Origin of the sequence: Rahnella victoriana, assembly GCF_021276285.1 — a bacterium.
Lineage (GTDB): Bacteria > Pseudomonadota > Gammaproteobacteria > Enterobacterales > Enterobacteriaceae > Rahnella > Rahnella victoriana.
The window spans coordinates 173,014-230,684 of the sequence record NZ_CP089920.1; the positions used below are offsets into that span (position 1 = coordinate 173,014).

Genomic DNA, 57,671 nt, shown 5'->3' on the forward strand with positions numbered 1-57,671 from the left:
CTCGCCGCTGCGGGAGGATTGGTTGCCCGTTTGCCACATCGCGTTGTTTCCCCTGAAGCCCGTGCGGCCCGTGCGGTGTACGACAACCTGCCGCTGGCGGAACTTGAACAGTGCGGCTCCGCAAGGGAGTTGTTACGCCGTGGTTTTGCTGCTGATGTCGCCCTGTGTCTGCAGGAGGATGTGAGTGATTTTGCCTGCCCGTTAAAGGGTGAGTTTTTTACGGCGGTAAGCGGCGCGTAAAAAACCGCTCTTTTTGATCCTCGTCTGATCTATAACCCGCATAAAGGTGTGTGATAGGTTTGATACTTATCATCTATCTTTTGCTGCATCTTGCAGCGACGTCGTTTTATCCGGGACAGAATACATGAGCCAGAGTAAATCGGATGCGTCAGAACATCCGCAGGAAGAGTCCGCCGTCAGTTCGGGTCTCTCCGTAATTGCTTTATTGGTGGCAGCGGCTTTTTTCATGGAGTTCATTGACGGCACGGTGATTGCCACCGCGCTGCCGCAAATGGCCCTGTCGTTCGGGGTTTCCGCTGTGGATCTGAATGCCGGGATGAGCGCCTATATGCTCACGCTGGCGGTATTGATCCCGGCCAGTGGCTGGGCGGCAGAACGGTTCGGGGCGCGGAATGTGTTCACCTTCGCCCTTGCCGTGTTTACGCTGGCCTCGCTGTTTTGTGCCATGGCGAGCAGCGTCAGCGAATTTATTATTTTGCGCATCATTCAGGGGATTGGCGGTGCGCTGATGGTGCCGGTCGGGCGTCTGACCGTACTGAAAACCACGCCGAAACCGCAGCTGATTAAAGCCATCGCCACGCTGACCTGGCCCGCGCTGGTCGCGCCGATCCTCGGGCCGCCGCTCGGCGGGTTCATCACGCACTACGCCTCCTGGCACTGGATTTTCTATATCAATGTGCCGCTCGGGATCATCGCCATCATGCTGGCGTGGCGGTTATTTCCGCAGGAACCTGCCGAAGAGCCGAAGCATTTTGACAAGCCGGGGTTTGTGCTGACCGGGCTGGCGATGCTGTCGCTGGTGACGGGTCTGGAACTGATCAGTCAGGACCATATTCTATGGACCACTGCGGTGCTGTTGTTGCTGGCGGGCGCGGTGTTATCGGTGCTGGCTGTTCGTCATTTGTACCGCGATCCTGCCCCGATGGTGCATTTAGGTGCGCTGGTGATCCCGACGTTTCGTATCAGTATGGGCGGCGGTTCGCTGTTCCGGGTAACCATCAGCGCCGTTCCTTTCCTGCTGCCGCTGATGTTGCAGGTCGGTTTCGGGCTGGATCCCTTCCATGCCGGTTTGCTGGTGCTGGCGGTGTTCGCCGGGAATCTGGCCATGAAACCGGCGACCACGCCGCTGATCCGCCGTTTCGGTTTTCGTCCGGTGCTGGTGGTCAATGGCCTGCTCAGCGTGTTTTCGCTGCTGTTCTGCGCGTTCCTGACGCCCGGCACGCCTGACTGGCTGGTGATGATATTGCTGTTTCTCGGCGGTCTCAGCCGTTCGATGCAGTTTACGGGTATCAGCACGCTGGCGTTTTCCGACGTACCGGCGAAACAAATGGCCGACGCCAATACCCTGTTCAGTACGGTCTTGCAGCTTTCCGTGGGGCTGGGGATCACGGTGGGCGCGCTCGGGACCCGTCTCGGTGAACAACTGGTGGATGCACTGCACTGGGGATCGGTACCGGGCATGAGTTTTAAAGTGGCCTTTATCGTGATTGCCGTGCTGACGCTGATCGGCTGGCTGGATATGTTGCGCCTGAAACCGGATGCCGGATCATCGGTATCCGGCAAAAAGTAAATCACTGCTCTATGATAAGTCTGTTCATTCACCCTTCCGGAGAACCCGATGTTCACAGGATTAAGTGCGTTTCCTCTCACACCGCTGACAGATAAAGGCATTGATGAGAAAGCCTTTGTCAGACTGATGGAAAGGCTGGCAGAGGCCGGTGTGGATTCGATTGGCGCGCTGGGTTCGACGGGCAGCTATGCCTATCTGAAACACAGTGAACGCGACCGCGTGGCGCGACTGGCGGTGGAACATGCCAGAGGGATCCCGGTGATGGTCAGCATCGGGTCGGTGCGTACGTCCGATGTACTGCATCTGGCGGAAGATGCCCAGCGGGCGGGCGTCAGCGCGGTGTTACTGGCTCCCGTGTCTTATCAGAAACTGACGGAAGACGAAGTGTTTACGCTGTATGAAACCGTCAGCCGACATCTTTCCGTGCCGCTGTGCGTTTACGATAATCCGGCCACCACCCATTTTGAGTTTTCCGATGCGCTTTATGCGCGTATCGCGCAACTGCCTCACGTCGGCAGCATCAAAATCCCTGGTCTTTCAGTGGATCCGCTGACCACGCGCCAGCGGCTGGCAGCACTCCGCCCGCAGGTGCCTGCGCATGTGACGCTGGGCGCGGCGGGCGATCTGGCGGCGGCAACGGTGCTCACCGAGGGCGGCGATGTGTGGTATTCGGTGATTGCCGGACTGTTCCCGGAAATTCCGCTGGCGATCACCCGAGCGGCGCAAAAAGGCGATACGCAGACTGCGCAGGCGCTGTCTGCTCAGCTGGAGCCGCTCTGGGCGCTGTTCCGTTCACACGGCAGTTTGCGTGTAGTGGCTGCCGCGGCGGAGATCCTCGGGATAGTGTCTGCGCCTTGCTTACCGTTACCCCTTCAGTCGTTGTCGGGCGATGCGCGTCAGCATCTTACTTCCGTGCTGGATACCTTATTTCAGCACTGAAGCACGGACTGAAATACGGGGGGATTATTAACTAAGTTCCTTTCTAAATCTAATGACATTCACAGCGTGAATGTCATTATCTTACAGCCTGTTACCCTGCCGTTTTATCCTTGCGCCATATCACTTTTTTCTGATTTTCAGGGGTCGGAATAAACGGCTTTCTATTATTATGCGTCGCGGCGGAAAGGCTATTTTCCGCCGCGCGGAGAGGTTTGTTTTTAACTGAAAGTCAAAAGGAATGATAATGCCATACGGTGATAATGGTCAGGGACTCTTTCGCAGAGGGCAGCTTGAGCAACAAATAATCAGAACCACCAAATTCTCGATTTACGCGCAGGCGGTGTATTGCGTTAACAGAATGCTGCGCGAGGCCAATGTGGGTATTTCGGAGCAGGCGTATCAAAGCATCTCACGCAATATTACTGCGGTGACAAACGGACGCCTTTACGAAACATCGGCTTCACTTTCAGAAGCGCGGGTATTTGCACGTGATACTGTGGGGGCGATAAAAGCCGGTGATTTTAAATCGGCGGCGATCACCGCCAGCGGCGTGGCGATCAACGCCATTGGCGGGCCGCTCTTTTTTGGTCATTATGACCGTAACAAACTGATCGCAATAGAACGCCATCTGTACGATAACTTCCACCTGTAATTTTCTGACCACCACATGGGGGCTGACAGCGCGTTTTGCCCCCGTACGGGTTTCCCTTCTTTTTCATCGCGCTCACGCCCTAAACAGCCACCCTTTTTGTCGCTTATTCCGCCGTTTGATTTCGCTTAAATCGCCTAGAGTGGCAGCATCATGAACCTTTTCTGCCTGTGCGCTGATGCCGGGCAAAACCAATAAAGGCTATTCAGGCGTGGCAAAATCATTTTTACGCAGTGGCAGTCTCAATGACATCCTTGCGCTGGGCGAAAACGGGCAACCGGTTTACGCCTCAGCCCTGCAATTACGCGAAACCTTACGTCTGCGTAAACACCCTGTGATTGCCGATTGTCTGGCGATCCCGCAACTTAACGAGGCCGGTGACCGCCTCGACTGGTATTCCCCCCGTGAAGGCAAAGTGGTGTCCTGGGCGGCGGCGACAGATGCTGCCCGCGCTTCGGCTTTGCGTCAGCTGGAAAATTGTCTGGAAGTGGTCGCGCAAATCAGCAAGGCAGCAAAATCCTCTGAAAAATCCGCCAGTCAGTTCTTCGGGTCCCTGCTGGAAAAGGCGTTTCGTTTCCCGGACCAAAACCATGTCTATCTGGTCGGTGGTCAGCCGGTGCTGACGTTCTGGGGCTTTGTCAGTCTCGACAGCACCAGCAATGCCGATCCTTTTGCCGCCCTGCGTGACACCCTGAAAGCCGATGGGCCGCTGCCGGCCTTGTCGCTGATGGCTGAAAAAATCAACGCGCCGGAACCGGTGGTTGAAGCGCCGGAACCGGTACGGGTGATCAAAACCATCGAGGCCCGTGCGGCTGAGCAGGAGGAGGTGAAACCGGAACCGGTTGCCGCCCCGCGCCGCACATTATCGCCATTAATCTGGGCGCTGCCGGTGGCGGCGCTGGTGGTGGCCGGTTCGGCCGCAGGCTGGCTGTATTCGCGCACGCCTGCGCCAGCAACTGACACGGTGAAAGCCGCCGTGCCGAAACCTGAAGCGGTCAACCCGCCGGCAGCACAGCCTGCGGTGATCGCCCCGCCGCCGGTGGCGGCAGAAATCAACGCGCCGGAAGTGAAAACACCTGAACCGGTGACATTGCCGGTCGCGCCTGCGGCGGTTGTCCCTGCGCCGCAACCGGTGGCGGAAGTGGAAAATACACCGGTTGTCGCCGAACCGGCCCCTGCGCCGGTCAGCAAGAATGCGCTGGTGATGCCGCCGGACGCGGTAAAAATCGGTTCCACCAAATTCCTCAACGGTAACTGGAATGTGGTCGTCGATATCAAAGATCCGGTGACCGGCAAACCGCCGGTGCTGCGTTATCAGTTCAAACAAGGTCAGGGTACGGTGAAAATCACTTACGGCGCGGGCGTGACCTGCCGTGCGGCGGCCAATGCCGGTCTGATGCAATCAGGCAATCTGGTGATTAACAGCCGTTACAGGGCGAAATGCAGCGACGGTTCCCGCTATCAGATGCCGGAAATCAGCTGTACTCAGGGCGCGACCGGCGCTGCCGTGTGTCAGGGCCGTTATACCGGCGACACGGTTTACCCAATGACGATTAAGCGCGAAGGTAAATAACAGCATGCTGGCAACGATTATTGATTTTAAACAAAAGATTACCCTGATCCAGGACAGCGGCATTCAGTTCCTCGACTTCGCGCTGAAGCCGGTCTGGGATGACGGACTGCCTGCCAAATTTGTGCGTAAAAGCGCCAACGGCCCGTTATTGCGTCTGGATTATAATCCGCAAAATGGCCGTCATTTTTTACCGGGGCTGGACGGCGGCGCGCCTGAAGTGGTACGTCCTGAGTTCAGTTTCCCGCTGGAACAGTCGCTCAAGTTGCTGGATCAGATCTGGCTGCCGTTGCCGTTCCTGCGTTTCAATCCGCCACGGACGTTTATGGCCGGGCCGGACAACTGGGCGCGGGTGCAAATCCGTACACTGGATAAACCGGAAGCCGATGGCAGTACGCACCGCGTGGTGATTGCTTTTGATACCCGTGTGGCGGAAGGCGATGAGGAACACACTCAGCTGACGCCGGTCACGGATGACGTGAAAAACGGCATCAGTTTTGCGCTGGCGTGGCATAACGAAGAGCTTCTCGATTTCCTCGATCAGACCTGGGTTGACGGCTGGCTGCGTGAAGTCTTTACCGAGCAGTCGGCCCTGCGGGAGGCTCGCGAGGCGCGCAATATCAAAGTTGCGCTGCGCGAGTTTGAATATCAGGCGCATTACCTGAATCTGCTGGAAATGCTCGGCAGCCAGCTGGGTATCCCGGAACTGAAGATCAACGGTGCCACCTTGCAGGAACCGGCGATCAATGTGGATCTGATCCTCGATGTCGGCAACTCGCATACCTGCGGCATTCTGGTGGAAGACCATGTGGGGGAAACCGATGGCCTGAAACAGACCAGCGAACTGCAACTGCGCGACCTTTCGCAGCCACATTTTCTCTATAACGAACTGTTCGAAAGCCGGGTGGAATTCGCCGAGGCGCGTTTCGGCAAACCGAATTTCTCGGTCGAAAGCGGTCGTGATGACGCCTTTATCTGGCCGTCTATTCTGCGCGCCGGTCGTGAAGCCAGCCGTCTGGCCCTGTTGCGGGAAGGCACGGAAGGATCGACCGGGATTTCCAGCCCGCGCCGTTATCTGTGGGATGAAGACAGTTACACGCCGGGCTGGCGTTTCAGTCAGGGCGGACACGGCGCAGTGCAGGAGCCGGTGGCGGCCGCCATGCCGCTGACCTTCCTGATCAATGATGATGGCCAGCCGTTGTCTGATTTAGCGCCGGAAGACCGTCTGCCGGTATTTTCTGCCCATTACAGCCGCAGTTCGGTGATGACGCTGATGCTGTCTGAACTGCTGGCGCAGGCGCTGATGCAAATCAACAGCCCGGCGCAGCGGACCAAAATGCTGCGTTCTTCAGCGCCGCGTCAGTTACGCAATATCATTCTGACCCTGCCGTCGGCGATGCCGAAACCGGAACGCGAGATTTTCCGCCGCCGTATGCAGGAAGCCATCGGTCTGGTGTGGAAATCCATGGGCTGGCATCCGTCGGATGACGGTTTTAAATCGCAGGCCGACAAGGCGAAAAGCCGCATGCCGGTGCCGGATGTGCAGATGGAATGGGACGAAGCCACCTGCGGACAAATGGTCTATCTGTATAACGAAACCCAGGTGAATTTCGGCGGTCATACCGGCGAATTCTTTGCCAGCATGGCGCGTCCGGATCGTGAACTGGCCGATGACGAGCCGGTGGGCAAAACTCTGCGCATCGCCTCGATTGATATCGGCGGCGGCACCACCGATCTGGCGATCACCCAGTACTGGCTGGATGACGGCATGGGCAATAACGTCAAAATCACCCCGCGCCTGCTGTTCCGCGAAGGTTTTAAAGTCGCGGGCGACGACATTCTGCTGGATGTCATTCAGCTCTATATTTTACCGGCGTTACATGCGGCGCTGAAAAAAGCCGGTCTGGCGAACCCGGACAGCCTGATGACGCGCCTGTTTGGCAGCGAAGGCCGCATGGACGGTCACGCCACGCTGCGCCAGCAAAGCACGTTACAGATTTTTATTCCGCTGGCGCGCGCGGTGCTGGAAGTCTACGAGCGGTTTGATCCGCTGGATACTCACGCAGAAATCGATGCGCCGTTTGGTGAACTGCTGGAACAGGCGCCGACGCAGAAAGTGCTGGATTACCTGCACGGCGAAATTCAGCGCGTGCTGCCTGCCGGTTCGGCGGTGTTTGATATTTTGCAGGCACCGCTGGTGCTCAAACTCAGCAAGCTGCACAGCGAGTTTTTATCCAATCGCATGAGCATCACGCAGAACCTGCGTTCGCTGTGCGAAGTGGTGTCGCTGCATGATTGCGATGTGCTGTTGCTGACCGGCCGCCCTTCGCGCTTCCCCGGCATTCAGGCGCTGTTCCGCCATCTGCAACCGCTGCCGATCAACCGTATGCTATCGCTGGATGGTTATCACACCAGCGGCTGGTATCCGTTTAACAAACTCGGTCGTATCGACAACCCGAAATCAACGGCGGCCGTCGGCGCGATGCTGTGCCTGCTGGCGTTGGATCTGCGTCTGCCGGGGTTCTATTTTAAAGCGGGCGATTTCCAGCCCTATTCCACGGTGCGCTATCTGGGCATGCTCGATGGTAACAAGGCGCTGAACGACGACAATGTGTGTTACAGCGACATTGACCTCGATGCCCACGATTACAAACTCGACAGCGCGGCCAGCTTCCGTATCCGTGGCGCTATTTGTCTCGGTTTCCGTCAGCTGGAAAATGACCGCTGGCCTGCGTCACCTTTGTATACCCTGTCGATTGCCGAGCCTGAACTGGCGCGTAAAGTGGCGGGCGACAGCGTGCTGCGGGTCAAACTGGCGGTGAAAAAAGGGGAAGATCACCCGACGCCGGAATTTTTCGATATCGCCAGCGCGGTGCTGGATAACGGCACTAAAGTGCCGTCTCATCACCTGCGTCTGCGGTTAAACACACTGGGCGAGAGCCATTACTGGATCGACAGTGGGAGCGTATTCGTCTCATGACTACCCGCACAACAGCAACTATTCCGGTGCCATCACTGACCACTAACGCGCTGCAACGTCAGTTTGCGGCGACGTCTGCCACCCTCACCGATGCGCTGGACTGGGTGGAATCCACCCGTGCACAGGCGCCGCGTCTGGATCTGGAAGCGGACCGGCTGAACCTGCAGTTAAAGCGTTGCCGCGATCAGGCGCAGCGTCTGGCGCTGGCCTGTGAACTGCCGCCTGCGCTGGGCTTTTACGGTCATTCGCAGGCCGGAAAATCCTATCTGATCTGCTCGCTGGCCGCCGGAAATTACGGACGCCTTGAAACCCGTCTGGGCGGCGTGACCCTCGATTATCTGACGCAGATTAATCCCGGTAACCGTGAGGCGCGGTTTGCCACCCGCTTCACCCGTCAGGCCGACGTGCGTGACCGTGCGTTTCCGGTGCGGGTATTACTGCTCAATGAAGCGGATCTGGCGCGTATCGTCACCCGCGCATTCCGGCCGGACAGTCAGTATCACGTACCGGATGCACAGCAAATCACGGAACATCTGAATCAGCTGATGATGCACCGCCAGCCGGAACCGGTAGAAGGCTTTACCAGCGAAAAGATGATGGGATTATGGGATTCCATGATTCGGCTGGATCCCCGCCGTTTCCGCCATCTGAATGCGCATTACTGGCCGGTGGCGGTGAAGCTCGCGCCTTATCTGAACATTGATGACCGCGCGCGTTTGTTCTCGCTGCTGTGGGGCAATGATCCGGTGCTGACCGCTGCCTATCGTCATTACGCACATACGTTGCAGCATCTGGGTGGCGCACAAAGCCTGCTGGCTCCGCTGAGTATTTTAGTGGACGACGCGATGCAACCGGCCGACGGCATGTTCAGCCCGTCGCCGACCTGGGATATTCAGATCCCGGTGTGTCCGCAGTTTGGCGAGGAAAGTGCGACACCGGTGACGTTGTCACTGGCAGAGCTGACGCTGCTGGCGTCTGAAGTGCAAATTCCCCTGCTGTCTCCGCCGCGTGAAGCCTTGTTTGAGCAGATCGACCTGCTGGATTTACCGGGACACGGTGCCCGTTTCGATGACAATCAGGGTGATGAACTTGAGCGACTGTTCCGCGCCAAAGTGGCGTATTTGCCGGAGCGCTACACCGATCGCCATGAAATGAACATGCTGATGGTGTGCACCGCCGCAGATAACCGTGATGATGTGGTGGCCGTGGGGCGCACGCTGGAACACTGGGTGCGGGAAATGCACGGCGAAAACACGCAGGTACGTGGCCGCCGCAAACCGGGGCTGGTCTGGGTGCTGACGCCGTTTGACCGCCGCATGACTGAATCAGTGCATTATGACGAAGCCGTTCAGCGCCATGTCGGTAATCCGGGCGATGCCTGGGGCGCGTTGCTGGCGATGGACGAACGCGGCCTGCAACGTATGGCGGATTATCTGGTGGCGGAAATCCGTCCTGAAGTCCGTCTTAACCGTCTGTGTGAATTACGCGACGAACTGCACCGGGAACTGACGGATAACCTGCTCGGACGCTGGTATCAGGAAGGCGACGTGGCGGATCCGGCACAGAAACAGCGGACGGTGCAGACGGTGATTAAAGCCCTGCAAACCCGCACCGGTGTGCACGGCGAGTTGCTGGAAAAACTGCTGCCCGGCCGCGAGGAACTGCACCGTATTTATCACGAACATACCGCTCAACCGGCAGACACCGGCGAAACGGATGAGGCAGGCGCAGAGAGTTTCGGCATCGGTATTGATATCGATCTGTTTGCCGAGCAGCAACAGGATGTTCAGGCATGGCAGGAAAAACCGGACGACGGCACGGCGTTTGCCCGTCAGGTGCAGCGTTACTGGATCAACCATCTGCGCAGCCTGCCGGAAAACGAACCGCTGATTGCCCTGCTTGGCGTGGCAAAACCGACCGTTGAACTGCTGATGGAAGAGCTGATCACCGCCAGTTTCCGTCTGAATATGGGTGAGGCGCTGGTTCGCTCCCTCGGCGGCGCGTTACCGGCGGGCGCGCGTGAACATGAGCATCACGCGGACCGTCAGGTTTCCCGCGCGCTGACCGTGCTCGGCGATTTCGTTGCCTGGCTGGGCTTCGAGAAACAAGCGGAAGCGGAACGGCCTGAAAGCCGCATCAACAAAGGCAACAAGATTTTTGCCAAGCCGCAGAAAAGCGTCGCCAGCTGGAAATCCTCCCGCCGTCTGACCAAACTTTCCGCCACTCCGACCAATACCACGGCGTTTTATATTTACGACTGGCTGGTGGGGTTGCAGGAAAGCATTATGCGAAATGCCGGATACGCGGCAGGCGGGGAAATCCCGGCCAAAGCGCGTGAAACGCTGATGCATTTGCTGAAGGCGCTGAACGCCGGACACTAAGGGTAAACACACGGAGCCGCAAAATAAGGCTCCGTTTTTTTATCCCGATTTTCTGTGCATGACCGGTAAAATCAGACTCATCACCGCAACATGCGTTACACAAATCTGGCGTAATCCGTCTATACCTAGTGGGGTAAGGAAATATCATTCACCGTTTTGTGCCTCTGCACAGAACAGAAACGGAGTCCATTATGACTGATATCGCAACGTTACTAGGCAAAGAAGCCGATTCACTCCTTCAGCATCAATGTTCCACCATCACCTCCGATCAGCTTTATCTTCCCGGTGCCGATTTTGTTGATCGCGTGATGATCGACAACAACCGGTCGCCGCGCGTGCTGGCCGCGATGCAAAATTTGTATAACACCGGACGTTTAGCCGGCACCGGTTATCTGTCGATCCTGCCGGTCGATCAGGGGGTTGAGCACTCGGCGGGGGCGTCGTTCGCCGCCAACCCGCTGTATTTCGATCCGAAAAACATTGTCGAACTGGCCATCGAAGCGGGCTGTAACTGCGTGGCGTCAACCTATGGCGTGCTGGCCTCGGTCTCCCGCCGCTACGCACATAAAATTCCATTCCTGGTCAAACTTAACCACAACGAAACCCTGAGCTACCCGACGCAATATGACCAGACGCTGTACGCCAGCGTGGAACAGGCGTTTAATCTTGGCGCGCAGGCCGTGGGGGCAACCATCTATTTTGGTTCCGAACAGTCCCGCCGCCAGATTGAAGAAATCTCTGCCGCCTTTGAGCGTGCGCATGAACTGGGCATGGTGACCGTGTTGTGGGCGTATCTGCGCAATCCGGAGTTTGTGAAAGACGGTAAGGATTACCACTCCAGCGCTGACTTGACCGGACAGGCCAACCATCTGGCCGCCACCATCGGGGCCGACATTGTTAAACAGAAGATGGCGGAAAATAACGGCGGCTATACGGCGGTTAAATTTGGCTATACCGATGATCGCGTCTATTCGAAACTTACCACCGATCATCCGATAGATCTGGTGCGCTATCAGCTGGCGAACTGCTATATGGGCCGTGCCGGGCTGATAAACTCCGGCGGTGCGGCGGGTGAAAATGATATTCAGGAATCCGTGCGCACGGCGGTGATCAATAAACGCGCTGGCGGGATGGGGTTGATTCTGGGGCGTAAAGCCTTTAAGAAATCTATGAAAGAAGGCGTGGCGTTAATTAACGCCGTTCAGGATGTGTATGCTGACAAGAAGGTCACGATCGCCTGACCCTGAATTTTCATGATGACGATGGCCGGAAGATTGCGCTTCCGGCCATTTTTATGACACGCGGTTATTTGTTCAGTTGTTCAGTTAGCAGGACGGCGGCTTCAGCGGAAGACCCCGGATTCTGACCGGTGATCAGCAGACCGTCGCGTACCACGTAAGATCCCCAGTCGGCCCCTTTCGAATACACTCCGCCCATCTGTGTCAGCTAACGGCTAAATGTAAGTTTTTTGTGAGGATTTAATTCGCAGAAACGCTAAAATCTCCTCAACTTTCTGTAAATTCGGCCGATGAAAGTTCTTTCGGTTGTATTCAGACCCCACTTGCGGAGTGATACGGATGTTAATTGGGATAGATTTAGGTACGTCAAACTGCGCAGTCGCCATCTGGCAGGACGGTCAGTCGGTTCTGGTGCCTAACGTCTACGGCAAAAACCTGACGCCTTCTGTGGTCGGACTGGATGACGACGGCCATATTCTGGTCGGCGCACCCGCGCATGCGCGTTTATTTACGCATCCGGATCTTACCCTTTCCAGCTTCAAACGTTTTATGGGGACGGAGCATCCGTTCCGTCTCGGTCAGCAAACCTTTCGCGCAGAAGAACTCTCCGCCCTGCTGCTGCGCAGCCTGAAAGCGGATGTCGAGCAATACTGCGGCGTGCAGGTGGATCGCGCGATCATCACCGTCCCCGCCTATTTTAATGATATTCAGCGTAAAGCCGTAAAAGCCGCCGGTGAACTGGCCGGGCTGCACGTCGAGCGTCTGCTCAATGAGCCGACCGCTGCCTCGCTGGCGTACGGGCTGGTCAATCAGCAGGAACAGAAATTCCTGGTGTTCGATCTCGGCGGCGGCACCTTTGATGTGTCGATCATTGATATGTTCGAAGGCGTGATCGAAGTGCGCGCCAGCAGCGGTGACGTGTTCCTCGGCGGTGACGATTTTACCCGCAGTCTGGTCAGCTGGATGCTGGCGCAATATCCGCAACTGAATAAAGACGATACCGCGCTGTTCGGGCAACTGGTGACGCTGGCGGAGAAAGCCAAATGCCAGCTGACGACTGAAGAGAGCACCACGATCAGATACCAGTGGAAAGGCCAGTCGCTGAACTGGACGCTGACCAGCGGCGTGCTGGCGCAGTGTTGCGAAAGCACGCTGGAACGGATGAAAAAGCCGGTGATTCAGGCGCTGCGCGATGCCAAATTCTCCGCCGATGAAGTGGATCACGTGGTGCTGGTCGGCGGTGCGACGCGTATGCCGCTGGTGCGTCAGGCGGTCGCCCGTCTGTTCGGACGCTTCCCGCGCAGCGAACTGCAACCGGACGAAGCCATTGCGCTCGGTGCCGGTATTCAGGCCGGTCTGGCGCTACAGGATCAGGCGCTGGACGATATCGTTCTGACGGATGTGATGCCCTTTACGCTCGGTATCGGGATTTCGCGTCCGAAAGGCGACGGCTACGAAGACGGTCACTTCCTTCCGCTGATCGAGCGAAACAGCTTTGTGCCGGTCAGCCGGGTGGAATCCATTGTGACGATTTCCGATCAGCAAACGCATCTGAATCTGTCGGTGTATCAGGGCGAAGCGCGGCGGGTGGCTGACAACATTCTGCTGGGGTCGCTGACGGTGGATGTGCCGCCGCGTCCGGCGGGTGAAATGACCGCCGACGTGCGTTTCACTTACACCCTCGACGGTATTCTGGAAGTGGAATGCAAAATCACCAGCACCGGTCTGGTGGAAAAACTGGTGATCGAGAAAGCGCCGGGTAGCCTGACGCCTGCGCAAATCACGGAAAGTCTGCTGAAACTGGAAGCCATCAAACAGCATCCGCGCGATCAACTGGTTAACCGCCAGTTAGTGGCGGAAGCCAACGCTTATTACGAGCAAAGCCTCGGCGATCAGCGTCAGTTTATCGCCGATCAGTTGTATCGCTTTGAGCATGTTCTGGATACCCAGGATGCGCGGCTGATTGCCGCAGCGCGCAAGGAGTTTGAGGCGCTGCTGGTGCATCTGCGCCGGGAATGGGAATAACACGATGGGCATCTGGACGGTTCTTGGCATTGAACCCACGCAGGATCTGACGGTGATTAAGCGTGCCTATGCCCGTCAGCTGAAAACCACCCGGCCCGATCAGGATCCCGATGCCTATCAGCGTCTGCGTGAGGCGTTTGAATCCGCCAAACGTGGCGAGCAATTTTGGGGTGTCAGTGACGTTGTCACTAATCCCATCCCGCTGATGATTGTCACCGGTGAGGGATTAATCCGCCGGACGCAGGTTCACCATCAGGTTTCTGCCACGGCCAGTCTGCTGCTGGAGAATGAACACGCCGGGCTGAAACAACTGGCGGACTGTCTGTCGGGCGAGTTGCTGCAAAACCTGCAGTTGCGCGAGATGTTCAGCCAGCAACTGGCCTGGGAACTGGCAGAGCGCGAAGGTCTGACCCCGGCGTTGCTGGAAAGTGTGGCGGCCCTGATGGAATGGGGGATCAATAATTATCAGCCTGACGGGATTTCAGGCTACCAGCTTGACGCGATGTATCAGCAGATTGAGCATACCGGCGCGGGGCGTCACGGACAGGTGCTGAAGCCATGAAGCCGGTGTTAATCAGGGCGCGGTTTTACTTCCGGGAGGGGAAATGAGTCATCAGGGAATATGGGCTGTGTTGGGCATTGCGCCGACGCAGGATCTCAGCCTCATTAAACAGGCCTATGCGCGTCAGCTGAAAAACACGCGGCCTGATCAGGACCCGCAAGGCTATCAGCGCCTGCGCGAAGCGTTCGATGCGGCCAGAAACGCCAGCCCTCCGTCCGGAAGGACCACGCCGTTTCCGCAGGGGCTGGCGGGCGACACCGAAGCGCCCGACGCCGCGCCGGAAGCGGTTTCACCCGCGCCGGTGGTCGTGCGTGAAGATCCCGCCAGACTGGCGTTTAAAGCGAAAGCCCGGGCGAACCGGGTGGCGCTGGCGCAAATTCCGCAGATTGTTGATGCGATGATGGACGATGAAACGGAAGGTTTACAGCAACTGGTTGCCTGTCTGGCGTCTGATGCCCTGCCCACACTGGATCTGCGCGAGCAATTCAGTCAGTCGCTGGCAAAACAACTCAGCGAGCGTGAAGGACTGTATTCCGCCCTGTTGATCAAGGTTTCCGGCATCATGGGCTGGGACATTGATCACTATCAGCCGGGCGGTATTTCCGCTCAGCGTCTGGCCGCGCTGCACCGGCAGATTGACATGACGGGCGCGAATTATTACTGGTCGGTGCTGGCACGGGAATATCAGGACTCCGCGTTAAACCGTTTACGGCTGCGGTTGCTGACGGTGGAAGGCGCGACGCTGCCCTGGTGGGCGAGACTGGTGCCGGATTTTCTGACCTCGCTGCGCGATAAACTCCGGGAGATCAGAACGCATTATCCGGTATTGCTGCCGCGCGTGAATCCGGTGTTACTGAAAACCTTGTCTGAAACCCGGCTGGCCCTGAGCTGGGGCACTGTTTTCCTGACCGGATTCTGGTTACTGCTGATCATGCTGGCGACCCGCGAGCACGCAAATCCCTGGCCGGTACGCGCAAGTCTGATCCTGCTCGTCGGGTTATATATTCACGGGTACAGTTTTCTCGATCAGAAACTGCGACACAAGCCGCGTCTGTGGTGCGCCACGGTGAGTGCATTCTCCGTGCTTTCGACCGCCATTATGGTGAAAATCTTGCTGGGCTTTTTCTCGGTATTTAAGCCCGATGCCGGAAATCTGGCGATGGCAGTGACCAATTATGGCGTACTCAGCGCCAGCAGTTTTTGCGTATTGTGGATGATGGCGCCAAAACACTGGAAATGGTACGGCGTGCCGCTAAACGCCATGATCATTCTGCTGATTTTCCCGTGGCAACTGATGAGAAGAACCCGGGGCGTGGTCGGGATCGTCGCTTTTGTTTTCTTACTGTTTATTTACGCCCTGCTGCTCGCCTTCGGATTATCTTAAAAAACTTTATTTTTTATAAAGCGCAGACAGGTTAATAATTCAGAATCCGAGTTAAGGCTGAATTTAGACATGATTTTTCTTTTATGTGCACTGACGCATTTCACCCCGATGCGCATTTCGCGGGCAATCTGGTCCACGTCATTTCCGCGATGAAAATGTTTGGCGACATTAATTTGCATCGGTGACAGCATCTGATGATTGCATTGAGAACAGTTGCGCGGAAGCTGACCGGGCATGCCGCTGGTGCGGTTCACCCAGCCGTTAAATATCAGTTTTTTCATGCGGTTCAGCGAACATTGCCGATTGATAAAAATAATGTTGCTAATGCACAACGGCAGGTCTGCCGTAAACGGCACGGTCCGGCAATCATAAACCCCGATGATCAGGCTGTGCGCGTGGCGGGCCTGCAACAGCGGCGGACACACATGGATTTCGCCCGCGCTGAAATGTTTCACGATAATGTCAGCATACGGGATATTGCTTTCGTCCAGATCCTGTATCTGCACCTGCATATTCTTTTCCGTCTCAAATATCTGGGTTAGAAAATGCGTCATGCCGAGACGATACGCCATATTAGGGTCTTCAAAAATAATATTGATCATGACATCCGTCTGTTATTTAACATATAAAACGCCGCGCAGTGCCCCTGCGTTTTATGAGGAGATGTCAATTTTGTTAATATTCCTTTTTAACCTCAAGAAATTTTAAGGTGTAATTTTACACCGGCGGGATCAGGGGCGGCACGGCATCATTTCCGCCCCTGAGAATTTCTTTACTCTGTCAGCACCCAGACGCTGACACTGCCGCCATCGCAATAAAATAACGCCTTGCCCTCTCCGTCGCTTTCAACGATATCCTGGCGGTTTTCCAGCAGGTCACGCCATTTTTTGTGGGCGAAATGCTCACCGAGTTCCAGCGTTTTCTCCCCCGCTTCGCTGTTGGACATCACCACCACGCAGCCCGGATGTTCAGCGGTGCCGCTGCGGGCAAATGCGATGCAGTTCGGGTGATCCAGATAATCAGTTTGTGCGCCCCAGGCGTAGGTCTGCCGTGCCCGGATTAAGGTTTCCAGCCCCGGGATCACCGGCATATCGATGGTGTAACTGTTGCCGTCGTCACCTTCGTCTTCATAGGTCGCACCCAACAGGTCCGGATAAAACACAATCGGCACGCCCTGCTCACGCAGTAAGATCAGGGCATAAGCCAGCGGTTTAAACCACGGCTCAATGGGCGCTTCCAGTGACTGCAACGGCTGAGTGTCGTGGTTGGCGACCAGCGTCACCGCATGTGCCGGATCGGCGGCGACCAGCGTATTGTCGAAAACAGTGCTCAGGTTGTAATCCGCCCCCTGTTTTGACGCATGATGGAAATTCAGTTGCAGCGGAGCATCAAACAGCAGGGTTTTGCCCTCGACCTGATCAATGTAATTTTGCAGGGTCGGCACATCGTGCGACCAGTATTCCGCGACGATAAACATCGGCTGTTCCGCGACCTCCTGAATATGGTCGATCCAGTCTTTGTAGAACCATGCAGGAATGTGTTTGACGGCGTCGAGACGAAAACCGCTGCACTGCGTTTGCTCCATCAGCCAGCGCGCCCAGTATTTCAGCTCTTCATCCACCGCCTTGTTGCGAAAATCAACGTTGGCGCCCATCAGGTAATCGTAATTACCGAATTCGTCATCCACCTGATCGTTCCAGCCACCGCCGGTATAGTCGTTAATGATTTTGAAGATGCCCTGTTCATCCGGATTTTCGATGTGATCGACACCGCTGAAACAATGGTAATCCCAGATGAATTCAGAATGCTGGCCGTTGCGGGCGGCAAAGATAAAACGTGTCCAGGCATCGGCTTCGATGATGTCATCGCTGATGTCTTCGCGGTTGTCGATATTGACGCGGTTGACCTGTACCCGCTCTTTCTCATCTGCGCCCATTTTGTGATTGAGCACCACGTCGAGGATCACGCCAAGCTGATGCGTTTTCAGTGCACTGATGGCCGCCAGTAACCCTTCTTTATCGCCATATTTGGTGGCGCGGCTGCCCTTCTGGTCAAACTCGCCGAGATCAAACAGATCATAGGTGTCATAACCGACCGAATAGCCGCCGGAATCGCCTTTATAAGCGGGCGGAAGCCAGACGGCGGTGATGCCTGTTTCGGCCAGCCATGCCGCCTTTTCCGCCACTTCTGGCCAGAGTTTCCCGCCATCCGGGTAATACCAGTGAAAGAACTGAAACAACGTAGGATTCTGCATACAGGCTTTCCATTCGAGTGACCGGGAAATGAAGTATGGAGCAGGAACGGGAAAAATGTGGCGGCAGCCGGTCTTCAGGCAAAAAAAAGCCGGTCAGCAAGGTGACCGGCTTTGTGCGCGCGTCAGATCTGAATCAGTTGATATCAGGGTGCTGCGCGATCAGGTTTTTGCGTTTGGCTTCCAGCTCGATGATCTGCGCGTCAATATCTTCGATTTTATGTTCGATATTGTCGTGATGTTCCTGCAGGATCTCACGGGCTTCCGCGCGGTCAGAGGCCGCTGGCGTCGCGCCTTTCAGCGGACGGTTGGCGGTTTCTTTCATGAAGATACCGGTCACCAGACCAATCATCGCCACCACCATCAGGTAATAGGCAGGCATGTAGAGGTTATTGGTCGCTTCCACCAGCCAGGCGGCGATGGTTGGCGTCAGACCGGCAATCAGCACCGACACGTTAAAGGCAATCGCCAGTGCACTATAGCGGATATGCGTCGGGAACATCGCCGGTAAGGTCGAGGCCATCACGCCGATGAAGCAGTTCAGCAATACCGCAAGGATCAGCAACCCTAAGAAAATCAGCCCGATCACATCACTGTTAATCAGGATGAAGCACGGGATCGCCAGAATAAACAGGCCGATACTGCCGATGATCACGAAGGGCTTACGGCCAAAGCGGTCACTGAGCATCCCCATAAACGGCTGGACGAACAGCATACCGACCATAATCGCGATGATGATCAGCACACCGTGGTCTTCCGAATAATGCAGGCTGTGCGACAGGTAGCTTGGCATGTACGTCAGCAGCATGTAATAGGTGACGTTGGTGGCAATGACCATGCCCACGCAGATGATCAGCGGACGCCACTGTTTGGTCAGGATCTCGCGGAAAGATACGCGCGGCGGTTCTGCAATGTCCTTACGCGAATCGCTGTCGATTTTGTCCACGTGCTGCTGGAACGTCGGGGTTTCTTCCAGCGCATGACGCAGGTAAATACCGATCAGCCCCAGCGGTGCGGCGATGAAGAACGGAATACGCCAGCCCCATTCGAGGAAGTTCGCTTCACCCACAATGCTGGAAATCAGCACCACGACGCCCGCACCCAGGATAAATCCGGCGATAGAACCGAAGTCCAGCCAGCTGCCTAGGAAGCCGCGTTTTCTGTCCGGCGAGTATTCTGCGACGAAAATCGCCGCACCGGTGTATTCGCCACCGACCGAGAAACCCTGCGCCAGTTTTGCCAGCAACAGCAGGATCGGCGCCCAGATACCGATCGAGTCGTAACCCGGTATCAGCCCGATACAGAAGGTACTGACGGACATGATAATAATGGTGACGGAGAGCACTTTCTGACGGCCAAATTTGTCGCCGAGCGCCCCGAAGAACAGACCGCCCAGAGGCCTGACCAGGAAGGGAACCGAGAAGGTTGCCAGTGCGGCAATCATCTGGATACCGGGATCTGCGCCGGGGAAGAATACCTGACCTAACGCGAAGGCCACGAAACCATACACACCGAAATCGAACCACTCCATGGCGTTACCGAGTGCGGCAGCGGTAATGGCTTTTTTCAGCTTGGTATCATCGATGATGGTGATGTCGTTGATTTGCATCGGTTTAACACGTTTTTTTCTTAATCTCATCCTTTACATCCCTTTTCTAAAATACTCCACATTTCACCGTGAGATATTTTTGTTCGTACCCTTTAACTATTTCAGGTATCAATAATTTCTAAGCAAGCCATATCATTATAGGATGCTTTTGCGTTGGAGCAAAAGGCTGCCATTTTGTGATCAGCCTTACATTTTTGTTTTCCCCTGCCGCCGTTTTGCTTCGCTAAGTGGTAATGTGTTTTCAATTTAATGAAACTGCATTTTAATTAATGAAAAGGAAGCCGGAACAACGGCTGATTTCATGCTACTTATGGGGTGAATCATGGCAAAAGGTTCTCAGATTCAATTTAGTTTCCACACCGTTCAGGATCCGCAGACCGGTGCCCGCGTTACGCGTCTGACGCCGCCGGATGTGTTGTGTCATCGTAACTATTTCTATCAGAAATGTTTTACCCGCGATGGCAACCGGCTGTTGTTTGCCGGTGAATTTGACGGCAACCGCAACTATTACCTGCTGGATCTCAAAACGCAGAAAGCGGTTCAGCTCACCGAAGGCAAAGGTGATAACACCTTTGGCGGCTTCCTGTCACCGGATGATCAGTCGCTTTATTACGTCAAAAATGAGCGCAGTTTGCAGTGCGTAAAACTGGCTGATTTCAGCGAGAAAACCGTCTATACCGTGCCGGAAGAATGGGTCGGCTACGGCACCTGGGTGGCGAACAGCGAATGCACCAGCCTGGTGGGGATCGAAATCAGCCGTGAAGACTGGACACCGCTGTCCGACTGGAAAATCTTCCAGGAGTTTTATCACAGCAACCCGCATTGCCGCCTGTTGCGTGTCGATTTACTCAGTGGCAAATCCCGCGTGATCCACGAGAAAAACGAATGGCTGGGGCACCCGATTTATCGTCCGTTTGATGACAGCACGGTGGCATTCTGCCACGAAGGCCCGCACGATCTGGTCGATGCGCGGATGTGGCTGGTGAATGAAGACGGTAGTCATGTGCGCAAGGTCAAAGAACATGCGCCGGGTGAAAGCTGCACGCATGAATTCTGGGTGCCGGACGGTTCGGCGCTGGTGTATGTTTCCTATCTGAAAGGCCAGCATGACCGGCATATCCGCCGTTTCGATCCGCAGACCGGCGAAGATATTTGCCTGATGACCATGCCCGCCTGCTCGCATCTGATGAGTAACGAGAACGGCACGCTGCTGGTCGGCGACGGTTCGGGAACGCCGGTGGATGTCAAAGATACCGCCAGCCATACCATTGAAAACGATCCGTGGTTGTATATTTTCGACGCCGAAACCCGTCAGCATGCGCCGCTGGCCGCGCACAACAGTTCATGGCGTGTGCTGGATGGCGACCGTCAGGTCACGCATCCGCACCCTTCCTTCTCGCCGGATGACCGTCATGTGTTGTTCACCACCGATTACGAAGGCAAACCCGCGTTGTATCTGGCGGAAATCCCGGATGCCCTGCTCAGCTCATTAAGAAAGGATTAAGTGATGTTCACGTTTAAAAAAGATATTCCCCTGCAGGATCTGGGCGACGGTGTAAGCCGTCGCGTTCTGGCGCATGACGGCACCATGATGGCCGTCGAAGTGTATTTTGAAGAAGGTGCGGTAGGTCCGATGCATAACCATGTGCATGAACAACTGACCTACGTGTTGTCCGGCCGGTTTAAATTCACCATCGGTGAGGAAACGCATGAAGTGAGCGCAGGCGATACGCTGTATAAAAAACCGTACATCATGCACGGCTGCGTATGTCTGGAAAAAGGGGTGTTGCTGGATACCTTCACTCCGCAACGGCAGGATTTCCTTTAACCCGTCATCTTTTGATTTGCATAAAAAAACCGGTGCCACAGGGGCACCGGTTTTTTTGTCACGCTGAAAACGAAATCTTATGCGAGGATTTCACGCACGAAGTTTTCGATCTCTTTGTTCTGGCAGTTCTCGAAGAAGCATTTCTGGAAACGTTCACCGGTCACGGCGGTTTTCACCAGCTCAGGATCGATGGCACGCAGGGTATCCAGATAGTTTTCTTTCACCACCGCCGCTTTGACCTGATTCAGAATGCCGGCATTGCGCACCTGAGGTTCTTTACGGTCAGCCGGATAACCTTCACCTTTCACGCCGGTAAAGGCTTTTTCGAAGATGAAACGCACGTTCAGTTCTGCGCCCCAGCCGAAACCTTTGGCAAACGGCAGGGATAATGCGTTGCCGTTGTTAATTTGCGCGAACAGAAAAGCATCCGCAGGGTCGATACAGTAACCGCAGTTCACACCCGGATGAATGTTCAGGGACATCAGCGCGCCCTGCCCGGTGCCGCAGCCCGCGACCACAAAATCAACCGCTTTGGAATTGAGCAAAATGCTGGCCATGATGCCGAGATGAATGTAAGTCAGGTGGTGATCCTGCTCGTCAGACATGCCCACGTTGTACACCGGATATTCTTTTTCCGACGCGACCGCGTTGAGTTCTTTCAGGATGATCGCGTTTTTCGCGGCCTGGCTGTTTTCCATCATCAATGCAATTTTCATGAGATTTCCTCTTTGGGCAGCGGTGTCACCCGCTGCTGTCTGTAAATAGGTAGGTTATCAACCGGTGGCGGAATTAACGCGCCAGCCAGCCGCCGTCAACGGCAATGGTGTAGCCATTAATATAGTCGGAAGCCGGGGAAGACAGGAACACGACCGGCCCCATCAGGTCGGATGGCAATCCCCAGCGACCGGCAGGAATACGGCCGAGGATCTCTTCGCTACGCGCTTCATCGGCACGCAGTTGCTGGGTGTTGTTGGTGGCCATATATCCCGGCGCGATGGCGTTCACGTTGATATTGTGTTTCGCCCATTCGTTTGCCAGCAGACGGGTGACACCCATCACGGCACTTTTCGACGCGGTGTAGGAAGGCACGCGGATACCGCCCTGATAGGACAACATCGAGGCGATATTAATGATTTTGCCGCCGGTGCCTTGCGCAATAAATTGTTTCGCCACCGCCTGTGACATAAAGAATACGGACTTGATGTTCAGGTTCATCACGTCATCCCAGTTCTTTTCACTGAACTCGATGGCATCTTCACGACGGATAATCCCGGCGTTGTTGACCAGAATATCCAGATGACCCATTTCTGCGACCGCGCGCTCAAGCAATGCCGGGATCACTTTGGTGTCGCTGAGATCGGCTGTCAGGCTCAGGAAGCGACGGCCAGTGGCACCCACGCGCTCGATAGTTTCTGTTGGCTCGACAATGTTAATCCCGACAATGTCACAACCGGCTTCGGCGAGGCCGAGCGCCATACCCTGACCTAAACCGGTATCACATCCGGTCACTACCGCAACTTTCACCTGAAGAGAAAAATTATCCAGAATCATGATGTTTCCTTTATTCATAAAACGGAGGCAAATACGCTTTTCCGTAGGACTGATGGTTGTCGGGCATGGCCCGGCGGCGAACTGATGAAGGGAAGTTTAACGATAAAATTCGCGCAACTCAACAAATTGAAACATCATTTCAATTTATATGAACTTTGGTGTCGGTTTTTGTTGGGTGGATCACGTCCTGACGGTCGTGAGCTTTTCAGTCGTGAGAAGAATTTCGGAAGCATTGATGGTGCTCAGGTTCAGCGAACCCGCTGTTCTCATCATCTCATGCCACTGATTTTCTGCCTTCGACAGATCGGCACATCCACGGGCCGGCTCATCAAGTGTTCTGTAATTTGTCGATTTATCCACCCGCCAGAATATCGCTTCACTGGCATCAGCCTGGCGGGGGGCGACCTTTTTTCTTCGCGGGGGCGCTGAGGTGGAGAAATATCCGATGCATGATTGCCTTGAATGGGCATCACAACTTTTGCTGACTTCACTCTATAAATGCGACACAACTCTTACAACCCCAGGCGCCTGGAAACATATCCCTTTGTTATCTCTTGGCTAACAACTTCTTGTGCTCCATGTGCTCTTTGTACTTATTTTCCATATAGTCAGTTTTAACCGCGACTACGCGCCATTTAATATTTCCGCGAGCTAACATATTATTGAAAAGTAACCCGGCCTTACCTTTTATGACTTCATGTCCTAAATGATTCGTTCCTTTAGGTCCTAATCCATAACTTCCGCCATCGCCCTCTGGTTTAGGTGCTACAATATTCTCCGCAGTAAACATTTTATATAAATACCCCGGAGAAGGCGTTTCGAACTCAACAATGTAAACAGCTGGATGGTGGGCGCCAAAATAACCTTTTGAATTGGAAACGTAATTGTAGTTTGTAGCAATCCCACCATATGATTCACTTTTTGCAGGGTTACCCATAAAGTAAAGTCTGTTTTTAGCTTCAAGCATTTGGTATTCATCGGTTGGCATTGCTCTATACCAATATTTTGCAATATCGTACTCCAAAGGCCCTTTTTGCTTAATATCTATAGCTTCAAATCGATCGTGCTTCAGACGCAGCTTATCCAGGTCGCACAACAAGGGCTTGGTCAACGCGGTGTTAAAAAGATAATTATTCATTTCCTATTCCTTTATCATATGGCTAACAATTTATTAATTTAATAACAATAAAATGGCACAACTTCTGTCGCACTAAGCCAGTAGCTGTATTACTACTCCAGTGATACAGCCTTAATTTATTCAGGTTTTTCTGATTCTTTAATATCTACATCTTCCGGTTTACTTTTTCGCTCTATGACCGCTGTAAATGCGACTCAGTCACCATTGAATACAAAATCGGGGTTGATGAAATACCAGCCTTGCCTCATATGTTTGGCAATAATTTGAGCGGCTTCTAATTCTGCTAATCCTGGAAAAATGCGGCACTGAAGCCCAACCGTATGAAACATACGCCAGGTACATTTTTTGAGCTAAATGCGTGACAGCGTCATGTTTTGTCAGATTATACCTAATTCAACTTAGGGATTGATTTTTTGTGCTGGAAGGGCTACCTGAGAAGCAACAGGACTAAATCCGACTGGGATAATGAGAGAAATGAAGAAGATGACGGCGGTAACAGAGAGTTCACTGCCCGGCAGGGAAGCCGGGCCAGCGGTACACACTTATTCAGGGGAAGAATGAATAAGTGGAGGCAACCTTTAGTGCAGGCAGCCCTGACATTCAGTGGCAAGCGACAAACCACGGCGCCAGTCGCCAGGCGTCTGACCAAACTGTCGTTTAAAGCTGCGGGTGAAAGACTGCTGAGAGTCGAAGCCCAGCGAAATCGCCACGCTGACGATCGGTTCGCCGCTGCTGGCCAGCATATCGGCAGACTTTTTCAGTTTTTTCTCTCGGATGTATTCACCCATCGGCAGGCCGGTGTGCTCTTTGAACATGCGTTGCAGATACCAGCGTGAGTAGCCTGCCCGCTTGGCGACGGTTTTAATGTCCAGACGTTCTTCCAGATTGTGATCGATCCAGTCGATCAGGTCGTGAATGAAATCCTCGGTTCTCATGGAGACTCTCCTGCTTTTTTATTGTTTGCGCCCCCCGAGGGCGACTCGTCTTTTAATACGTTGACGCAGTTTTCGTTTAAATGCAAGTTTTACTATTGCATTTAATTTCCTGTTACAGGATAGTCTCGTTCCCCGACGTAAACGTTCTGTAAAACAGCACAGAAAGTGTAACAGTAATTCTTGCACTTTAGTAGGCGCATCCCTACAATCCCCTCGAATCAATTGTATCAGTATTTGATACATTATTGTGCTGATGAACGGCACAAGTCCCAAAAAAGTCGGATCAGGCAAAGGACGTTACCCGGCGGACAGGCCGGTGTATTGCCTGACAGCACTTACTCACTGGAAATAAAAATAATGATGAACCTGCAAAAATCACAGGTTGTTGTACGCGGCCGCTCCGGCGGTACGCATTTGACGTTGCGCCTTTCAGGGGTTGCGCTGATGGTCGCCCTGCTTGCCGGGTGTGATAACAGCGTGGCGCAAAACTCGGCACCGCCTGCTCCGCAGGTCAGTGCGGCAGATGTATTAATCAAACCTATCAGCCAGTGGGATGCTTTTAACGGGCGTGTTGAGGCGGTGCAAAGTGTTCAGTTGCGCCCCCGCGTGTCCGGCTATATCGATAAAGTGAATTATCAGGAAGGCGAGGAAGTCAGGAAAGGTCAGGTGCTGTTCACCATTGATGACCGCACCTACCGGGCCGCGCAGGAGCAGGCTCAGGCTGAACTGGTGCGTGCGCGCAATCAGGCCAGTCTGGCAAGAAGCGAATCTGCCCGTACTGAAAAACTGATCGGCACCTTCGCCGTATCGAAAGAAATCGCCGAACAGCGCCGCTCTGCCGCCTCTCAGGCGCAGTCGGATGTGCTGGCCGCCCAGGCCCAGCTCGATATGGCGCAACTGAATCTCGATTTTACCCGCGTGACCTCGCCGATTGATGGACGCGCCAGCCGCGCGATGATCACTACCGGCAATCTGGTGACCGCAGGCGACAGCGCGAGTGTGCTGACGACGCTGGTGTCGCTCGATACCGTGTACGTGTACTTCGATGTGGATGAAGGGACTTTCCTGCGTTATCAGGCCATGGCCCGCGACGCCAGGCTCAGCGATACGCCACAAAGCCGTCTGCCGGTGCATGTCGGTCTGGTGGGCGAAAATGGTTATCCGCATCAGGGCGTGGTGGATTTCACCGATAACCAGCTGAATTCCGGCACCGGCACCATCCGAATGCGCGCCCTGCTGGATAACCGTGACCGCACCTTTACGCCGGGTTTATTCGCCCGGGTACAGATGCCGGGCAGCGCGCAATTCAACGCCATGCTGGTGGACGATAAAGCCGTGCTGACCGATCAGGACCGCAAATTCGTCTATGTGGTGGATAAGGACGGCAAGGCTCAGCGTCGCGATGTGGAAGTCGGCCGTATGTCCGGCGGATTGCGTATCGTGCAAAAAGGCTTGCAGGCGGGTGACCGCGTCATTATCGACGGTGTGCAGAAAGTGTTTATGCCGGGTATGCCTGTCAATGCCAAAACAGTCAGCATGGCCGCCAATACGGTGACTTCCGCGCCTTCTGCCGTTCAATAAAAGAGAATTCTGACTCATGGACTTTTCCCGCTTTTTCATCGACAGGCCGATTTTTGCGGCTGTCTTGTCGATTTTAATTCTGGTCACCGGGGCGATCGCCATTCCCCTGCTGCCGGTCAGTGAATACCCGAATGTCGTGCCGCCGAGCGTGCAGGTCCGCGCTGAATATCCGGGTGCTAACCCGAAAGTGATTGCTGAAACCGTGGCGACGCCGCTGGAAGAAGCCATCAACGGCGTTGAAAACATGGTGTACATGAAATCTGTTGCCGGTTCTGACGGTGTGCTGGTGACCACCGTGACTTTCCGTCCAGGCACAGATCCCGATCAGGCACAGGTGCAGGTGCAAAACCGCGTGGCGCAGGCCGAAGCGCGGCTGCCGGAAGATGTGCGCCGTCAGGGCGTGACCACGCAAAAGCAATCGCCAACCTTAACGCTGGTGGTGCATCTGGTGTCTCCTTCCGGCAAATATGACTCGCTGTATCTGAGCAACTACGCGACGCTGAAAGTGAAAGACGAGCTGGCGCGTTTGCCGGGTGTCGGGCAGATCCAGATATTTGGTGCCGGTGAATATGCCATGCGCGTCTGGCTCGATCCGAACAAGGTCGCCGCGCGCGGGCTGACCGCGTCAGATATCGTCAAGGCGATGCAGGAACAGAACGTGCAGGTCTCTGCCGGTCAGCTGGGTGCGGAACCGATGCCGAAGGACAGCGATTACCTGCTGTCCATCAATGCCCAGGGACGCCTGAAAGATGAAGATGAATTCGGCAAAATCATCCTGAAAAGCGGTGATAATGGCGAAATTGTCCGCCTGCGTGACGTTGCCCGTATCGAAATGGGATCAGGCAGTTATGCCCTGCGCTCTCAGCTCAATAATAAAGATGCGGTAGGGATTGGTATTTTCCAGTCGCCGGGCGCCAATGCGATTGATTTGTCCGACGCTGTACGTGCCAAAATGGCAGAACTGTCGACCCGTTTCCCGGAAGGGATGACCTGGCGTGCGCCGTATGATCCGACGGTGTTTGTCCGCGATTCCATCAGTGCGGTGGTGCATACCCTGCTGGAAGCCGTGGTGCTGGTGGTGCTGGTGGTTATTCTGTTCCTGCAAACCTGGCGTGCGTCGATCATTCCGTTGCTGGCCGTGCCGATTTCGGTGATCGGCACCTTCAGTATTCTCTATTTGCTCGGTTTTTCACTTAACACGCTCAGTTTGTTCGGACTGGTGCTGGCGATAGGTATCGTGGTCGATGATGCCATTGTGGTGGTGGAAAACGTCGAGCGAAATATCGAGGAAGGACTCGCGCCGAGGGACGCCGCGCATCAGGCGATGCGCGAAGTGTCCGGGCCAATCGTGGCTATCGCGCTGGTATTGTGTGCGGTGTTTGTGCCGATGGCGTTTCTGTCCGGCGTGACCGGTCAGTTCTATAAACAATTTGCGGTCACCATCGCCATTTCAACCGTGATCTCGGCCATCAACTCCCTGACGCTTTCCCCTGCCCTGGCGGCACTGTTGCTGAAATCGCACGGCGCACCGAAAGATATGCCGTCACGTTTAATCGACCGTCTGTTTGGCTGGATTTTCCGTCCGTTCAACCGGTTCTTTAACGCCAGTTCTCACCGTTATCAGAATGCTGTGTCGAAAACACTGGGACGCCGTGGCGCTGTCTTTGGTGTCTATATTCTGCTGTTGTGTGCCGCCGCCTTTATGTTCAAAGCGGTGCCCGGGGGCTTTATTCCGACGCAGGATAAACTGTATCTGATTGCCGGGGTGAAAATGCCGGAAGGCGCGTCACTGTCGCGCACGGATGCGGTGATCCGCAAAATCAGCGCAATGGGGCTGAGCACCGATGGCGTAATTGACGCGGTGGCGTTCCCCGGTCTGAATGCGTTGCAGTTCACCAATACGCCCAATACCGGCACGGTGTTCTTCGCGCTGAAACCGCTGAGCGAACGTACCCGTACGGCAGCGGAGATTAACGCCGAAATTAATGCCAAGATCTCGCAGATTCAGGAAGGGTTCGCCTTCTCTATCATGCCGCCACCGATCCTCGGCTTAGGTCAGGGTTCTGGTTATTCGCTGTATGTGCAGGATCGTGCAGGGCTGGGATATGGCGCGTTGCAAACCGCGATAAATACCATGTCCGGTGCCATCATGCAGACGCCGGGAATGGGGTATCCGATTTCCTCGTATCAGGCGAATGTGCCGCAGCTCGACGCGCATATCGATCGTGACAAAGCCAAAGCTCAGGGTGTATCGCTGGATGAACTGTTCAGCACATTGCAGGTGTATCTCGGCTCGTCCTATATCAATGATTTCAACCGTTTCGGCCGTACATGGAAAGTGATGGCGCAGGCTGATGGTCAGTTCCGAGACAGCGTGGAAGACATCGCGAATCTGCGCACACGCAACGATAAAGGCGAAATGGTGCCGATTGGCAGCATGCTGAATATCACGACCACCTACGGCCCTGATCCGGTGATCCGCTATAACGGTTATCCGGCGGCAGACTTAATCGGTGATGCGGATCCGCGTATTCTTTCTTCAGCACAGGCGATGACGGAGCTGACCGCGATGTCGAAGAACCTGCTGCCGAACGGGATGAATATCGAATGGACCGACCTGAGTTATCAGCAATCCACGCAGGGGAATGCGGCGCTGATTGTCTTCCCGATGTCCGTCTTGCTGGCGTTTCTGGTGCTGGCCGCCTTGTACGAAAGCTGGACGCTGCCGCTGGCGGTGATCCTGATTGTGCCTATGACCATGCTCTCGGCGCTGTTTGGCGTGTGGCTGACCGGAGGTGACAATAACGTGTTTGTGCAGGTCGGGCTGGTCGTCCTGATGGGACTGGCGTGTAAGAACGCGATTCTGATTGTTGAATTTGCCCGCGAGCTGGAATTGCAGGGTAAAGGCATTATCGAATCTGCGCTTGAGGCATGTCGCCTGCGTCTGCGCCCTATCGTGATGACCTCCATTGCGTTTATCGCCGGGACCATCCCGCTGATCCTGGGCCATGGTGCCGGTGCTGAAGTGCGCGGTGTGACCGGGATTACGGTGTTCTCCGGGATGCTCGGCGTCACCTTGTTCGGTCTGTTCCTGACGCCTGTTTTCTATGTTGCACTGCGTAAGCTGGTAACACGTAAGAAAGAGGTATTGGAAACGCAAACCGCGTAAACCGTAAAAAGTTAAGATAAGTAAAACGCAAAAAGCCGGGAGATTATCCCGGCTTTCTTATGTGCTTTTTTCTGAAAAGTAAGTAACCAGACGTCCTGGTTTTTTCAGTGGGCTATTTAGAGCAAAGCGAACTGTTGTCGTATTCCGCCGCTAAATCTTTCGTGCACTTGTACTTGCCGCCGCGTTCAAATTCAGCCAGTGCGTCAGCCACCGTGTGACGCGCTAACACCTGAAATGATGCCTCTTCTGCTTCGCTGACGATATTCTTGAAGTAAGTGCAGGCATTGGCGCTGACGACACAACGAGCAGGCACATCAGGGCGCGCGGCCCACAGACGTTTATCTTCAATGACGGCACAATAGATGTCGCGAAGGGAGATGTCTTCCGCCGGGCGGCCAAGGGTAATCGAGCCGGTGCGTCCAAGGGTGGAGACGATAATGCCGTGCTGCGTGAGCGGCACCATCAGTTTGCGAATAAAGCTGGAGTTGGCTTCCAGACCCGTTGCTAAAATCGCACTGGTGCAACGCTGGCCAGCCTTTTGGGACTGAGCGATACAAAACACCATCTGCATAGCTGTCGGAAAGCGATAATCTAACATGTCATTGTCCTGAGAAACCAAGTCTTAGGTTAAGCACCGTATCACAGAGGAAATGCCCTATACGTGATCTGGTCAATAATATAACAAACACTGTTGCATTATTGAAGGCAGACCCTTCTCAAAGGCACATAAAATCACGGGTTGGGCACAAAAAAACCCATCCGGAGATGGGTTTTAGTACTCAGATTCTTCAGTAAGAAGTTTCAGAGATTAGAACTGGTATTGTAAGCCTACGCCAACAACATCATCGGTAGAGATACCGTGATTTGTGTAGAACTCATCATCGTTGTCCAGCAGGTTGATTTTATAATCAACGTAGGTAGACATATTTTTGTTGAAGTAATAGTTCGCGCCAACAGAGACGTATTTAACCAGATCTTTGTCGTTATCATCGCCGCCATTGTTGTTATTCAGATCTTTACCCTTTGACTGCAGGTAAGAGATTTCAGGACGCAGGCCAAAGTCAAACTGATATTGCGCAGTGACTTCAAAGTTCTGAGTTTTATTTGCAATTTCTGAGTCACCGTACATGGTCATATTACGGGTTTCAGCATACATGGTGGCCAGATAAACATTGTTTGCATCGTATTTTGCACCAATGGTCCAGACATCTGCTTTGTCACCACGATTATCGGCTGACTGATCATTTGTACGGTCAGATGACGCATAAGCTGCACCAGCGCTAATACCCATTCCGAAATCATAGGTAGTAGATAAACCATAACCGTCACCATTCTGATGACCTACATCGCGATGGTTGTTTGTTCCTTCAGAATCGTTGGTACCGTCGTTTGCACCCTGATATTGCAGGGCAAAGTTCCAGCCTTTTACTTCGCCGAAGAAGTCAGAATTACGGTAGGTTGCAACGCCATTTGCACGGCCAACCATGAAGTTATCCGACGTGGTATAGGTATCGCCACCGAATACTGGCAGCATATCGGTCCAGGCTTCAACGTCGTACACAACGCCGTAGTTACGGCCATAATCGAATGAACCAAAATCAGCGAATTTCAGACCCGCGAAGCCCAGGCGGGTCGCGTTGCCTGCTGTGCCGCGATTCTCTGAATTATTCGCCTGTACGTTATATTCCCACTGGCCATAACCGGTCAGTTGATCAGAAATCTGAGTTTCGCCTTTAAAGCCGACACGCACGTAAGTTTGATCACCATCATCGCCTACGTTATCGGAGAATTGGTGACGCGCATCAACTTTGCCGTACAGATCTAATTTGTTGCCATCTTTATTATAAATCTCAGCGGAATTCGCTGCGCCCGCAACCAGTAATGCTGGAATAATAAGAGCCAGTGCTTTTAATTTCATGACGTCATTCCTTTATCATTTAATTGAATACTTGAATTTATTATATGTACTTTATTTATGAGTCAAAGCTCACTTCAATAATAACCATATAGTTCATAAAGTTCGCCGTGTAATTCACAGCTTTTGTTTTATTATTCATTGCTAATTATTTCAATGACCTATATTGATATTCTGCATGAATGGATATTTATATGACATATAAAAATTGTATTTATTTAACGATTCCAGGTTGTGTTAATTTATTCGCCGTGTTGTGGCTCATCACCACAATTCATTTACCCTTCTGTGTTTTATTTATATTTCTGTTGCCGTGACCCCTGTTAACGGCTTTGTATATTGCCCCGCCTGACTGCGGGGCATTTTTTTGCATAAAAAAACCCATAACCGGCGAAAGTTATGGGCTCAACAAATGAGAGAGAACAAAAAAATTACACGACGAGGTCAGAGAGACTTTCCACAACAACCTTCATACCTGATGCTGCGGTTGCGCCTGCCGCAACGACAACACCAGTCATTCAGGGCACTACAGGGACTATCAGGAGAAAAGGGATCCGTTGCACAGCTCATTCCAGTAGCTGAAACGCAGTAACCGGACGTAGCGATCAGGAGCGGCGAAACCACGCCGGGTCACTGTTCCCCACATCGATACCGTACAGACAACCGGTCGCAAGAAAACTTTCCAGCAGACGCGACGTATCCTGCGCCCTTTCTTCTGGCCGATCCTGAACCTTACGATGTGTTATGCGCTGCCATAATGAGCGGTGCTCAGCAGTATTTGCAGTCGTTGACATACAGGCCTCCGGTTAATCACCACTTTCTTGCGAAAGCTTTTCAAAAGCAGGCAAACACAGTCTGCCGCTGGAATGACCTCAGTAAACCCTTTCTTGCCGGTGAACAGAACCAACGATTTTTGCTTTATATATGAAGTTTTAAACTATCACTCGCGCAGCCATACCCCTTCGCAGAACAATTTCGCACAGGCCAGACTGTTTTGATGGCGGGCAGCCGGTTCGCCCGGTGTGTAAGCCAGTTGTACCAGCATACCGGTAAAACACTGCGCCATAACTGACGCCGGAATATCATCGCGAAACAATTTGTCCTGCTGACTGAATTGCAGATTTTCTGCGATCAGGGTGATCAGCAAAGCCTGTGTCGCCTGCGCGTGCGGAGGCAACAGCAATGCCTGCGCTGTCAGCGTGGCATCTTCTGCAAAAAAATTAAGCAATTTACGAAAGCTCAGTGCCATCCGGTCAAGCACCTGGTTTTCAGCGACCTGCGGTGCAAGCTGTAATGAGCGCGCCAGCGTACTCAGTCTCTCACGGAAAAGATCAATGTTATGGCCGTTCATTCCGGCATCCTCACTGTTGTGCAATTTCCGCCATTCTACCTGACTTGCGTGAGGGATCAGCGACGTGCCCGCTCGCTGAATCGAAAAAGTTAATGACCGTGGCTAACAATTGCACATCAGAGACCGGAGGCGTAAACCAGTGAATAGCTCACGCAATGGCACCGGGCCGGTTAAACCGTGCCTTGCGCGCAGCACCTGAAGAAGATACCGAATACATAGAGGATAGTCGTATGTCTAAAAATGGAAAAGTGGCTTTAGTAACAGGTGGCGGTCAGGGGATCGGCCGCGCAATTGCCCTGCGTCTGGCGAAGGATGGTTTTGCCGTCGCCGTTGTGGATTACAACGAAGCGACAGCAAAAAAAGTCGCCGAAGAAATTAACCATGCTGGCGGCAAAGCCATTGCCCAGCTGGCAGATGTATCTGACCGGGAACAAGTTTTTGCTGCTGTCGACGCAGCAACTCAACAGCTCGGCGGTTTTGATGTGATCGTCAACAACGCCGGGATTGCTCCGACAACCCTGATTGAAGACATCACGCCCGAGATCGTCGATAAAGTTTATAATATCAATGTGAAAGGCGTCATCTGGGGGATTCAGGCGGCGGTCAAAGCTTTCAAATCATTAGGGCACGGCGGCAAAATTATCAATGCGTCCTCACAGGCCGGACATGTCGGGAATCCGGAGCTGGCCATTTACAGCTCCAGTAAGTTTGCAGTGCGCGGCCTGACCCAGACCGCGGCGCGTGATCTGGCTTCGCTGGGTATCACGGTGAATGCGTATTGTCCGGGAATTGTGAAAACACCAATGTGGGAGGAGATTGACCGTCAGGTGTCTGCCGCAGCGGGCAAACCAGTCGGGTATGGTACGCAGGAATTTGCTAAAAACATTACCCTGAAACGTCTTTCTGAGCCGGAAGATGTCGCGGCATGCGTTTCTTATCTTGCCGGTCCGGATTCAGATTATATGACCGGTCAGGCATTGCTGATCGATGGCGGTATGGTGTTTAACTGATTTCCCCTGTCCGCAGCCAGGCCTCTCATTGCGAGAGGCCTTTTTGTTTTCAGCGCCTGAATCATCTGGCCAGCGGAATATAATATTCACAGGTGACACCGTTCAGCGCCGATTCACGGGAATACTTTTCCAGATCGGGTTGCATGATAAATTCCAGACCCAGTGTTGGCAGGAAGACGGAATAAAGATACAGAATGAAATCGTTCAGGCGACTGAGATCGTACGGATAATTGATCTTCAGATAGCGGCCGGAGGGCACGACGATAGTGTGGCTGTCGCTGGCGTAGACCTGATGGGCCACGGTGTATTCCATCTGCAAAGCATTGGCGACTTCGTCGTTAGTATCAGGGCGGCAATCAGATAATCCCCACACCGGTGCCAGCAGCGATTCCGGGGTTTCCAGATAACGCAGCAGCTCGGCGCGATGAACATGGTTTTTGCTGTTGAATAACGCTTCAATCGGATAGGAATGGGTCGTGGTTTTGCCATCAAACGCCATTTCCGGCATTTCCACGATGTCATATTCCGGCTGCGGAAATTCATCAACAGTCAGCGGCGCCGTGATGCCGTTCATGGTCCAGGAGGCGTTACGACGATACATTCCCGGCGTTTCGGCAAAGTTCTTTTTAAATGAACGCGTGAAGGTTTGCTGCGAATCGTACGAGTAATACAACGAGATATCCAGGATCGGCATATTGGTCAGACGCAACGCGATAGCCGCCATGGTCAGACGACGGTCACGGATGTATTTCCCCAGTGCATAACCTGTTTTACTTTTAAACAAACGCTGAAGATACCAGGGAGAATAGCCGGTCTTTTTCGAGGCTTTTTCCATGGTCAGACGATCACTTAAATTGACTTCGATCCAGTAAAGTAACTCTTTGATCAAGTCATCATGAAAATCAGGTTTCTGTTCGCTTTGCAAAATGAACTCCCTGTGCTGCTATAACGTCACGTCACTGATTCAGTACGCGACAGATGTTGAAAATACATTGACGACAATGACACGGCTGATGTGATCATTATTTTTTAAACTTCAGCCGGTTCCGCGAGGTATGGGTAAAGCTCATTCTCAATCGCGCGGTTGAGATTATATTCCGCACATCCTGCGGTCAGCCCGAGGGATTCCAGACGCGACATGGCATCCATGCTGCTGCTCAGCCCGATTAGCCGCCAGGAAATGTGCTCAGGGGACTCCCCCTCAACAAACTCCCCTTTCTGCCTGCCTAAGGTGATGGCATCGGAAACCAGTTGATGCCAGTCGGCCACTGACAAGGCAAATGCCGCTTTCATCAGCGGTTCCTGTTCGGTCAGCAGCATGGCTTCGTGCCAGAGCGGGATCGCCATCAGAGAGTGATCATCTTTCGGGTCGATTAGAAAAAGATGTAAACGTTCGCGGGCGGTCAGGCTCTGGCATTGCTCCAGAAGCTGGTCTTTCAGGACTTTCATGACCTGCGTATAGGCCTGTGCGCGCAATTCAGCGGCGCTGGAAAAGTGATGATGAACCTGACCTGTTGCCGCCCCGGCTTCCAGCGCGACCCGGCGGACAGTTGTCGCCGCCAGCCCTTCACGTCGCGCGACACGCGCGGCCGCTTCGAGGATGGTGATACGGCGAGCTTCTTTACACAGATAAGCCACAGTAAGAACCGAAGCAAAATAGACAGACGAGGATAATGCCAAGACTTGAACGGATGTTCAAGTTTTTTGAGAACGTTCATTCACCTGTGATTATATATAGGTAAAACTGCTTGCAATCTTGAATGAAAGTGTACCCGCTGAATCTGACAATTGGCTGACAGCGGGAGAGTTTTTATTTGTTTGTGCACACAAAGCTGGAGGCAGATTTTGTATCGCCCTGTCCCTTGTACTCAGGAAACTGCGGATATTCACACAGCGGCATTTCCCGACCGGCAGTGGCTTTATTGGTGTCGGTCATCACCTGTTGTCCGGGATCGATACCGTGATCGACCCATTTATCCAGCGCCCCGAGTGAATCCCAGCTTGCGCGAAAAGTGCCGCTGCTGTGCGTAAAGCCCGGAGCCAGATAAAAACGGGCAAACTGATGCAATGCTTTTTCGCCAAACTGCGCTTTCAGCTTCTCGTAATACGCCACGGTATTACCGGGAGGAACCGCCATATCTGCAGTGCCATGCATCAGCAACAGCTTTCCGCCGTGCTGAACAAACGCACGGATATCGGCATTATTATCATCCACCTGTGACGCCAGCTCATTCAGACGAGCCGCATGTGCAGCAGGATCAAAATTGAGGGAATCATAATCCGGCGAACGCATCACTTCGTAGCGCACGGCCTGATCACCCATCATATAAGGAAAGGAAATAATAATGTTGCGTGCTGCAGGCCTGGGTTTATCGGCGCCGGAGCCAAACACGCTGACCACCGCTGACGCGTCGGCACCCTGTAATATTGGCCACGGTGCAAAGTGATCGCCGGTGGGCAGCGTCACGCCGAGCGGCACCGGCTGGCTGAGCATCTGCACTAGAGCAAGCTGAGGCGCAGTCAGACAATTATCCACATCCTTTTTGCCTTCACAACGCAGCCGTTCAGGTTTAAAAGTCGCCTCGCAGGCACGGGTATTGGCAACAACACCATCACTGAGACCATCCAGCTTGTCGCAGGCACCGGATACCGCATTGGCGATTAAGGCCGCTTTAGCCGGAGATATCCATGCGCCCGGTGTGTTATAGACTGCCTGGCCGATGCGGATGCCGGCCATGTGTAATTCAACCACGTTATAAACCGGATGAATCGCGATAGCGCCGTCATAATCTTGCGGATAACGCTGGATGGCGGCCAGCGCTTCATGACCGCCCTGAGAGTTGCCCTGAAAATACATGCGGGAAGGTTTACTGCCGTAGGCCTGGCGGATAAGCGCGACAGCCACGTCATGCGTTTTTTGGATCTGCTCACCGGCAAAATTTTTCCAGGCTTCGTCATTAAGGGTAAACGCGGCATCGGAAACACCTCCCTGATGACCGGCATCGCTGCCAAAGGTGGCATAACCCTGTTTGAGTGCGCCGGGGGTCGCAGCGGGAGCCAGCCGTGCGGTATCTGCATCCTTGACGGCGCCATCAAAACCGCTGCCGCCCAGTTGCAGGGCTTTGCCATTCCAGCTGAGGGGCAGATAAAGCTGGAAATTGATATCCGGCGCCTTCAGGTCAACAGGTTTGATTTGCCCTTCCAGCTTGCAATGTTGATTACCCGGTTGCCCCGCCATCGCAACGGTAACGATCTGAGCACCACGTGTTGGCAGCCCGATAGCGGCGGCATTAACACGGGCATTTTTCAGCGCGATACATTGCGCTTCCGTCAGTCCTTTCGGCGTAGCCGCCAAAACAGGGAGTGCGAACAGGATCAGTGAGCAGAAATACCAGGAAGCTTTCATCAGACAACATTCATTCCAACAACGTAATGACGGCAGTGTGCCATTAAATGACCGGTGAAAGAAGAACTGTGACGCCGGATGACGACAAGCAAGCGCGTGATTTATTAGATATATGAATACAGAACTTTGAAACATTATTAATATAAGTTAATTATGACTCATATTATATATTTATTAATAGATTTGCCTGCAATTTAATGAGGTAAATACATTAGCGGAACTTGTATTTTGTTTGCCAGCCACCAATGATAGGCGTATATTTCGCCTGCCAGATTGTCCAATCATGGCCATGAAATATAACTGTCTATTTTTAAAAAGGAATTTACATGAAAAACATTCTGAAACTTGCCCTTCTGGCAGCAGTAGTGACCACCCTCTCAGGCTGTACCGGCAGTGTTAATAATAAAGAAAAAAATTGTGACTACGATTATTTCCTGCACCCGGCTATTTCAATTTCTAAAATGATCGGTGGCTGCGGCCCGACTGATAAGTAATGTAGTCTGTATTATGAATGCCGGGCTTGAATGTCCGGCATTTACACATCCCACCTCATCGTTCCCCCCTTCTCTTCATGCTCCTCGCGATTTAGAACAGTCACTGATGTTACGTCATCGCTCACAAAACCTTGCTTTAGTTACAACATCCTTATGCATTTAAACATCAACAACAGTGATTACATCAGCTACTGAGATACATTCTTTTCAAACAGATGGAATGCGCAGCTCTCAAATTCCAGCCTGGCTGCGTTACCGCAATAAAAAAGGTCGCCGAAGCGACCCTCTGTTCATGACAGACAAAACGGGATTAACGTTTACGCCAGAGCGTCAGTTCCGCCACTGTATGCTGGAATTTTCGTGCGGTTTCACGGATCACGAAAGGCACATCCTGTGGTTTCTGCACTTCTTCAAACTCGCTGGCCAGCAGACGACGGAGCGTCTGATATGTCGTCACAGCTTCGCCATTTTCCCGAAAACCACCCAGCCACTGCGCTTTTGGCGTGTATTCTTCAAGCCAGGTATAAGGCGAAGAAAGCATTAACAATCCGCCACTGCGGATCATCGGGGCAATATCTTTCAGAAAACGCGCGGGTTCACGTAACCGGTCCAGCAGATTTGCCGCCAGCACCAGATCAAACAATTCTGCCTGGGGTTTGAGATTACAGGCATCACCCTGCACAAAAGTCACCCGTTCCGTTTGCGCGGTGCTGATGTTGACGTCCGACAATGCTGCCTGACAATAATCCACCAGTTCGCCCTCTTCCGGGATCACATAACGGCAGGCTTCACCACGCGCTAATGCCAGCGCAACATCAATAAACCGCGCGGAATAATCCATACCGGTCACGGAATCGAAATGACGTGCGAGTTCAAAACTCGCCCTGCCGGTGGCGCAGCCAATATCCAGTGCCCTTCCCCGCAGTTGACTGTTTTTCAATGCAATATCAACCAGTTGTTGCGCATAATTCGGCACATCAAAATGCCGCGGACCATACTGAAAATCGAGATATTGCGCGACCAGCCCGTCGGTTTCATACGGGTTCACGGCCACCACTTCCTGATGGCTGGAGATCACATAGCGGAAACCGGCGTGCTGGAAGAAATGACGACGAAAAGCATAACGCGATGATTTCAGTGCTTCATTCCCGGTTGAAATCCAGCTTCCGCCCTTGATCATCGAGTGTTTACCATCAAACGTTGGCGTCGAAAAATCGTCATACAAAGGATGAACGCGGAAGCCGTCAAAACCGCTGATCGGGGTAGACGCCCATTGCCAGACATTGCCCACCACATCATAAAAATCACCCTGAGCAAAATAATCCACCGGACAGGATGATGCCCACCACGCCAGATTGATATTGCCCGGCGCGGTTTCCCAGTCTGGCTGGTCGCCAGGCACCTGATTACGCAAAATCATCCACTCCGCTTCTGTTGGCAATTGCACCGATTCCCCGGTTTCCGCCGCTTTCCAGCGACAAAATGCAGCCGCTTCCAGCTGATTCACTTCCACCGGCCAGTCCCACGGCATCGGCACTTCTTCCGTCATCAGCCGCAATTTAAGTTGTTCAGGTTCCTGCGGAGAACCGACCCAGAAGGTCGGCATTCCGGCCTGCGCAAAATCCCGCCAGCCTGCCCCTTCTTCGTCCCACCATTGTGCATCCTGATAACCGCCCGCCTGCACAAAAGTATAAAATTCAGCGTTACTGACCAGCATTTTACTGGCGCTGAAGGCCTGAATTTTATGCTCAGACGTGCCATATTCGTTGTCCCATCCATAGGTATCATCTTGCTTACCCAGCGTGACAACGTCACCTTTTACCGCCAGTGTCGTATTTTCCGGCACCGTATTCCGGTCATGCCGGGCCAGATCACAGGCTGGCCAATGGGGCTGAGGCTTAACCCATTCCACCGGTAACTGTCGGATCAAGACACTGGACGTTTCCAGATGGATGCGTTCATGCTCAATACCCATCAGGATCACCCACGCCGGACTGTCCCAGCCAATGGGTAAACTCAGCGGCATGGTATCAATAATCCCCAGCACTTCTTCCCGAACTTTGTCGCGATACTGACGCAAATTGGCGACAGACGGCCAGTTATAGTTCTGATCATCAAGATCATCCCAGCTCATTTCATCGACGCCAATCGCCAGCATGGCTTCAATCTGTGAATCAATACGTTTCGGGATCAGCCCCGCTGCCATCAGTTTATTAATATAAAACGTCGCGGTATGGCCGAAATAAAAAATCAGCGGATGGCGCAGTGAAATCGCCTTAGTAAAATAAGCACGTTCGTCCGCGAGGCAGTCAAACAGGCTCTCATACAATTCCCAGGTCTGAATAAAATAATCGCGGATTTCCTGACGTTTTTTCTCTGCGGTGCCACTGCTCAGCAAAAGGGTCTGCGTCGGTTCTGGCAGCCCGATGGCATTGTTTCGTTGTGAAAGCATTATTAAGTCCTCTGTCTTCTGGCGTTGCCAAATCAATACACAAGTGTAGCAGTTCACATCTTTGGCTTATTCCCGGTCTGCTTCTGACCGGCTTTTTTGTTATCAATCGTGGATCTTTGTCTTCTGGTCAACATCGCCCTGACGCGGTTATCTTTCCATATACAGCAGCGAATTGTCATGAACCTGCAGGGATTCGCCTTCAAACTGATGACGTAAATCGAGATAATCCGGCGCATCGATGATGCCCTGAATATTGTCAGAAAATGCGTCGAGTGCCTGTTTCATCTGCGGCAGATAATCATGAGTGTCATAAACACGGTCAATCCCTTCCAGTGAATGATTCATGATTTTACGGGCGACATCGTTAGGCACATTCAGGGAGGATAATTTTGATCGTGCTGTCCGGCGTAAATCGCGCGTCGTAAAAGCGTCAATGCCGAGACCGCGTTCCGCCCGTAACATCCGCCGGATGACCTGCGTCACCGCGCCACGCGACAGTGGTTTTTGCGCATCGAGTGGCGAAGGTACCAGCCACGGACTCTCTCCGGGGCTGGCTGAAATCAACGCATTAATGCAAGTGATCATCAGCGGCGTCAGCGGAAGACTGTGGTCGCGGGCTGATTTATTGCGCGTTCCCTGCCGCCAGAGGCCAATACGTAAATGAAACTCCTCTTTGCGGGCGCACACCACTTCATCCGGGCGCCTTGCCGTCAGCAAACATAGCCGTAATGCCCAGCGGCATTGTTCTGAAATATCCCATAAATCAAGGCCATGCCAGAAAATCCAAATTTCCGCATCGGTTAACGCCCGCTCGCGAGGCGGCGTATTCCTCCCCCCCACATCACGGCGTTTCATTGAACTGAGCGGCGAATGTGTCAGATAGCCCTGGGTTTCCGCCCAGCCGAAAAATTGCTTACACAATGCGAACACGCGTTTGGCTTCTGAAATTTTCCCCTCGGCCAGCAAGACGTTGAACAGTCTGTTGAGCCGCAAACGGGTCATTTTGTTTAATGGCACTTCACCGATTACCGGCAACACATGTTTCATTAACGAGGACACCGCAATCTCCGGACGGCGTCTCGTCAGGATCAGCGAAAGCCGGATCCAGATATTGATCACCTGTCCGACGGTCGCGTTCCCCTCTTCATCAAAATCATCCAGTTTTGCCAGCGGCGTCATTTTGATCTTCTGAAGATAGGCGAGCACATGCCGCCCGACATTTTCGGCAGCAAATCCTGTTTCAGCGGTTGTTGCGGATCCGGCTTTATTCATCTGCCTAATTTCACCTTAAAAATCATAGGGCAGAGTTATAACAAGCCTGAAGATCTTAGGCAAAAGGTTTATGACTCCAGACCTATTAAGTCTGGAGTCACAACGACGTCGTATAAAGAAAAATTGGCAACTCCGCTGCGTGATGGTGTGTGAATGAAATGGCGATAAAGCCTTCGCTTTGCTTAAAACATCGCCACGACAGGCGGTAAATGGGCAAAAAACGGGCTGCCTTGCCTCATGAAACGATTAATTCCGGGAACGTGAGTATTCCCGCTAAAGAAAATTTTGCTTATGCCGACATGTTAATAGTTAAGGATCCTTAATCTCATTCAAACCGCAGTCTGGCCACGGAAATGTCACTATGCGCAATAATCAACCAGTATCCCAACGGGAATATCAGTACCCTGACGACGCCACATTAATGTCAACGACTGATGCCGACAGCCGTATTACCTACGCCAACGATGCATTTATTGAAGTCAGCGGTTTTGCCCGTGAAGATATTATCGGGCAGCCTCACAATATTGTTCGTCATCCCGATATGCCGCCTTCCGCATTCAAAGATATGTGGAGCACATTACAGCAAGGTTTTCCCTGGACTGCGCTGGTGAAAAACCGCCGCAGCAACGGCGATCATTATTGGGTGCGCGCTAACGTTGTGCCGATCATTCGTGGCGGGAAAACCAAAGGCTATCTGTCTGTCCGCACCAAACCCACCGCCGCCGAAATCAGTGAGACACAAACGCTGTATGACAAAATGAATCGTGGCGAACTGAACAACCGCCGGTTGCATCGCGGACTGTTGATCCGTACCGGCATCACCCGCAGTTTTTCCATTCTCAAAACGCTCACGGTGCGCTGGCGGATCCGCAGCAGTTTGCTGGCACTCCTCCTCCTTAACTCACTCGCACTTTTCGCGCTGGCTTCCCTGCCCGCCATGCAAATGACGATGGCATTAGCACTCAATGCATTTTTCATTCTGTTGCTGGGTTGCTGGCTGGAATGGCAAATCACCCGTCCGGTCGAACAACTTTGCAGTCAGACCTTGCGGGTGGCCAGTGGCGCGAGTCATACGATCACACCGATGGCGCGCGTCGATGAAATTGGGATGACGTTACGATCGGTCGGCCAGCTCGGATTGATCTGCCGCTGGATGGTAGATGACGTCAACGACCAGGCGCATAAAGTCCGCACGGCCAGCGAGTCACTGGCGAATGGTAATGAAGCACTGAGTCAGCGTACGGAGCAAACTGCCGCAAACGTCGGACAAACAGCAGCGGCAATGAATGAGATGAGCGCGACCGTTGAAAGTAACACTCAGACAGCGGCCGAAGCGGACAAACTTTCCCTGACAGCCAGCGCCGCAGCGGAAAAAGGCAGCAATGCGATGCAGGACGTTGTCGGCACCATGCAGGAAATTACCGACAGTTCCCGGCAAATTGCCACCATCACCAATGTGATCGATGGCATCGCTTTCCAGACAAATATTCTGGCACTCAATGCCGCCGTCGAAGCAGCGCGGGCAGGTGAACAAGGCAAAGGTTTCGCCGTGGTGGCGGGTGAAGTCCGCAGTCTGGCGCAACGCAGCGCCAGCGCCGCCAGCGAAATCAAACGTCTGATCGACAGCAGTGTGGAAACGGTGGTCTCGGGTTCGAAGCAGGTTGATCAGGCGGGGAAAACCATGGCCGACATTGTCTCTCAGGTACAAAATGTCAGCGCCCTGATCGGACAAATTCGCAGTGCCACCGGAGAACAAAATCTGGGTTTACTCGATATTGCCAAAGCAATAGAAGAACTGGATCGCATCACGCATCAGAATTCAATTCAGGTTCAGGAAGGTGCCAACGCCTCTTCCGGGCTGAAACGACAGGCGGACAGGCTGGTAGAAGCCGTGGGCGTGTTCAGATAAAAGTGCAATATGGAATACCGGGCTGTGATCCCTTCAGTCCGTGCCCCCATGCGATGGCGGACGGACTGAAAATACATTGTTATTTTACGGATGCAGCATGATATTTACTCACCACTCCATAATCATCTATGTATCTGAAGCGTACCGCTGATTTTTCTTTTTTATCAAAATGGGCAAAGGGAACATTGATATGACTGAAAGGGGCAATCATGCCATCATCAGGTAAATTGTCTTCCCGTCGCCCATCGTTATATTTCACTTCAGTCAGTGTGATATACAAGGGTGACCGGTTTTCTATGCGAAGCAGCGATTTATTATTTTCGATGGCGTGAGAAAAATATAATCTCGTGATGGCCTCGCTGCTGGTGAGTTTCCCAATTGCAGGAGGACGGTAGAAAACTTTGATCCAGGTGCGTATTGCCATCTGCAACGTATGACTCGCTTCTTCCTTTGACATTTCGGGCGGAATTTCAAGGACATTGAGCCAGAACAGTGACTCGGCATTTGCCTGTCTGGAGAGATTCTCACCCGTATACAGTACGCGTATCCCCAGTGAACTTTTAGGTTCAAGTCTTGTGACCGGTGGCAACACAATAAAGGGAACCTGAATATGTTCAGGCTTCTTTTCCGCATCATCTTTATCAATCCAGAACTGCATGAGTGCAGGTTTCATCCCTTCATTTATCAGGGTAAACGATTCATCAAGAGAGTGAGGGGTGAATATTAACCGGGTCCGGTTTATATACGTTTCACTTATTCCCGGATGAAGGAATGATGCCCAGAGCATTATACACAGAGGCAATGACGTTATGATTTTCATGGCGAATAACAACTCTTTTTTAATTATTTATACTTCAGCGTAAAAGTCACGGCACCACTTACATTCCCTGAAGAGACCGTATTTTCGGTCTGATACAAACCGACCCTGAGGGGGATCGCATAGTTCGCGTTAGCCGCGCTGGAATTATAATCCGCCAACAAATAGTCGGTATTGAATGTCACCGGAACATCCTGATCACTCAGCATTTGTAATCCGACTCCGGCAGCCGTTGACGTGCTGTCCAATGCAAACACACCCTGCGAACTGTTTTTAATCGCTGTCGTTGGCATAAACGAATAGCTGATACTGGCCAGCCCGGCCGGGCACTGGGTGAAATTGAGTTTAAAATCCGTGCGGGAGGTTGTGTAACCCGGGCCGCTGAATTCTGACCGGGCTGCGGGGGGCAATGTGACATCCACGTTGGGCGTCGTGCAGGTTCCCCCCGTCGCAATAATGGCGGCTCCGTTCGCAAACTGCGCGATCATATAGGTGCCACTGCCCTGTTCAGAGGCTCCTCCATAAGTTTGATAATGGCGCATGTACATCGGATCGAAAAGCGGTGTCGGGCCAGCACTCAGCGACGTTGCCGTCTTAACAAAACGGATCTGTACATCAACGCCGACATTAAAGGACTTTCCGCTGTCATAGGTGACAGGGAAAAGTTCAGCGGGTATTTGATAGATCCCCGGCGCCACGGTCAGCGGATACCACATGCTGGTTTGTCCCTTTACCGTATAGCGCCAGCGGGAGATATAACCAAGGCCGGATTTTACGGTCGTATTGTAAACACTGTAAGTCTGGCCTTCCGTCGATATAGCATTCCAGATGGGATAAGGGGGATAGCCCAGCACAGCCATCTGCGGTGAAATTGTCTGAGCGGTATTTCTTTGAGCGCAGGTCCATGCCGTCGGATCCGAAGAGGTCATCCACCCCCCCAGCAAATCACCCACCTTCGCATCTTTACCCACCTGAATGACGGTAGAAGCAAAATACTGGTAAACACCGTTTGTCCGGTTGCAATCAACCCAACTGCCTTCCGCCCGGACCTGAGCATTCATTCCGGCAAACATGAATGCGACAAAGAAGATCGCTCTGAAGATTTTGCCCATGTCATTTTTCCCTGATTATTGGCATACCACGTCGGCACGCCGCAGATTATCGTCCCTGGTCTGCGTATCATCCGGCAGCCGGTACCTTAACGCGCAACGCTGCGCCGGATTTATCCAGAGACAGGCTGGAATTGTTGGTCACAGTGGCTCCGCTGGCATGTTCTGCTTCCACCACCGCCATCGTGTCACCCATAAGAGGTGTGAATACCACGCCATTGCCATAACCGACAGCGCCACCGGACAGCGTCATACCATATTGCTGATAGCCTTGCCCGGCGGAAACACTGCCGCCCAGACGGGTATAAGGGGAATTCCAGTTGCCACTTGCCCCGCCGGTATTGCGCGTTCCCGTCGTAGAGTAATGGTCAGTATTACCGAATATGTTATAGGTGTATTGCCGGCTTTCTCCCGCCGAACCCGCGATCGCGTTCTGCACGCCCTGATGATCGCGTTCCTGCAGGTAGGTTGAATTGAGGTAAGCTGATGTTTCGCGGTTACCAAGAGGTAACGAAATCCCCACGGCAATTTTGGTATCCCAGACATTATTGACCAGATCCCTTGTGCGGCTGGCATTGACGTTCAGATTGAACCACGTAAACGTATTGGTGTAGCCGATCTGATACTCTGTATCACGTCCGCTTTTATTCCAGTAATCCTGGGTACTGGCACTCAGGTTCATCGTTCCCCAGACATCCGGTAAATCCTGTGTCGCACTGATTTGCGCACGATTCTTACGATTGATACTGCCGTAATAACCGATATTTCCTGACTGGTTTTGCTCATACAGCATCAGCATCGCATCATCAATGCTGTAATAACCGGCACTTGAATAGCGGTAATTCGCCAGTGTGATGTGGGTGTTGATCAACGGCAGTATTTTTGAGAAGGCCACACTGACACTCTGTCCTTCTTTTTCGATGTCATTTCGCAACTGTGTACGCGCATGGGTTATATCCGCAGACACTGCCCCCACCGCCATGTTCAGGGCGATACCTCCGGCAATAGACTGGTACTCTTCCCCGCCCAGCAGGCCACCGTAACCGGTGATCAAATTGGTAAACCCGTGTCGTAACGATCCCAGCGCAATCAGCGGTTTTTCATCCACCGTGGCATTGCGGTATGTTCCGGTCATCAGGGTATAGCGTGTGGTGCCCGGTCGCAGTAATTCTGCAATCGATGCATAGGTCACGGTAAAACTGCGTTCGCTGCCATCGGCTTCTTTCAGCGTCACCAGCAGGTCGCCGCCGGTGCCGGTCGGATAGAGATCATCAATCATAAACGGACCTGGCGGAACCGTGGTTTCATAAATGCGCATACCGCGCTGGGACACCCGGACCAGCGCATTGGTATTTGCCACGCCGCTGATCACTGGCGCGTAACCGCGTTGCGAATCCATAAACATCCGGTCATCTGAAGCCAGCATCGCCCCGCGAAAACCCACACTGTCAAACACCTGTCCTTCGGTCATGGATTCTCCCATCACCAGTTTGCTGCGCAACGGCACTATCGCGCGTTCAAGGTAAGTACTGGTATTGTCATAGTCCCAACCATTCTCATCACTCCAGTTAAATGTGCCCCTGTAACGCAACCGCCAGACATCCCAGTTTATACCGCCCCGCAAACCGAGATATTGTGTCGAGAGATTTTGTGTCTCTGACATTTCGGCATGATAGGCGTTATAGTCATATTCAATTGTCCCCGCCGTGATACCTTTATCCCATAATTCAGGACTGACATAACCGCGTGCATGACGTAGCAAATAAATCTGCGGAACTTGCACATTAAGACGCTGAGTGGTGACGTCATAACGGCTATCGAGTCCGGTGAGTACGCGACTGATATCGTTGCAATGAGCGGTGTCTTTAAGTTGTTCCACGATATTGGCATTCAGTTTTTCAATATCGATACCCATTTCAGAAACCAGCCGGATATCAAAACACGCACGGGCAATTTTTGAGTCATTATCCGGCAAAGCAAAATTAACCTCGGTTCGCCCTTTCCATTTATCGTTGACATATAGATCTACCCGATGTTTTCCGGGGGGAACAGGATTACCTTCTGCATATTCACTCACGTCAATAGCGGATCGCAGAAAGGCACTGTTAAATATGACCTCTTTTTGTTCCGCCGGATGAGCATTAAAAACGAATGCTGATATTACCCCCACAGCCATTCTCATTAACGTCACTATCAATGAGAACGGTGTTGCATCAGATATTATTCCCCAACACCTGTTCATTAATTGATTCCCCGCCGTAATCATTTATGACGCTATAAAATAAAGTCTCACCATGAAGAGGATGAACCGCGACAGGCTTCAACATGAATTCTATTTTCCCTTCAGGCGCCACCATTCTCTGGTCGAAATGCTCCACGCGTGCGAGGATAGCCGAATTTTTTGATTTTCTGATTTCCAGCCTACTGAAGGTAATAAAATAGGGAGAATCATTGGTGAGCGTTAATTTATCGCCGCTGATTGAGAACCTTAAAGCCTTATACACTTCCACAGGTGACGGATGCAATTTATCAGGCCTGTATAATAGTTTCACCCTCGTGCGGAATGCCATCTGCAACACATTATTCCCTGACTGAATCATCGCCGTTGCTTTGGGGGGGACTTCCAGAAGATTAAACCAAAATAGAGTTTCCCGATCCTGAGGTAATTGCCCGCCCGTCATCATCAGCCTGATGGCTTGCCCTTTTTCAGGGTCAATACGCACCACGGGCGGATTCACCACGAAGGGCACAGTGACCTCACCAGGTCTGGCGTTGGGGTCACCCTTATCCAGCCACATCTGTACAAGATAAGGGTTTTTACCGGTATTCTTTAGCTGGACAACAGCTTCCTTATCCTGTGCATGGAACACAATCCGGGTACCATTGATCACCACTTCTGAGTAGGCTTTATAAGAAAAAATGAAGGCGATTATTACGCTAAGAAATAAAGCTTTTACCATCCCTGAAATCCTCTGTTGTTAATAGGGGGTGAAACTCCTCTTTCACCCCAACATGTGTTACTCGTAAGTCATCGTGTAATCAATTTGCGTAGCGACAGAACCTGCAACGGATTGCGCCGTAGCGTAATAGCGGGCGAAATAATTTAATGTCCCGCTGCCTGCGCTAATGTCCACCGCGATATCATTCTGACCATTTGCAACAGAAGTCCCGGCGATAATGGGATCCATGCTGGCGTTCAGTAATTCAACCTGAACATTTTTTGCGGCATCCGAGACGGTCGAATCAATATTCAGGCGACCGTTTGTACTGTCGACATATGTCCCCGGTTCAAAATATGTGCTGGCCGTGCCTAATGCGGTGCCGGAACACGCGGTCAGAGAGATATTGAACGGCGTTGCACCGGCGGTTTCACCTAATATTTTCAGACTATTTGATGAAACCGTGGGTAATGTGACCGTTGCATTCTCGGTACCGCCATTCACGGCAATTGAACAGGTGGTATCTGTCACTTTCCCATTAAAGGTAATGGTTCCATCCGCCGCTATTGCCGAAACAGCAAAGGTCGATGTCAGTACCCACGCAAACAATGATATGGCATTTTTTATATCAGGCATCTGTATTTCCCTATATAAGTCAGGAGAGGTCATGGACTAATAATGACAACATCAATATTTAATAAACCATTCATTAACATGGTAAATGAATACATGATTACGTCTTATTATTAGCCGCGTTCATCATATACCCAAACTTAAGATTCACAATAATAGTTATTTCCCCTGACCGAGAAATACTTCGACGCAAACAAAAATAATTAGTAACCCTTGTAAATAACTTCACTAATTTTCATTTATAATAAAGCCGGACATTTCTTATGATATGACCGGCTTTAATTCACTCTTTCACCTGAAAATATATTGATGACAGTGATTAATTACACCGTCGCCAGCCTGAACGCTGATACAGATTGCGTCAGATATAAGACCTGTTCTTCCAGCGACGCGGCGGCGGCCGCTGATTCCTGAACCAGTGCGGCGTTTTGTTGTGTCACGCCATCAATTTCTGTCACCGCCTGTTCAATCTGGCTGATCCCGCGACTTTGTTCATCAGATGCCGTCGAGATGTGTTCCATCAATACATTGACTTGTGTGACGGAAGAAATGATCGCAGAGATGGATTCACCGGTACGTGAGACCTGATCAGACCCCTCGCGGATATTGGTCACCGATTCAGAAATCAGGCTTTCAATTTCTTTTGCTGCCACGGCACTGCGCTGTGCCAGGCTGCGCACTTCGCTGGCCACCACGGCAAATCCGCGCCCCTGTTCGCCCGCGCGCGCGGCTTCGACGGCGGCATTGAGCGCCAGAATATTTGTCTGGAAGGCAATGCTGTTGATCACGCCCGTGATGTCTTCGATTTTTTTCGAGCTGCTGTTAATGCGCCCCATCGTGCCAATCACATCCTGCGCAACTTTCTCACCTGCCCGCGCATTTTGCACCGCTTCACGGGTCAGACTGCTGGCACGGGAAACGTTCTCGGTATTTTGTTTTACCGTCGCGCCCAGTTCTTCCATGCTGGCGGCAGTCTGTGTCAGCGCGGCGGCCTGTTGTTCTGTGCGCGAAGCCAGATCAATATTACCTGCAGAAATTTCCTGTGATGCATGCGCTACCGTATGACTGGTGTCGCGCACCTGCCCGATAATCCGCGTCAGCGACTGACGCATATGTTCCATCGACTGCATCAGCTCTTCGATTTCGCTGCGGGATTTTTCTTTAACCGGCACCGGCGTATCAAGATAGCCTTCTGCAATCTGACGACAATGATCGCGGGAACTCAGCAACGGTGTCAGAACAAAACGTTTTAGTAACACCAGTACACTGATAATGATGATCAGGAATAACAATCCAAAACCGATCGTCAGTCCGATACCCAGTTTGAAGTTACTTTGCGCATCGCTGTTGAGGTTTCTGGCGTACTCTTCATGCAGCGCCAGCACTTTATCCAGCACGATTTCATACTGACGATCGAGTTTTACCACCACCGGTATCCGCGCTTTGAACGCTGCCTGATCGCCCGCTTTCGCTGCATCGATCAAAGACTGGATACCGTTTTGGCGATAATCCTGATAGGTATTGCGGTATTCCTCGGCCAGCCCGCTTTCACCGGGCAATTTGGGTGCAGCAAGATACGCCTGAAACGCCGCATCGGCTTTGCTGATAACGTCACTGACGCCGTCCAGCGCAGGTTTTGACTGCTGACCGTCGCCATTTTCAATTTCTTTCATATATTCCATCACCCGGACACGGGAGGTCCGGCTGTGGTTTATCGGATCAATAATAGACAGCACCACACGGATCTCTTTGTTCACGTCATCCAGTGAGTGATTACTCCGGGTGAGCAGCCAGACGTTCGACAGCATACTGGTGAAAAAGAGGGCAAAAAGCACTACCAGGACAAGCAAAGACGACTTTTTAAGCGACATCGGGAGATTCTCAAAACGGAGCAGGAGTCTGTATATCGGCATTTCACATCAAATGTTTAACATTCCCAGCGCCCTATCTGAAATTTATGGCAGGATGATCGATCGTAGCGGAAATTTACCCGCGTACTCATCGATACGCGGGACCCTAAAACACTCAGAATATTCAACAAGCGTTCACATTGAGATTTTTCACGTAAGCATTAAAAATGCGAACAAAATCCCATTAAAAATAGTTCCCACATGTTTATCACTATTAACCCCCCCTTAATTCCAAATAAAAATGTGCAAAATTTCTCATGCCTCACACTTCTAATATGACATCTTACACATACCCCCTGTGAATATTCCTAGGGGTTTTAGAGGAAAATTCTTATGTATTAAATGCATTTGGAAATTAATTCATATAATTTCACATGAATAATTCATCTAAGTGATACTTTTATTTTAAACAATTTTTACGTGAATTTTCTGATCAAACTAAATTTCACTTAAGGAAACCTCGTGCGCAGCAAGGCCTGCCAGCGAATGCAGAGAAAATTCCTATATATCAAACATATGATCTTTGATGCCAATTTGAAAAATTGAAACATTTAGTTACATGATTTGATTATCTATAAAGCCTGGTGTTTCTCTAAAATGTCGCACACAGGTACTTATCTGAAATTCCATTTTCAACATAAAATCAAAACACACTGCGAAATGTTTCTCATAAATATTATGGCTCGCCAGTGACCCTGATTTTCCCGCCGCGTTATACGGGCATGGATGCAGTTTATGGCAGGGTTGCCAATATCATATTTTAAGAATCATCGGCAGCGTTTATCACTCCATAAATAAGGGATAGGCATGTCTAATAGCTTCCAGAATGAAATTCCGAAAGCGCGCGTCAATATCAAGCTGGATTTGCACACCGGTGGCGCACAGAAGAAAGTCGAGTTGCCATTAAAACTGATGGTAATGGGCGATTACAGTAACGGAAAAGAGAACCGCCCGTTATCTGAACGCGAAAAAGTGAACATTAATAAGAATAACTTTAACAGCGTTTTGGCTGAATTCAGCCCGTCACTGAACCTGACCGTAGAAAATACGCTGGCAGGCGATCGCAGTGAAGAGAATGTCGCGCTTAATTTCAATGAAATGAAAGACTTTGAGCCAGAACAGGTTGCCCGTCAGATCCCACAACTGCGCGCCATGCTGGCCATGCGTAACCTCTTACGCGACCTTAAATCCAATCTGCTCGATAACGCCACCTTCCGTAAAGAGCTTGAAACCATTCTGAAAGACCCTTCACTGAGCAATGAACTGCGCAGTGAGCTGAATGCCCTGGCACCTAAGGCGTAATTGCCTCCACTTAACGGATTAATGCGAGATAATGCTTATGTCAGTCAATACTGAAAACTCCTCTGCCAGCCAGACGACGGTTCTGGATCGCCCGGAAACCGGTACGGTATACGCTTCCCTGTTCGATAAAATCAACCTGACACCGGTCTCCTCACTGGGTGACCTGAATGATTTTCAGGATACCTCTGCCCTGGCGGATGTCACCGCAGATCAGCGTGTTACCGCCGCTGTTCAGGTTTTCCTGGAGCGCCTGAAGCTGTCAGGTCAGACGGTTGAACGTCTGGATAAAACTCTGCTCGACCACCACATTGCCGAACTCGACAGCCAGATCAGCCGTCAGCTGGACGTGGTCATGCATCACCCGGAATTCCAGCGCGTAGAATCCGGCTGGCGTGGTCTGAAGTTCCTGGTTGATCGTACTGATTTCCGCCAGAACGTGAAAATCGAATTGCTTGACGTGTCCAAAGACGATTTACGTCAGGATTTCGAAGATTGCCCTGAAATTGTTCAGAGCGGCCTGTACCGTCATACCTATATTCAGGAATATGACACACCGGGCGGCGAGCCAATCGGTTCTGTGATTTCCAACTACGAGTTTGACGCGTCGGCGCAAGATGTCGCCCTGCTGCGCAACATTTCTAAAGTGTCTGCTGCTGCGCATATGCCGTTCGTCGGTGCGGTCGGCCCTAAATTCTTCCTGAAAGATTCAATGGAAGAAGTGGCGGCGATTAAAGATATCGGTAACTACTTTGACCGTGCCGAATACATCAAATGGAAATCCTTCCGTGATTCCGACGACTCCCGCTATATCGGCCTGACAATGCCGCGCGTACTCGGTCGCCTGCCGTATGGCCCGGATACTGTTCCTGTCCGCAGTTTCAACTATGTTGAAGAAGTGAAAGGTCCGGATCACGAGAAATATCTCTGGACCAACGCGGCGTTCGCCTTTGCCGCCAACATGGTGAAAAGCTTCATCAAAAATGGTTGGTGCGTACAAATCCGCGGCCCGCAGGCGGGCGGTGCGGTCACTGATCTGCCAATTCACCTGTACGATCTGGGTACCGGCAATCAGGTGAAAATCCCGTCAGAAGTGATGATCCCTGAAACCCGCGAGTTCGAGTTTGCCAATCTGGGCTTCATCCCGTTGTCTTACTACAAAAACCGTGACTACTCCTGCTTCTTCTCTGCCAACTCCGCGCAGAAACCGGCGCTGTATGACACGGCTGATGCCACCGCAAACAGCCGCATCAATGCGCGTCTGCCATACATCTTCCTGCTGTCACGCATCGCGCACTACCTGAAACTTATTCAGCGCGAAAACATCGGCACCACCAAAGACCGCCGTCTGCTGGAGCTGGAGCTCAATACCTGGGTTCGCACACTGGTGACTGAGATGACCGATCCGGGCGACGACCTGCAGGCTTCTCATCCGCTGCGTGACGCCAAAGTGACCGTTGAAGATATCGAAGACAACCCGGGCTTCTTCCGCGTGAAACTGTATGCCATACCGCACTTCCAGGTAGAAGGCATGGACGTGAATCTGTCATTGGTTTCTCAGATGCCTAAAGCGAAAGCGTAAGAGGCCGGAGACACGATGAAAATTGAACGTCCGCTGTGGGCACGAGGGATCCTTGTGTCTCCGCAACAGTTTCAACAACAGGCCTCTTTTGAGGCCTGGACTCAGGAATGCATTGCCCGGATGGGCATCATGCATCCCTGGGGTGTACTTCATGCATCCTTTGAACAGGATGCCCTTGCACAAGGGCGTCTCAAAGCACAGCGCTTGCAGGTTCGTTTTCAGGATGGTGTTTTAGTGGACACCGACTGCGCTGATCTGCTCCCTCCCACGCTGACACTGGCTGACAACCTGCCGGCAGACGCCACTGAGGCGATCGTCATGCTGGCACTGCCTCAGGTGTATGCCAATGGTGGAAATTGCCTGCAGCCTGATGAACGTGCCGAACGTCCGGTACGCTATCGCCAAGCCTGGCGTGACGTCCAAAACCAGTTCGGTGACGATAAAAAGCAAATTGCGGTGATGACACACGAACTGACGCTGCGTCTTGCAAATCAGGAAAACGGTGACTTTCAGATCTGCCCGGTCGCGCGTCTGTTACGTGATGCCCAGGGACGATGGGTACAGGATATGGACTTTATCCCACCTCTGCTGAGCCTGCAGGCCAGTCACTGGTGTGGTGAACAACTCGAATTGCTGATGGTTCAGTTAAGAGCACGGTTGAAACGTCTGATGGGCATGCGTCGAGAAAGTAATGCGCGCATGGCCGACTTTGCCGTCGCTGACGTTTCGCTGTTCTGGCTTCTCAATGCCCTGAACGGCGCAGAACCAGTACTGGGGAATTTCCAGCGCTATCCGCAGGTACACCCTGAGCGTCTTTATCAGGAACTGGCACGCCTTGCGGGTAATCTGCTGACGTTCTCTCTTGAGCATGACGTGACAGCTATCCCTGCTTATCAGCATGAACGTCTGACGACGGTCTTTCCGCCGCTGTTTGCATTGCTGAATATTCTTCTGGAAGCCAGCCTGCCTTCACGCGTTGTGGCTATTGACCTGGTGCATGAACCCCGCATCAACCAGTGGCGTGCATCCCTGCACGATCCGCGTCTGCGTGAACGTGAAGAAGTGGATTTTTACCTGTCGGTTCGTTCTACGCTTTCGTCTTCCCGGTTGCAGAGCCAGTTCCCGCTACTGTGCAAAATCGGAGCGCCGGATGAGGTCGGTAACGTCGTCAATGTGGCATTAAGCGGTATCCCGCTGCGTCCTTTGAGCCACGTCCCTGCCGCCATTCCTCTGCGTCTGGAAAATCAGTATTTCTCACTTGATCTCAGCCATCCCGCTGCCACGCAGATGATGGAGGCTGGCACCTGTGTCTTCTATGTGCCGGGCACCTTAGGTGAGATCCAGCTGGAACTGTTTGCGGTACTGCGCGCATGAGCCAATCCATGAAAATTCACAAACAATCTGTCGATATAGATCTTCTGCTTGCCAATACCTGGTTACAGGTTATCAGCCTGCGCCAGGGGATGACCTGCCCCGATGGTGAAGGTGAGGCATTCTGGAAACGTTGTGTCGAAGATATTGAACACGTTCAGAAAGTGCTGAAAGACGCTGACGTCAGTGAACAAAACTGTCAGCACATCATGTATGCCCAGTGCGCCGTTCTTGATGAAACCGTCAAAGGGCGCAAAGTGCAGGATGACGCCTATTACGTTTGGTGCAATGTCCCTTTGCAAACCCATTTTTTCAATACGCTCGACGCTGGCAGTCAGTTGTATGAACAGATACGCGCGGTATTACGTGAGCCTGCACCGGATATCTGCGTACTGACCTGTTTTCATCGTGTCTTAATGCTGGCTTTTCTCGGGGGTTACAGTTCTCTGACAGATACCCGTCGTGAGCAATTGGTGGAACAACTTTCTTTACTCGTTCCGGCATTTAGCTTCACCCCTTCACGCCCGGTTCTGGCGATTAGCTCATCCGGCAACCGCCTTGGTGCGTGGTTACGTTACTGGCCAGTACGCCTTGGACTCGCCGGACTGGTTGTCGCCTTGCTGTGGTGCGGACTGGACCACTGGCTATCCGGATTATTGACCACGTTGTTGCCGGGGTCCGTGTAATGAGTCCGATGTGGCGACGTGGTTTATGGCTATGGGCGGGAATTCTGTCAGGCATATTATGTCTGGCCTTTCTGCCATTCTCACCCAAAGTACGCTGGCTGACCTTCGGACTTGTTGTCATCACCTGTCTGGTGGGGCTCTGGCGCACAGGCCGGCAACCTGAAGCGGAATTCGCAGAAAAACATTTCGACGGACTTCCGCCGGAAAAGTATCGCCTGCCAGTCGTTTTGGTCTGCGGTGACGGCCTGACCTCGCTGTTTGGTACGGATACGGTGCATCAGACGGCGCAGGGCTGCTGGTTGCGGGTCGATGAATGCAACTCACTGCGTCAGTATGTCCGGCAGTTACTCTCGCAGCGTCCTGAATGGGCGAAACAACTGGCAGTTATGGTGGCAGTAAACCCTCAGCAGCACAGTGATGAACGTGCGCTGACCACCTGCCTGTACGAGTTGCGCTGGCAAATGGTGCAATTACGCCGGGATATCCGTCGTCCTCTTCCCCTGCTTCTGAGCAGCACCATTGCGACCAGTACGGCAGCGGTGCCGGTCTGGCTTTCACAGCAACAGACACAGCCGGTCACGTTATGGCCCATTGTCACGATGCCGGAAACACTGGCGAACTGGCAACGTCAGGAAGACAACGCGCTGCAGGCGGCACGGATAAAACAGACCCTCATTTTCAATCAGCAAAATGACTGGCTGAATACGCATGTTCTCCCGGCATTGCAAGCACGCAATGACGATGTTGCCTGCGTAGCTGTGCAGCAGGTGATCCTGCATCAGGTATCGGCACTCGGCGGTATGGTGCCTGCCTCTTTATGGCAGCACTGGCTGGCGACACACACCGCACTGACGCACGTTGCTGGCTGGCATCCGCAAGCGGAAACCGGCCAGGATCCTCTGCTGTTCCCGGATTTTATCTTTGCTGATCTGCCTTCTGGACATGGGGTGTCTTCGCGCCGCCGCGCGTTACGTCATGGCATCACGCTGCTGACCGTTGCTGCCGTGGTGGCACTGTGCAGCAGTGCCTGGCAAAACCGCCAGCTTCTGCATCGTGTGGCCTTTGATATCCGTCATTACGACAACATCGATATGAAGGATTACATTCCGAAAGCAAAAGCCGTCGACGTGCTGAGGCAGGATGCCGCACAACTGGACGCCTGGTTCCGCAACGGCGAGCCATTACGTCTGAGTCTGGGCCTTTATCAGGGCGAACGTCTGCGTCTGCCTTTACTGGCGGCCATCAGAAGTTATGTCCCTCCGCCACCTCCACCGCCGCCCGCTGAAAAGCACACGCCTAAAACCGTGCGACTTGATGCCCTGTCGCTGTTTGACACCGGCCAGTACGCGCTTAAACCAGGCTCGCTCAAAATGCTGGTGAATGCGCTGGTGGATATCAAAGCCAAACCGGGATGGCTGATTGTGGTAGCCGGACACACGGATATTACCGGTGACGCGAAAGCCAACCAGATATTGTCGCTCAAACGCGCCGAATCACTGCGTGACTGGATGCTCTCAACCAGCGACGTTTCCCCGACCTGCTTTGCCGTGCAGGGTTATGGCGCAACACGCCCGATTGCAACAAACGATACACCGGAAGGCCGTGCGGCCAACCGTCGTGTCGAAATCAGTCTGGTGCCACAGGCAGATGCCTGTCAGGCAGCAGCAACCCCAAGTTCATCAAATGATTGATGAATGTTTACCTTAGAAATGGAGAACTACCCATGGCAATTCCTGTTTATCTGTGGCTGAAAGACGACGGCGGTGCGGACATTAAAGGTTCCGTAGACGTAAAAGATCGCGAAGGCAGCATCGAAGTGGTGGCACAGGATCACAACCTGTATATCCCGACCGATAACAACACCGGCAAACTGACGGGTACCCGTATTCACACCCCGTTCCTGTTTACCAAAGAAA

The 57,671-nt window shown here is 52.7% G+C and carries 46 protein-coding genes and 2 pseudogenes (2 of these 48 only partly in view); 24 read left to right on the top strand and 24 right to left on the bottom strand.

All coding sequences use genetic code 11. The features are described 5' to 3' along the window. The 8 genes from J9880_RS22175 to fbaB form a co-directional block, all read left to right on the top strand. Nucleotides 1-240, top strand: the 3' end of a protein-coding gene (locus tag J9880_RS22175) for a 2-phosphosulfolactate phosphatase (RefSeq protein WP_232770793.1). It extends 495 nt beyond the left edge of the window; only the last 240 of its 735 coding nucleotides appear in the window; its start codon lies beyond the left edge, outside the window; the stop codon is at nucleotides 238-240. Between the two features lie 124 nt (nucleotides 241-364). Continuing rightward, the gene (locus J9880_RS22180) at nucleotides 365-1,810 is read left to right on the top strand and encodes a DHA2 family efflux MFS transporter permease subunit (RefSeq protein ID WP_131693094.1); all 1,446 of its coding nucleotides are present in this window, start codon (nucleotides 365-367) and stop codon (nucleotides 1,808-1,810) included. 48 nt (nucleotides 1,811-1,858) lie between these two features. After that, on the top strand, nucleotides 1,859-2,749 hold the full coding sequence (locus tag J9880_RS22185; protein WP_232770794.1) for a dihydrodipicolinate synthase family protein: 891 nt from the start codon (nucleotides 1,859-1,861) through the stop codon (nucleotides 2,747-2,749). 244 nt (nucleotides 2,750-2,993) lie between these two features. Then, nucleotides 2,994-3,401, top strand: coding sequence for a hypothetical protein (locus J9880_RS22190; protein ID WP_131693096.1), 408 nt, complete (start codon nucleotides 2,994-2,996; stop codon nucleotides 3,399-3,401). A 208-nt stretch (nucleotides 3,402-3,609) separates the two neighbouring features. Then, entirely contained in the window at nucleotides 3,610-4,971 is a 1,362-nt protein-coding gene (locus J9880_RS22195; RefSeq protein WP_232770795.1) for an SrfA family protein, read from the top strand. Between the two features lie 4 nt (nucleotides 4,972-4,975). Further along, entirely contained in the window at nucleotides 4,976-7,948 is a 2,973-nt protein-coding gene (locus J9880_RS22200) for a virulence factor SrfB (protein WP_232770796.1), read from the top strand. Beyond that, nucleotides 7,945-10,329: a virulence factor SrfC family protein gene (locus tag J9880_RS22205; protein WP_232770797.1), complete on the top strand. Its 2,385-nt coding sequence runs from the start codon at nucleotides 7,945-7,947 to the stop codon at nucleotides 10,327-10,329. The genes J9880_RS22200 and J9880_RS22205 overlap by 4 nt, the downstream gene beginning before the upstream one ends. A gap of 191 nt (nucleotides 10,330-10,520) precedes the next feature. After that, nucleotides 10,521-11,570 (top strand): class I fructose-bisphosphate aldolase, encoded by a 1,050-nt coding sequence (fbaB, locus tag J9880_RS22210; protein WP_131693099.1) that lies wholly within the window; start codon nucleotides 10,521-10,523, stop codon nucleotides 11,568-11,570. 64 nt (nucleotides 11,571-11,634) lie between these two features. On the opposite strand, the pseudogene J9880_RS22215 reads toward fbaB, so the two are convergent. After that, nucleotides 11,635-11,775: pseudogene (locus J9880_RS22215) on the bottom strand (type 1 glutamine amidotransferase domain-containing protein); the annotation flags it as partial. A gap of 131 nt (nucleotides 11,776-11,906) precedes the next feature. On the opposite strand from J9880_RS22215, the gene J9880_RS22220 reads away from it, so the two are divergent. The 3 genes from J9880_RS22220 to J9880_RS22230 are packed head-to-tail and all read left to right on the top strand — an operon-like array spanning nucleotide 11,907 to nucleotide 15,538. Continuing rightward, nucleotides 11,907-13,592 (top strand): Hsp70 family protein, encoded by a 1,686-nt coding sequence (locus J9880_RS22220; RefSeq protein WP_095925751.1) that lies wholly within the window; start codon nucleotides 11,907-11,909, stop codon nucleotides 13,590-13,592. Between the two features lie 4 nt (nucleotides 13,593-13,596). Beyond that, nucleotides 13,597-14,154: a J domain-containing protein gene (locus J9880_RS22225; RefSeq protein WP_232770798.1), complete on the top strand. Its 558-nt coding sequence runs from the start codon at nucleotides 13,597-13,599 to the stop codon at nucleotides 14,152-14,154. Nucleotides 14,155-14,197: 43 nt separating this feature from the next. Beyond that, nucleotides 14,198-15,538 carry a hypothetical protein gene (locus tag J9880_RS22230; protein ID WP_232770799.1) on the top strand — a complete coding sequence of 447 codons (1,341 nt, stop codon included), beginning with the start codon at nucleotides 14,198-14,200 and terminating at the stop codon, nucleotides 15,536-15,538. Here J9880_RS22230 and J9880_RS22235 read toward each other — a convergent pair. From J9880_RS22235 to proP, 3 genes are all read right to left on the bottom strand, one after another. Continuing rightward, a complete protein-coding gene (locus tag J9880_RS22235) occupies nucleotides 15,535-16,140 on the bottom strand; it encodes a helix-turn-helix transcriptional regulator (RefSeq protein WP_133822309.1) in 606 nt (201 codons plus the stop codon). The two genes, J9880_RS22230 and J9880_RS22235, sit on opposite strands and share 4 nt — an antisense overlap. Nucleotides 16,141-16,310: 170 nt before the next feature. Beyond that, a complete protein-coding gene (amyA, locus tag J9880_RS22240) occupies nucleotides 16,311-17,792 on the bottom strand; it encodes an alpha-amylase (protein WP_095925755.1) in 1,482 nt (493 codons plus the stop codon). A gap of 133 nt (nucleotides 17,793-17,925) precedes the next feature. Continuing rightward, nucleotides 17,926-19,428 carry a glycine betaine/L-proline transporter ProP gene (gene proP, locus J9880_RS22245; RefSeq protein ID WP_095925756.1) on the bottom strand — a complete coding sequence of 501 codons (1,503 nt, stop codon included), beginning with the start codon at nucleotides 19,426-19,428 and terminating at the stop codon, nucleotides 17,926-17,928. A 292-nt stretch (nucleotides 19,429-19,720) separates the two neighbouring features. On the opposite strand from proP, the gene J9880_RS22250 reads away from it, so the two are divergent. Both J9880_RS22250 and J9880_RS22255 read left to right on the top strand, forming a co-directional pair. Then, complete coding sequence (locus J9880_RS22250; RefSeq protein ID WP_095925757.1) at nucleotides 19,721-20,902, top strand: oligogalacturonate lyase family protein; 1,182 nt, start codon at nucleotides 19,721-19,723, stop codon at nucleotides 20,900-20,902. A gap of 3 nt (nucleotides 20,903-20,905) precedes the next feature. Beyond that, nucleotides 20,906-21,226 (top strand): cupin domain-containing protein, encoded by a 321-nt coding sequence (locus J9880_RS22255; protein ID WP_014341967.1) that lies wholly within the window; start codon nucleotides 20,906-20,908, stop codon nucleotides 21,224-21,226. Nucleotides 21,227-21,303: 77 nt separating this feature from the next. Here J9880_RS22255 and J9880_RS22260 read toward each other — a convergent pair whose 3' ends face one another. The 5 genes and pseudogenes from J9880_RS22260 to J9880_RS22280 all read right to left on the bottom strand — a co-directional run bounded on the left by J9880_RS22260 (nucleotide 21,304) and on the right by J9880_RS22280 (nucleotide 24,850). Continuing rightward, nucleotides 21,304-21,942, bottom strand: coding sequence for an RpiB/LacA/LacB family sugar-phosphate isomerase (locus tag J9880_RS22260; protein ID WP_095925758.1), 639 nt, complete (start codon nucleotides 21,940-21,942; stop codon nucleotides 21,304-21,306). A gap of 73 nt (nucleotides 21,943-22,015) precedes the next feature. After that, nucleotides 22,016-22,777: a 2-dehydro-3-deoxy-D-gluconate 5-dehydrogenase KduD gene (kduD, locus tag J9880_RS22265; RefSeq protein ID WP_232770802.1), complete on the bottom strand. Its 762-nt coding sequence runs from the start codon at nucleotides 22,775-22,777 to the stop codon at nucleotides 22,016-22,018. 185 nt (nucleotides 22,778-22,962) lie between these two features. Further along, a pseudogene (locus J9880_RS22270) lies at nucleotides 22,963-23,179 on the bottom strand (Tn3 family transposase); the annotation flags it as partial. Between the two features lie 145 nt (nucleotides 23,180-23,324). Next, complete coding sequence (locus tag J9880_RS22275) at nucleotides 23,325-23,915, bottom strand: hypothetical protein (RefSeq protein WP_232770804.1); 591 nt, start codon at nucleotides 23,913-23,915, stop codon at nucleotides 23,325-23,327. Nucleotides 23,916-24,493: 578 nt separating this feature from the next. Continuing rightward, nucleotides 24,494-24,850, bottom strand: coding sequence for a helix-turn-helix domain-containing protein (locus tag J9880_RS22280; RefSeq protein ID WP_095925761.1), 357 nt, complete (start codon nucleotides 24,848-24,850; stop codon nucleotides 24,494-24,496). Between the two features lie 360 nt (nucleotides 24,851-25,210). Between J9880_RS22280 and J9880_RS22285 the strand changes: the two genes are divergently transcribed. Next, complete coding sequence (locus J9880_RS22285) at nucleotides 25,211-26,431, top strand: efflux RND transporter periplasmic adaptor subunit (protein ID WP_408637251.1); 1,221 nt, start codon at nucleotides 25,211-25,213, stop codon at nucleotides 26,429-26,431. Nucleotides 26,432-26,447: 16 nt separating this feature from the next. After that, complete coding sequence (gene oqxB, locus J9880_RS22290) at nucleotides 26,448-29,600, top strand: multidrug efflux RND transporter permease subunit OqxB (protein WP_095925762.1); 3,153 nt, start codon at nucleotides 26,448-26,450, stop codon at nucleotides 29,598-29,600. 112 nt (nucleotides 29,601-29,712) lie between these two features. On the opposite strand, the gene J9880_RS22295 is transcribed toward oqxB, so the two are convergent. From J9880_RS22295 to J9880_RS22310, 4 genes are all read right to left on the bottom strand, one after another. Next, entirely contained in the window at nucleotides 29,713-30,198 is a 486-nt protein-coding gene (locus J9880_RS22295; protein ID WP_095925763.1) for an RrF2 family transcriptional regulator, read from the bottom strand. A 210-nt stretch (nucleotides 30,199-30,408) separates the two neighbouring features. Further along, the gene (gene ompC, locus J9880_RS22300; protein WP_133822311.1) at nucleotides 30,409-31,518 is read right to left on the bottom strand and encodes a porin OmpC; all 1,110 of its coding nucleotides are present in this window, start codon (nucleotides 31,516-31,518) and stop codon (nucleotides 30,409-30,411) included. Between the two features lie 602 nt (nucleotides 31,519-32,120). Next, on the bottom strand, nucleotides 32,121-32,309 hold the full coding sequence (locus tag J9880_RS22305) for a hypothetical protein (RefSeq protein WP_095925765.1): 189 nt from the start codon (nucleotides 32,307-32,309) through the stop codon (nucleotides 32,121-32,123). A gap of 146 nt (nucleotides 32,310-32,455) precedes the next feature. Then, nucleotides 32,456-32,866 carry a hypothetical protein gene (locus J9880_RS22310; protein WP_232770805.1) on the bottom strand — a complete coding sequence of 137 codons (411 nt, stop codon included), beginning with the start codon at nucleotides 32,864-32,866 and terminating at the stop codon, nucleotides 32,456-32,458. 230 nt (nucleotides 32,867-33,096) lie between these two features. On the opposite strand from J9880_RS22310, the gene J9880_RS22315 reads away from it, so the two are divergent. Continuing rightward, on the top strand, nucleotides 33,097-33,876 hold the full coding sequence (locus J9880_RS22315; RefSeq protein WP_095925767.1) for a (S)-acetoin forming diacetyl reductase: 780 nt from the start codon (nucleotides 33,097-33,099) through the stop codon (nucleotides 33,874-33,876). Between the two features lie 61 nt (nucleotides 33,877-33,937). Here the strand turns inward: J9880_RS22315 and J9880_RS22320 are convergent, their stop codons facing one another. From J9880_RS22320 to J9880_RS22330, 3 genes are all read right to left on the bottom strand, one after another. Next, the gene (locus J9880_RS22320) at nucleotides 33,938-34,801 is read right to left on the bottom strand and encodes a helix-turn-helix domain-containing protein (protein ID WP_095925768.1); all 864 of its coding nucleotides are present in this window, start codon (nucleotides 34,799-34,801) and stop codon (nucleotides 33,938-33,940) included. A 104-nt stretch (nucleotides 34,802-34,905) separates the two neighbouring features. Next, nucleotides 34,906-35,514 carry a TetR family transcriptional regulator gene (locus J9880_RS22325; RefSeq protein ID WP_095925769.1) on the bottom strand — a complete coding sequence of 203 codons (609 nt, stop codon included), beginning with the start codon at nucleotides 35,512-35,514 and terminating at the stop codon, nucleotides 34,906-34,908. A gap of 172 nt (nucleotides 35,515-35,686) precedes the next feature. Further along, a complete protein-coding gene (locus J9880_RS22330) occupies nucleotides 35,687-37,282 on the bottom strand; it encodes a tannase/feruloyl esterase family alpha/beta hydrolase (RefSeq protein WP_232770807.1) in 1,596 nt (531 codons plus the stop codon). Nucleotides 37,283-37,608: 326 nt separating this feature from the next. On the opposite strand from J9880_RS22330, the gene J9880_RS22335 reads away from it, so the two are divergent. Then, the gene (locus J9880_RS22335; RefSeq protein ID WP_119824291.1) at nucleotides 37,609-37,776 is read left to right on the top strand and encodes a YhfL family protein; all 168 of its coding nucleotides are present in this window, start codon (nucleotides 37,609-37,611) and stop codon (nucleotides 37,774-37,776) included. Between the two features lie 310 nt (nucleotides 37,777-38,086). On the opposite strand, the gene ovoA is transcribed toward J9880_RS22335, so the two are convergent. Together ovoA and J9880_RS22345 are read right to left on the bottom strand one after the other, a co-directional pair. Beyond that, on the bottom strand, nucleotides 38,087-40,228 hold the full coding sequence (gene ovoA / locus J9880_RS22340) for a 5-histidylcysteine sulfoxide synthase (RefSeq protein WP_232770808.1): 2,142 nt from the start codon (nucleotides 40,226-40,228) through the stop codon (nucleotides 38,087-38,089). Between the two features lie 147 nt (nucleotides 40,229-40,375). Beyond that, nucleotides 40,376-41,500 (bottom strand): tyrosine-type recombinase/integrase, encoded by a 1,125-nt coding sequence (locus tag J9880_RS22345; protein ID WP_232770810.1) that lies wholly within the window; start codon nucleotides 41,498-41,500, stop codon nucleotides 40,376-40,378. 361 nt (nucleotides 41,501-41,861) lie between these two features. On the opposite strand from J9880_RS22345, the gene J9880_RS22350 reads away from it, so the two are divergent. Next, nucleotides 41,862-43,409 (top strand): methyl-accepting chemotaxis protein, encoded by a 1,548-nt coding sequence (locus tag J9880_RS22350; protein WP_131694502.1) that lies wholly within the window; start codon nucleotides 41,862-41,864, stop codon nucleotides 43,407-43,409. Between the two features lie 79 nt (nucleotides 43,410-43,488). On the opposite strand, the gene J9880_RS22355 is transcribed toward J9880_RS22350, so the two are convergent. The 6 genes from J9880_RS22355 to J9880_RS22380 all read right to left on the bottom strand — a co-directional run bounded on the left by J9880_RS22355 (nucleotide 43,489) and on the right by J9880_RS22380 (nucleotide 50,778). Beyond that, the gene (locus tag J9880_RS22355; protein WP_332875569.1) at nucleotides 43,489-44,229 is read right to left on the bottom strand and encodes a fimbrial biogenesis chaperone; all 741 of its coding nucleotides are present in this window, start codon (nucleotides 44,227-44,229) and stop codon (nucleotides 43,489-43,491) included. A 23-nt stretch (nucleotides 44,230-44,252) separates the two neighbouring features. Next, nucleotides 44,253-45,338 (bottom strand): fimbrial protein, encoded by a 1,086-nt coding sequence (locus J9880_RS22360; RefSeq protein ID WP_232770811.1) that lies wholly within the window; start codon nucleotides 45,336-45,338, stop codon nucleotides 44,253-44,255. A 67-nt stretch (nucleotides 45,339-45,405) separates the two neighbouring features. Next, nucleotides 45,406-47,601 (bottom strand): fimbria/pilus outer membrane usher protein, encoded by a 2,196-nt coding sequence (locus J9880_RS22365; RefSeq protein ID WP_332875570.1) that lies wholly within the window; start codon nucleotides 47,599-47,601, stop codon nucleotides 45,406-45,408. Then, nucleotides 47,549-48,295 carry a fimbrial biogenesis chaperone gene (locus J9880_RS22370; RefSeq protein WP_232770813.1) on the bottom strand — a complete coding sequence of 249 codons (747 nt, stop codon included), beginning with the start codon at nucleotides 48,293-48,295 and terminating at the stop codon, nucleotides 47,549-47,551. Before J9880_RS22370 ends, J9880_RS22365 begins: the two co-directional genes overlap by 53 nt. A 57-nt stretch (nucleotides 48,296-48,352) precedes the next feature. Next, a complete protein-coding gene (locus tag J9880_RS22375) occupies nucleotides 48,353-48,910 on the bottom strand; it encodes a fimbrial protein (RefSeq protein WP_232770814.1) in 558 nt (185 codons plus the stop codon). A gap of 320 nt (nucleotides 48,911-49,230) precedes the next feature. Further along, nucleotides 49,231-50,778, bottom strand: a complete 1,548-nt coding sequence (locus J9880_RS22380; protein WP_232770815.1) for a methyl-accepting chemotaxis protein — start codon at nucleotides 50,776-50,778, stop codon at nucleotides 49,231-49,233. 846 nt (nucleotides 50,779-51,624) lie between these two features. On the opposite strand from J9880_RS22380, the gene tssB reads away from it, so the two are divergent. The 6 genes in view from tssB to hcp are tightly spaced (at most 32 nt apart) and all read left to right on the top strand, a layout consistent with a single transcriptional unit that may run on beyond the window. Then, nucleotides 51,625-52,119, top strand: coding sequence for a type VI secretion system contractile sheath small subunit (gene tssB, locus J9880_RS22385; RefSeq protein WP_095925781.1), 495 nt, complete (start codon nucleotides 51,625-51,627; stop codon nucleotides 52,117-52,119). Between the two features lie 31 nt (nucleotides 52,120-52,150). Then, the gene (gene tssC, locus J9880_RS22390; protein WP_095925782.1) at nucleotides 52,151-53,698 is read left to right on the top strand and encodes a type VI secretion system contractile sheath large subunit; all 1,548 of its coding nucleotides are present in this window, start codon (nucleotides 52,151-52,153) and stop codon (nucleotides 53,696-53,698) included. 15 nt (nucleotides 53,699-53,713) lie between these two features. Then, nucleotides 53,714-55,072 (top strand): type VI secretion system baseplate subunit TssK, encoded by a 1,359-nt coding sequence (gene tssK, locus J9880_RS22395; protein ID WP_232770816.1) that lies wholly within the window; start codon nucleotides 53,714-53,716, stop codon nucleotides 55,070-55,072. After that, a complete protein-coding gene (tssL, locus tag J9880_RS22400) occupies nucleotides 55,069-55,755 on the top strand; it encodes a type VI secretion system protein TssL, short form (protein WP_232770817.1) in 687 nt (228 codons plus the stop codon). The genes tssK and tssL overlap by 4 nt, the downstream gene beginning before the upstream one ends. After that, nucleotides 55,755-57,446, top strand: a complete 1,692-nt coding sequence (locus tag J9880_RS22405; RefSeq protein WP_232770819.1) for an OmpA family protein — start codon at nucleotides 55,755-55,757, stop codon at nucleotides 57,444-57,446. The genes tssL and J9880_RS22405 overlap by 1 nt, the downstream gene beginning before the upstream one ends. Before the next feature lie 32 nt (nucleotides 57,447-57,478). Next, nucleotides 57,479-57,671, top strand: partial view of a type VI secretion system effector Hcp gene (hcp, locus tag J9880_RS22410; protein ID WP_159282733.1) — the 5' portion only. 299 nt of this gene lie beyond the right edge of the window; 193 of the gene's 492 nt are visible here — the first part of the coding sequence; its start codon is at nucleotides 57,479-57,481; its stop codon lies beyond the right edge, outside the window.

Coding starts and splice junctions, on each gene's coding strand:
- J9880_RS22360 (WP_232770811.1), bottom strand. CDS start 45,338: ATGGGCAAAATCTTCAGAGCGATCTTCTTTGTCGCATTCATGTTTGCC.
- ompC (WP_133822311.1), bottom strand. CDS start 31,518: ATGAAATTAAAAGCACTGGCTCTTATTATTCCAGCATTACTGGTTGCG.
- J9880_RS22230 (WP_232770799.1), top strand. CDS start 14,198: ATGAGTCATCAGGGAATATGGGCTGTGTTGGGCATTGCGCCGACGCAG.
- J9880_RS22180 (WP_131693094.1), top strand. CDS start 365: ATGAGCCAGAGTAAATCGGATGCGTCAGAACATCCGCAGGAAGAGTCC.
- kduD (WP_232770802.1), bottom strand. CDS start 22,777: ATGATTCTGGATAATTTTTCTCTTCAGGTGAAAGTTGCGGTAGTGACC.
- J9880_RS22335 (WP_119824291.1), top strand. CDS start 37,609: ATGAAAAACATTCTGAAACTTGCCCTTCTGGCAGCAGTAGTGACCACC.
- oqxB (WP_095925762.1), top strand. CDS start 26,448: ATGGACTTTTCCCGCTTTTTCATCGACAGGCCGATTTTTGCGGCTGTC.
- J9880_RS22205 (WP_232770797.1), top strand. CDS start 7,945: ATGACTACCCGCACAACAGCAACTATTCCGGTGCCATCACTGACCACT.
- tssC (WP_095925782.1), top strand. CDS start 52,151: ATGCTTATGTCAGTCAATACTGAAAACTCCTCTGCCAGCCAGACGACG.
- J9880_RS22310 (WP_232770805.1), bottom strand. CDS start 32,866: ATGAACGGCCATAACATTGATCTTTTCCGTGAGAGACTGAGTACGCTG.
- J9880_RS22305 (WP_095925765.1), bottom strand. CDS start 32,309: ATGTCAACGACTGCAAATACTGCTGAGCACCGCTCATTATGGCAGCGC.
- J9880_RS22355 (WP_332875569.1), bottom strand. CDS start 44,229: ATGAAAATCATAACGTCATTGCCTCTGTGTATAATGCTCTGGGCATCA.
- J9880_RS22330 (WP_232770807.1), bottom strand. CDS start 37,282: ATGAAAGCTTCCTGGTATTTCTGCTCACTGATCCTGTTCGCACTCCCT.
- J9880_RS22295 (WP_095925763.1), bottom strand. CDS start 30,198: ATGTTAGATTATCGCTTTCCGACAGCTATGCAGATGGTGTTTTGTATC.
- J9880_RS22380 (WP_232770815.1), bottom strand. CDS start 50,778: ATGTCGCTTAAAAAGTCGTCTTTGCTTGTCCTGGTAGTGCTTTTTGCC.
- J9880_RS22375 (WP_232770814.1), bottom strand. CDS start 48,910: ATGCCTGATATAAAAAATGCCATATCATTGTTTGCGTGGGTACTGACA.
- J9880_RS22315 (WP_095925767.1), top strand. CDS start 33,097: ATGTCTAAAAATGGAAAAGTGGCTTTAGTAACAGGTGGCGGTCAGGGG.
- J9880_RS22250 (WP_095925757.1), top strand. CDS start 19,721: ATGGCAAAAGGTTCTCAGATTCAATTTAGTTTCCACACCGTTCAGGAT.
- tssB (WP_095925781.1), top strand. CDS start 51,625: ATGTCTAATAGCTTCCAGAATGAAATTCCGAAAGCGCGCGTCAATATC.
- J9880_RS22275 (WP_232770804.1), bottom strand. CDS start 23,915: ATGAATAATTATCTTTTTAACACCGCGTTGACCAAGCCCTTGTTGTGC.
- J9880_RS22365 (WP_332875570.1), bottom strand. CDS start 47,601: ATGATTACGGCGGGGAATCAATTAATGAACAGGTGTTGGGGAATAATA.
- J9880_RS22235 (WP_133822309.1), bottom strand. CDS start 16,140: ATGATCAATATTATTTTTGAAGACCCTAATATGGCGTATCGTCTCGGC.
- J9880_RS22280 (WP_095925761.1), bottom strand. CDS start 24,850: ATGAGAACCGAGGATTTCATTCACGACCTGATCGACTGGATCGATCAC.
- J9880_RS22220 (WP_095925751.1), top strand. CDS start 11,907: ATGTTAATTGGGATAGATTTAGGTACGTCAAACTGCGCAGTCGCCATC.
- J9880_RS22345 (WP_232770810.1), bottom strand. CDS start 41,500: ATGAATAAAGCCGGATCCGCAACAACCGCTGAAACAGGATTTGCTGCC.
- J9880_RS22185 (WP_232770794.1), top strand. CDS start 1,859: ATGTTCACAGGATTAAGTGCGTTTCCTCTCACACCGCTGACAGATAAA.
- J9880_RS22405 (WP_232770819.1), top strand. CDS start 55,755: ATGAGTCCGATGTGGCGACGTGGTTTATGGCTATGGGCGGGAATTCTG.
- fbaB (WP_131693099.1), top strand. CDS start 10,521: ATGACTGATATCGCAACGTTACTAGGCAAAGAAGCCGATTCACTCCTT.
- tssL (WP_232770817.1), top strand. CDS start 55,069: ATGAGCCAATCCATGAAAATTCACAAACAATCTGTCGATATAGATCTT.
- proP (WP_095925756.1), bottom strand. CDS start 19,428: ATGAGATTAAGAAAAAAACGTGTTAAACCGATGCAAATCAACGACATC.
- J9880_RS22260 (WP_095925758.1), bottom strand. CDS start 21,942: ATGAAAATTGCATTGATGATGGAAAACAGCCAGGCCGCGAAAAACGCG.
- tssK (WP_232770816.1), top strand. CDS start 53,714: ATGAAAATTGAACGTCCGCTGTGGGCACGAGGGATCCTTGTGTCTCCG.
- J9880_RS22350 (WP_131694502.1), top strand. CDS start 41,862: ATGCGCAATAATCAACCAGTATCCCAACGGGAATATCAGTACCCTGAC.
- J9880_RS22225 (WP_232770798.1), top strand. CDS start 13,597: ATGGGCATCTGGACGGTTCTTGGCATTGAACCCACGCAGGATCTGACG.
- amyA (WP_095925755.1), bottom strand. CDS start 17,792: ATGCAGAATCCTACGTTGTTTCAGTTCTTTCACTGGTATTACCCGGAT.
- J9880_RS22285 (WP_408637251.1), top strand. CDS start 25,211: ATGAACCTGCAAAAATCACAGGTTGTTGTACGCGGCCGCTCCGGCGGT.
- J9880_RS22255 (WP_014341967.1), top strand. CDS start 20,906: ATGTTCACGTTTAAAAAAGATATTCCCCTGCAGGATCTGGGCGACGGT.
- J9880_RS22370 (WP_232770813.1), bottom strand. CDS start 48,295: ATGGTAAAAGCTTTATTTCTTAGCGTAATAATCGCCTTCATTTTTTCT.
- ovoA (WP_232770808.1), bottom strand. CDS start 40,228: ATGCTTTCACAACGAAACAATGCCATCGGGCTGCCAGAACCGACGCAG.
- J9880_RS22190 (WP_131693096.1), top strand. CDS start 2,994: ATGCCATACGGTGATAATGGTCAGGGACTCTTTCGCAGAGGGCAGCTT.
- J9880_RS22200 (WP_232770796.1), top strand. CDS start 4,976: ATGCTGGCAACGATTATTGATTTTAAACAAAAGATTACCCTGATCCAG.